General features: G+C 69.2%; 44 protein-coding genes, 5 pseudogenes and 3 CRISPR repeat arrays (1 of these 52 running past the window's edge). Of the genes and pseudogenes, 29 read left to right on the top strand and 20 right to left on the bottom strand.

Features of this window, described 5'->3' with window-relative positions:
• Positions 1-85: the 3' end of a dihydroorotase gene (locus tag ACRDTB_RS08030; RefSeq protein WP_431429368.1), read on the top strand. Its footprint begins 1,295 nt before the window's first position; only the last 85 of its 1,380 coding nucleotides appear in the window; its start codon lies beyond the left edge, outside the window; its stop codon occupies positions 83-85.
• A 136-nt stretch (positions 86-221) separates the two neighbouring features.
• Entirely contained in the window at positions 222-1,196 is a 975-nt protein-coding gene (locus ACRDTB_RS08025) for an LLM class flavin-dependent oxidoreductase (RefSeq protein ID WP_431429367.1), read from the top strand.
• A 94-nt stretch (positions 1,197-1,290) separates the two neighbouring features.
• Here the strand turns inward: ACRDTB_RS08025 and ACRDTB_RS08020 are convergent, their stop codons facing one another.
• The gene (locus tag ACRDTB_RS08020; RefSeq protein WP_431429366.1) at positions 1,291-1,980 is read right to left on the bottom strand and encodes a GntR family transcriptional regulator; all 690 of its coding nucleotides are present in this window, start codon (positions 1,978-1,980) and stop codon (positions 1,291-1,293) included.
• Between the two features lie 89 nt (positions 1,981-2,069).
• Here ACRDTB_RS08020 and ACRDTB_RS08015 point away from each other — a divergent pair, with 89 nt between their 5' ends.
• Both ACRDTB_RS08015 and ACRDTB_RS08010 read left to right on the top strand, forming a co-directional pair.
• Entirely contained in the window at positions 2,070-3,329 is a 1,260-nt protein-coding gene (locus ACRDTB_RS08015) for a CaiB/BaiF CoA transferase family protein (protein WP_431429365.1), read from the top strand.
• 264 nt (positions 3,330-3,593) lie between these two features.
• Entirely contained in the window at positions 3,594-4,076 is a 483-nt protein-coding gene (locus ACRDTB_RS08010) for a cytochrome P450 (RefSeq protein WP_431429364.1), read from the top strand.
• Positions 4,077-4,933: 857 nt separating this feature from the next.
• Here ACRDTB_RS08010 and ACRDTB_RS08005 read toward each other — a convergent pair.
• Positions 4,934-5,320 (bottom strand): hypothetical protein, encoded by a 387-nt coding sequence (locus ACRDTB_RS08005; RefSeq protein ID WP_431429363.1) that lies wholly within the window; start codon positions 5,318-5,320, stop codon positions 4,934-4,936.
• 79 nt (positions 5,321-5,399) lie between these two features.
• Here ACRDTB_RS08005 and ACRDTB_RS08000 point away from each other — a divergent pair, with 79 nt between their 5' ends.
• Positions 5,400-5,675, top strand: a complete 276-nt coding sequence (locus ACRDTB_RS08000; RefSeq protein ID WP_431429362.1) for a hypothetical protein — start codon at positions 5,400-5,402, stop codon at positions 5,673-5,675.
• 608 nt (positions 5,676-6,283) lie between these two features.
• Here the strand turns inward: ACRDTB_RS08000 and ACRDTB_RS07995 are convergent.
• Complete coding sequence (locus ACRDTB_RS07995; protein WP_431429361.1) at positions 6,284-7,060, bottom strand: TetR/AcrR family transcriptional regulator; 777 nt, start codon at positions 7,058-7,060, stop codon at positions 6,284-6,286.
• A gap of 155 nt (positions 7,061-7,215) precedes the next feature.
• Here ACRDTB_RS07995 and ACRDTB_RS07990 point away from each other — a divergent pair, with 155 nt between their 5' ends.
• Together ACRDTB_RS07990 and ACRDTB_RS07985 are read left to right on the top strand one after the other, a co-directional pair.
• Positions 7,216-8,187 (top strand): NAD(P)-dependent alcohol dehydrogenase, encoded by a 972-nt coding sequence (locus ACRDTB_RS07990; RefSeq protein WP_431429387.1) that lies wholly within the window; start codon positions 7,216-7,218, stop codon positions 8,185-8,187.
• A 48-nt stretch (positions 8,188-8,235) separates the two neighbouring features.
• Complete coding sequence (locus ACRDTB_RS07985; RefSeq protein ID WP_431429360.1) at positions 8,236-8,835, top strand: DUF4389 domain-containing protein; 600 nt, start codon at positions 8,236-8,238, stop codon at positions 8,833-8,835.
• Between the two features lie 136 nt (positions 8,836-8,971).
• Here ACRDTB_RS07985 and ACRDTB_RS07980 read toward each other — a convergent pair whose 3' ends face one another.
• The 4 genes and pseudogenes from ACRDTB_RS07980 to ACRDTB_RS07965 form a co-directional block, all read right to left on the bottom strand.
• Positions 8,972-9,406: a TniQ family protein gene (locus tag ACRDTB_RS07980; RefSeq protein ID WP_431429359.1), complete on the bottom strand. Its 435-nt coding sequence runs from the start codon at positions 9,404-9,406 to the stop codon at positions 8,972-8,974.
• Between the two features lie 674 nt (positions 9,407-10,080).
• Positions 10,081-10,470: pseudogene (locus ACRDTB_RS07975) on the bottom strand (AAA family ATPase); the annotation flags it as partial.
• A 682-nt stretch (positions 10,471-11,152) separates the two neighbouring features.
• Positions 11,153-11,878, bottom strand: a complete 726-nt coding sequence (locus ACRDTB_RS07970) for a hypothetical protein (protein WP_431429358.1) — start codon at positions 11,876-11,878, stop codon at positions 11,153-11,155.
• A 139-nt stretch (positions 11,879-12,017) separates the two neighbouring features.
• Positions 12,018-12,458 carry a MarR family winged helix-turn-helix transcriptional regulator gene (locus tag ACRDTB_RS07965; protein ID WP_431429357.1) on the bottom strand — a complete coding sequence of 147 codons (441 nt, stop codon included), beginning with the start codon at positions 12,456-12,458 and terminating at the stop codon, positions 12,018-12,020.
• 73 nt (positions 12,459-12,531) lie between these two features.
• On the opposite strand from ACRDTB_RS07965, the gene ACRDTB_RS07960 reads away from it, so the two are divergent.
• Positions 12,532-13,389, top strand: coding sequence for an SAM-dependent methyltransferase (locus ACRDTB_RS07960; protein ID WP_431429356.1), 858 nt, complete (start codon positions 12,532-12,534; stop codon positions 13,387-13,389).
• Here the strand turns inward: ACRDTB_RS07960 and ACRDTB_RS07955 are convergent.
• The 11 genes and pseudogenes from ACRDTB_RS07955 to ACRDTB_RS07905 all read right to left on the bottom strand — a co-directional run bounded on the left by ACRDTB_RS07955 (position 13,329) and on the right by ACRDTB_RS07905 (position 21,786).
• Positions 13,329-14,702, bottom strand: a complete 1,374-nt coding sequence (locus ACRDTB_RS07955; protein WP_431429355.1) for an IS110 family transposase — start codon at positions 14,700-14,702, stop codon at positions 13,329-13,331. The two genes, ACRDTB_RS07960 and ACRDTB_RS07955, sit on opposite strands and share 61 nt — an antisense overlap.
• Positions 14,699-15,523, bottom strand: a complete 825-nt coding sequence (locus ACRDTB_RS07950) for an ABC transporter transmembrane domain-containing protein (RefSeq protein WP_431429354.1) — start codon at positions 15,521-15,523, stop codon at positions 14,699-14,701. Before ACRDTB_RS07950 ends, ACRDTB_RS07955 begins: the two co-directional genes overlap by 4 nt.
• 29 nt (positions 15,524-15,552) lie before the next feature.
• Entirely contained in the window at positions 15,553-16,506 is a 954-nt protein-coding gene (locus ACRDTB_RS07945) for an alkylmercury lyase family protein (protein WP_431429352.1), read from the bottom strand.
• Positions 16,506-16,910: a MerR family transcriptional regulator gene (locus tag ACRDTB_RS07940; protein ID WP_431429351.1), complete on the bottom strand. Its 405-nt coding sequence runs from the start codon at positions 16,908-16,910 to the stop codon at positions 16,506-16,508. The genes ACRDTB_RS07945 and ACRDTB_RS07940 overlap by 1 nt, the downstream gene beginning before the upstream one ends.
• 26 nt (positions 16,911-16,936) lie before the next feature.
• Positions 16,937-17,320, bottom strand: a complete 384-nt coding sequence (locus tag ACRDTB_RS07935) for a rhodanese-like domain-containing protein (protein WP_431429350.1) — start codon at positions 17,318-17,320, stop codon at positions 16,937-16,939.
• Positions 17,317-17,829 (bottom strand): hypothetical protein, encoded by a 513-nt coding sequence (locus ACRDTB_RS07930; RefSeq protein WP_431429349.1) that lies wholly within the window; start codon positions 17,827-17,829, stop codon positions 17,317-17,319. The genes ACRDTB_RS07935 and ACRDTB_RS07930 overlap by 4 nt, the downstream gene beginning before the upstream one ends.
• Before the next feature lie 9 nt (positions 17,830-17,838).
• Positions 17,839-18,314, bottom strand: a pseudogene (locus ACRDTB_RS07925) (methyltransferase domain-containing protein).
• Positions 18,315-18,631: 317 nt separating this feature from the next.
• Positions 18,632-19,516 (bottom strand): alpha/beta fold hydrolase, encoded by an 885-nt coding sequence (locus tag ACRDTB_RS07920; protein WP_431429348.1) that lies wholly within the window; start codon positions 19,514-19,516, stop codon positions 18,632-18,634.
• Positions 19,513-19,896: an ArsR/SmtB family transcription factor gene (locus ACRDTB_RS07915; RefSeq protein ID WP_431429347.1), complete on the bottom strand. Its 384-nt coding sequence runs from the start codon at positions 19,894-19,896 to the stop codon at positions 19,513-19,515. Before ACRDTB_RS07915 ends, ACRDTB_RS07920 begins: the two co-directional genes overlap by 4 nt.
• A 103-nt stretch (positions 19,897-19,999) precedes the next feature.
• Positions 20,000-20,803, bottom strand: coding sequence for an ABC transporter permease (locus ACRDTB_RS07910; RefSeq protein WP_431429346.1), 804 nt, complete (start codon positions 20,801-20,803; stop codon positions 20,000-20,002).
• Positions 20,800-21,786, bottom strand: a complete 987-nt coding sequence (locus tag ACRDTB_RS07905) for an ATP-binding cassette domain-containing protein (RefSeq protein ID WP_431429345.1) — start codon at positions 21,784-21,786, stop codon at positions 20,800-20,802. Before ACRDTB_RS07905 ends, ACRDTB_RS07910 begins: the two co-directional genes overlap by 4 nt.
• Positions 21,787-21,845: 59 nt before the next feature.
• Between ACRDTB_RS07905 and ACRDTB_RS07900 the strand changes: the two genes are divergently transcribed.
• From ACRDTB_RS07900 to ACRDTB_RS07840, 13 genes and pseudogenes are all read left to right on the top strand, one after another.
• Positions 21,846-22,190, top strand: coding sequence for a PadR family transcriptional regulator (locus ACRDTB_RS07900; RefSeq protein ID WP_431429344.1), 345 nt, complete (start codon positions 21,846-21,848; stop codon positions 22,188-22,190).
• Positions 22,172-22,744 carry a permease prefix domain 1-containing protein gene (locus ACRDTB_RS07895; RefSeq protein ID WP_431429343.1) on the top strand — a complete coding sequence of 191 codons (573 nt, stop codon included), beginning with the start codon at positions 22,172-22,174 and terminating at the stop codon, positions 22,742-22,744. The genes ACRDTB_RS07900 and ACRDTB_RS07895 overlap by 19 nt, the downstream gene beginning before the upstream one ends.
• 89 nt (positions 22,745-22,833) lie before the next feature.
• Complete coding sequence (locus ACRDTB_RS07890) at positions 22,834-23,067, top strand: hypothetical protein (protein ID WP_431429342.1); 234 nt, start codon at positions 22,834-22,836, stop codon at positions 23,065-23,067.
• Positions 23,068-23,529: 462 nt separating this feature from the next.
• Positions 23,530-24,641 (top strand): annotated as a pseudogene (locus ACRDTB_RS07885) (IS3 family transposase).
• 123 nt (positions 24,642-24,764) lie between these two features.
• Positions 24,765-25,421, top strand: coding sequence for a hypothetical protein (locus ACRDTB_RS07880; RefSeq protein ID WP_431429341.1), 657 nt, complete (start codon positions 24,765-24,767; stop codon positions 25,419-25,421).
• 120 nt (positions 25,422-25,541) lie between these two features.
• Positions 25,542-26,510, top strand: a complete 969-nt coding sequence (locus ACRDTB_RS07875; RefSeq protein ID WP_431429340.1) for a hypothetical protein — start codon at positions 25,542-25,544, stop codon at positions 26,508-26,510.
• A complete protein-coding gene (locus tag ACRDTB_RS07870; protein WP_431429339.1) occupies positions 26,503-29,283 on the top strand; it encodes a tetratricopeptide repeat protein in 2,781 nt (926 codons plus the stop codon). Before ACRDTB_RS07875 ends, ACRDTB_RS07870 begins: the two co-directional genes overlap by 8 nt.
• The gene (locus tag ACRDTB_RS07865; protein WP_431429338.1) at positions 29,280-31,034 is read left to right on the top strand and encodes a hypothetical protein; all 1,755 of its coding nucleotides are present in this window, start codon (positions 29,280-29,282) and stop codon (positions 31,032-31,034) included. Before ACRDTB_RS07870 ends, ACRDTB_RS07865 begins: the two co-directional genes overlap by 4 nt.
• Positions 31,035-31,059: 25 nt before the next feature.
• Entirely contained in the window at positions 31,060-36,204 is a 5,145-nt protein-coding gene (locus tag ACRDTB_RS07860) for a CHAT domain-containing protein (protein ID WP_431429337.1), read from the top strand.
• A complete protein-coding gene (locus ACRDTB_RS07855) occupies positions 36,201-36,449 on the top strand; it encodes a hypothetical protein (RefSeq protein WP_431429336.1) in 249 nt (82 codons plus the stop codon). Before ACRDTB_RS07860 ends, ACRDTB_RS07855 begins: the two co-directional genes overlap by 4 nt.
• Positions 36,446-36,862 carry a nucleotide exchange factor GrpE gene (locus ACRDTB_RS07850; protein ID WP_431429335.1) on the top strand — a complete coding sequence of 139 codons (417 nt, stop codon included), beginning with the start codon at positions 36,446-36,448 and terminating at the stop codon, positions 36,860-36,862. The genes ACRDTB_RS07855 and ACRDTB_RS07850 overlap by 4 nt, the downstream gene beginning before the upstream one ends.
• The gene (locus ACRDTB_RS07845) at positions 36,859-38,943 is read left to right on the top strand and encodes an Hsp70 family protein (protein WP_431429334.1); all 2,085 of its coding nucleotides are present in this window, start codon (positions 36,859-36,861) and stop codon (positions 38,941-38,943) included. Before ACRDTB_RS07850 ends, ACRDTB_RS07845 begins: the two co-directional genes overlap by 4 nt.
• Positions 38,940-40,595 carry an Hsp70 family protein gene (locus ACRDTB_RS07840; RefSeq protein ID WP_431429333.1) on the top strand — a complete coding sequence of 552 codons (1,656 nt, stop codon included), beginning with the start codon at positions 38,940-38,942 and terminating at the stop codon, positions 40,593-40,595. The genes ACRDTB_RS07845 and ACRDTB_RS07840 overlap by 4 nt, the downstream gene beginning before the upstream one ends.
• 1,208 nt (positions 40,596-41,803) lie before the next feature.
• Positions 41,804-42,563: a CRISPR direct-repeat array (repeat unit 28 nt; unit sequence GGACCAACCCCGCCTGCGCGGGGACGAC).
• Positions 42,564-42,656: 93 nt separating this feature from the next.
• Here the strand turns inward: ACRDTB_RS07840 and istB are convergent.
• Both istB and istA read right to left on the bottom strand, forming a co-directional pair.
• Positions 42,657-43,471: pseudogene (gene istB / locus ACRDTB_RS07835) on the bottom strand (IS21-like element helper ATPase IstB).
• Positions 43,471-44,723 (bottom strand): annotated as a pseudogene (istA, locus tag ACRDTB_RS07830) (IS21 family transposase). The pseudogenes istB and istA overlap by 1 nt, the downstream one beginning before the upstream one ends.
• Positions 44,724-44,835: 112 nt before the next feature.
• Positions 44,836-46,512: a CRISPR direct-repeat array (repeat unit 28 nt; unit sequence GGACCAACCCCGCCTGCGCGGGGACGAC).
• A 141-nt stretch (positions 46,513-46,653) separates the two neighbouring features.
• On the opposite strand from istA, the gene cas3 reads away from it, so the two are divergent.
• The 8 genes from cas3 (at position 46,654) to cas2e (ending at position 56,270) form a co-directional block, all read left to right on the top strand.
• Positions 46,654-49,485 (top strand): CRISPR-associated helicase Cas3', encoded by a 2,832-nt coding sequence (gene cas3 / locus ACRDTB_RS07825; protein ID WP_431429332.1) that lies wholly within the window; start codon positions 46,654-46,656, stop codon positions 49,483-49,485.
• 630 nt (positions 49,486-50,115) lie between these two features.
• Positions 50,116-51,741 carry a type I-E CRISPR-associated protein Cse1/CasA gene (gene casA, locus ACRDTB_RS07820; RefSeq protein ID WP_431429331.1) on the top strand — a complete coding sequence of 542 codons (1,626 nt, stop codon included), beginning with the start codon at positions 50,116-50,118 and terminating at the stop codon, positions 51,739-51,741.
• 11 nt (positions 51,742-51,752) lie between these two features.
• Positions 51,753-52,388, top strand: a complete 636-nt coding sequence (casB, locus tag ACRDTB_RS07815) for a type I-E CRISPR-associated protein Cse2/CasB (protein WP_431429330.1) — start codon at positions 51,753-51,755, stop codon at positions 52,386-52,388.
• A complete protein-coding gene (gene cas7e / locus ACRDTB_RS07810; RefSeq protein WP_431429329.1) occupies positions 52,385-53,563 on the top strand; it encodes a type I-E CRISPR-associated protein Cas7/Cse4/CasC in 1,179 nt (392 codons plus the stop codon). Before casB ends, cas7e begins: the two co-directional genes overlap by 4 nt.
• Positions 53,560-54,282, top strand: a complete 723-nt coding sequence (gene cas5e, locus ACRDTB_RS07805) for a type I-E CRISPR-associated protein Cas5/CasD (RefSeq protein ID WP_431429328.1) — start codon at positions 53,560-53,562, stop codon at positions 54,280-54,282. The genes cas7e and cas5e overlap by 4 nt, the downstream gene beginning before the upstream one ends.
• Positions 54,282-54,962, top strand: coding sequence for a type I-E CRISPR-associated protein Cas6/Cse3/CasE (cas6e, locus tag ACRDTB_RS07800; protein WP_431429327.1), 681 nt, complete (start codon positions 54,282-54,284; stop codon positions 54,960-54,962). The genes cas5e and cas6e overlap by 1 nt, the downstream gene beginning before the upstream one ends.
• Positions 54,955-55,929 carry a type I-E CRISPR-associated endonuclease Cas1e gene (gene cas1e, locus ACRDTB_RS07795; RefSeq protein ID WP_431429326.1) on the top strand — a complete coding sequence of 325 codons (975 nt, stop codon included), beginning with the start codon at positions 54,955-54,957 and terminating at the stop codon, positions 55,927-55,929. Before cas6e ends, cas1e begins: the two co-directional genes overlap by 8 nt.
• Positions 55,926-56,270, top strand: a complete 345-nt coding sequence (gene cas2e, locus ACRDTB_RS07790; RefSeq protein WP_431429324.1) for a type I-E CRISPR-associated endoribonuclease Cas2e — start codon at positions 55,926-55,928, stop codon at positions 56,268-56,270. The genes cas1e and cas2e overlap by 4 nt, the downstream gene beginning before the upstream one ends.
• 44 nt (positions 56,271-56,314) lie before the next feature.
• Positions 56,315-56,708: a CRISPR direct-repeat array (repeat unit 28 nt; unit sequence GTCGTCCCCGCGCATGCGGGGCTGTTCC).
• Positions 56,709-57,671 lie beyond the last annotated feature (963 nt).

Below are 57,671 nucleotides of genomic sequence, written 5' to 3'. Positions count from 1 at the left end.
GGTGCGCGGCACCGTCGTGGCGGAGGGCGACACCGTGGTTGGTGAGCCCGGCCATGGCCGGTACATCCGCCGCGACGTGAGTTGACCCGGGGCGTTCTCGTGAGCGAGCTGGCGAGCGAACCAATGTCACAGGGCGACCGCGAGCGGCGCCAGCCAGCCTGTGAGGGGGCGTCGTGAGCGGTCACATCGAGTTCGGTATCCGGCTACCACCGTGTTCGCCGATGCCGGCCGGCGTTGTGCAGGCGGTGGAGCTCGAGCGTCTCGGGTTCGACGCGATCTGGGTGCCGGACTCGCAGCTGCTGTGGCGCGACACCTGGGTCTCGGCCGCGGCCATCGCCGCGGCCACCAACTCCGTCCGCATCGGCACCGCGGTCACCAACCCGGTCACCCGGACCGCCGAGGTGACCGCCAGCGCGGCGGTCTCGCTCGACGAGCTGTCGGAACGGCGTTTCCGGCTGGGGATCGGCACCGGGGACAGCGCCACACGCGTCACGGGTGGTTCGGGGGCTCGGCTCCGCGAACTGCGGTCGGCGGTCGAGCTCATCGGCCGGCTGACCGCGGGGGAGTGGGTCTCGGCACCCGCACAGCGCGTCCGGCTCAAGGCGGCCGAGCACCGAACCACCCGGGTGCCGCTGTACCTCGGGGCCGCCGGCCCCCGGATGCTCCAGCTGGCCGCCGAGCTCGCCGACGGGGTCATCCTGCTGACCGGAAACACTCCCGCCAGCCTGGACTACGCCTTCGACAACATGGCGATCGGCGCGGAACGGGCCGGACGAGAGGTGGCGGACCTTCATGTGGTGCTGGCGATCCGGTGTCGCGTGGCCGCCGACCGGGCCGAGTCGGAGCGGCTGGCCCGCCCGTTCGCCGCGAAGTACGCGATCCGTTCGCCTGAGACACTCCGTGCCGCGGGCATCGTGCCCGTCGCCGCGGGCCGCGCGGACACGTACCCGGACCTCGCCCACGCCGAGGACTGGGAGCAGGCCATCGAGCTGACGTCGTGGATTCCGGATGACGTGCTGCGCGCGTTCTGCGACCGCCACATGGTCATCGGCACCGCGGACGAGGTGTCGGCTCGCCTCGGCGAGTTCATCCGGCGTGGCATCACGTCGTTCATGTTCATCGACTACGCCTCGTACGATCCGCCCATGGCGCTTGCCCGCGAGCTCGCGGCGTCCGTGCTGCCGCGGTGGCGATGAGAGGCTGGTCGAGATCATGCTCAAGCGGCCTCTGTGCGGCGCTGGTGCCGCGCCACAAAAGGTTCGGCACGCACCAGCCTTCCGTGGCACGGCACTATTCGGACTCGTAGACCAGCGCGTTCCGCGCGGCAAGCACGTGCATGCGCATCGTCATCGACGCGTACTCCTCGTCACGCGTCTCGAAGGCCCGGATGAGCTCCCGGTGGTGCGCGAAGCTTCTCGCCATCTGCTGATGGCTGTGCCGGGCATAGGTGCGGTACTCGACGGGCACGCCCAGTATCTGGTTCATCAGGCTGACCAGCCGCGCGTTGTCCGATGCCTGCACGATCATCCGGTGAAACGCCGCGTTGAGCGACGCGACGCGGTCCACGTCCGGGGTGGGTCCCTCGCCCGCCCGTTCCATCTCGTCGGCAATGTCCGTCAGCTTCCGGACATGCTCGGGCGACAGCCGCCGAGCCGCCAGACGTGCAGCGTAGCCCTCGACCAGCGAGCGCAGGTTGAGGACCTCGTCGACGTCCTGTTCGGACCACATCGCCACCTGCGCCCCCCTGTTCGGGGCGAACACGATGAGCCCATCCGACTGGAGCAGCCGGAGCGCCTCTCGGATCGGACTGCGGCTAACGCCCAACGCCGATGCGAGCTTCTCTTCCCGAAGCCGCTCTCCGGGGGGATACCTGCCGGACAGTATCCCGTCGCGAATCTCTACGTAGACCTGCTGGGCCGCGGTTGCCAACTGACATCCCATCTCTTTGCGGATCCGGGAACGCGCGGATGTTCCGCTCACGAACCAAGAATACCTGGCTCCATCATAAGCGATGGAAGCCCGTTCGGAACAGCGCGCGGAAACATTATCCGACAATTTTCGGAGCAACTATGTCGAAAGTGCTAGCCGGTCGGCGAATCATCGAACTCGGCTCGATGATCGCCGCCCCCTTCGCCACTCATATCTTGGCGCAGCTCGGCGCCGAGGTTATCAAGATTGAGCCGCCAACCGGTGACAGTACCCGCAAGCTTGTTCGTGGCGGGCCGAGCGGCACATTCATCGCCTACAACTATGGTAAGAAGAGCCTCTGCGTCGATCTGGCTACGCCGGAGGGCGCCATGGTCTTCCGCCAGTTGGCGCTCACCGCTGACGCCGTCATCCACAACCTCTCTCCGTCGGCCGCCCGGAAGCTGGGTGTGACCGGCGCCGCCCTCCAGAAGCTGAACCCCGACCTGATTGTGTGTCATATCAGTGGCTACGCCGACGGGCCACAGGCCGACGACCTCGCGTCGAACCCCGTCGCGGAGGCCGCCACCGGCGCGATGTACGACCACCGGGTCAACGGGCGTCCCAGCCGGCTGGGACCCTCGTATCACGACCAGTTCGCCGGTTGCTACGCGGTGATACGGGTGTTGTCCACCTGGCTGCAGGCCGAGCCGTCGGCGCGGGATCGGGACATCCGTGTCGGCTTGTACGAAACGGGTCTGCACCTCGCCGGGCGAGACCTGGCCGGTGTGCAGCTCAAGACCCAGTTGCTCGGCCGTCCCGAGACGCAGGGCGGCGGGGAGTTCGCCATGCCCGGTTACGGCGCGTATGAGACACGTGACGAACGATGGGTCTATCTACTGAACCTCACGGATGCGCATTGGCGGAGGCTCGCGACCGCGCTGGACATGCCCGAGCGGAATGACGAGAATCTGGCGACACTACGCGGCCGGAGAAAGAGTCGCGAGCAAGTCGAGGCGGCGGTCCGGAAGTCCGTCGGCGCGCTCACTTTCGATGAGGTATCCGAGCGGCTTTCCGGTCAGGGTTTGGGATACACGGAGGTTCTTCCGCTGCATCGGGTTCTCGACGCAGCACAAGCCAATCAGCCGGGCAAGATCCGCGATGTAGCCTGGCGTGGGATGCACTTCGAAATCCCGCGGTTCCCGGGTGCGCTGGACGCGCCTGACAATGCCATGCCGCCAGAACTGGGGGAGGATTCGGCCGATATTCTGGATCAACTCGGAATCGGACCGGAGGCCGCTCAGGCCGCTTTCCAGAGTGGTGCTGTGCGCCCGGTGGACAGCGACGCGTTCCCCTATGCCCCGGTGTCCGACCGCGGTTCGAAGAAGGGACCCGCGTCCGCGTCGAGCACGCCCAGTTCCTGATGTTCGTGGCCTCGCCCGGCCGGTTCGGCGGTGTAGGTAGCGATGCGTTGCCGTGTTCGGTCGTGTCGCCGTGCTTGGGCTCGAGACCGCGGCGTCGGCGAGGGAGGTACTCGTCGGTCGCGCGAACCGGCGGTTGCCGAGCAGGAAGCTCGCGTTCGGGTTTGTTCGGGGTCGTGGATGCGTGGTGCTCGTGTCGTTAACGTCTGACCGAGTTGTCGACGAGAGGACTTGAACATGCGTTGGAGACGGCGAGCACGCGTTGCCATGTGTCGTGACACAGGTGACGGTAGTGGACGGCACGCTGGTGTCACGCGGGATCACCGGCTGGCCGCGCCGAGCAAGAACTACGGGTCTCGACCAACCTGCGCGCTCACCGAGGACGACGAGTTCCTGCAGCGCGCGTTGTACGAGACGATCCGGCTGCACACGAGCGGGCGCAAGATCCATCCGAGGGTCGCAGTTCGGGACGTTACGCTCGCCTCGAGCGGCACCCGGTTCGGTCCCGGCGACCGGGTGGGGCTGCACCTCGCGGCGGCCAATCGCGATCCGCGGGTCTACGGACCGGATGCCGACCGGTTCGACCCGCGCCGCGCCGACCGTCTCGACCGGACGGTCAAGCCCTACGGCACCGGGTTCGCCGCGGGCACCCATATGTGCCTCGGCAAGGACCTGGTCACCGGCGACCTCGAGGCGTCCGGCCGCCCGGGCATCCTGCTCGAGGTGCTCCGCCGCACGGGAGCTGGATAGGACGTGTTTCAGCAGGTGATGGCGCACTAACCGAGAGGTGCAGGATCGGCAGGCGTGTGTCAGGCGCCGCCGGTCAGCTCGCGTGCCGCCTGCTCGTCGGTGACGCCGCGGCGCAGCACCAGGAAGATGTGATCGCCCGTACTCCAGGTTGATCTTCTCGTTGAAGAAGTTCCGGAACCGGTGGCCGGCACTCGTGGCCGCCCACTGCGAGATCGTGGCCGACCTGATCTCGTACTCGTCGTGCTGCTCGCCTTTCGCGTAGTAGCGCAGGCCGACGATCTCGAAGTCCACGAGGGCGGGAATGCGCACGTTCGCGTGTGACTTCGTGGCCACGAACGACTCGGAGTACCGTGAGAACAGATCCGCCTTGTCCTCGTGCTTCTCCATCGGTTCGAGGAACTTCTGGTATTCCTTGATTTCTTGTCGACCTTTGCTGGGTCAAGGTCGCGAGATTCTCTGAGCTGGCGGAGTTCGTTCTCGACGGCCCGCTTGGAGAGTTTCGGTGAGCCGGCCTTCTCGAGGACCTTCAGGGAGAGGTTGGGTATCAGGCCGACGCGGGCTATGTGCCTGGACAGGGCCGAATGTGTCTGGATGACGAACGGCCACTCGTACCTGATGAGCGCGAACTGCTCCAGCTGCCCACCGGACGCGGTCCGCAGTTGTTTCTCGCGTTCGTCGTCCAGGGTCGACACGGCGCCGCCCGGCGTGATGGTGGCCGTTCCGCCCTTTCCGATGAGGAACCTGCTGACCGTGAGCGTGGCACCTGCGGCCGCGATCCCGGCCGCGGCGATTCCGACGATCTCCTCGACTCCGGACATGGTTCCTCCCGTCCTCCGGTGCTGAACGTCGTGTCTGCGTCAGGACCGCTCGTTGGCCGAGACGGCACCCAGTTCGGCGAGCATTTCGAGCTGTTGGACCTCGGCTTCGGTGAGGCCGTCGCCGTCCCCCTCGAGCTTGGCCGCGATCGACGCGAGCTTCTCCTCGTCCAGCGAGTCCAGCTTCGACAGGGACGCGGACAACGTGGCTACGTCCTTGCCGATGTCGTCCTCGAGGTCGCCGGCCAGTTCGGTCGGGCTGTCGGGCGTAGCCGGGGTGTCCGCCTCGGAGACGTCGTCGGAAACCGCGTCGAGGAGGCGGTTGTACTGTTCGACGATCTCCGGGTGCGCGTCGAGGTACTCGTCGACGAGCGGGTCGAGCTTGGCCCTGACCTCGTCGATGGTGGCCGGTTCGGCATGCGCGGTCATGGTGCGTCCCTCCTCGGTGCGTCAGACAGATTTCGCCGTGAGGTATTTGTTGAGTTTGTCCAGTTGCGCCTTTTCGTCCTTGTCCAGTTCCAACACGAACCTGCTCGTCAACAAACGCACGGCCACCGCGACCGCGCGGGTCGGCCATTCCTGGCTCACCGAGGTCTTCCGCGGCTTGCACGCCAACCTGGAGCGGCTACGCATGGACCGCCAACTCGAAGAAGCTCTCACTCACCGCGCCGACCCGCTCCACCTCGCGGTCGTGTTCGGCGTCGATGCGAAGACCGCGTTGCGCTACGCCAATTCCGCGCGACAGCTTCTCGCCACCAAGATCGAAAGCGATACTGCCGGTTGACATTGAGCGTGAGTTCTCGGCCTGAGCCACATTTCGTACGCGGGGGTGGCGATGTTCGCGGTCGTGCTTGTCAACGAGTTCAACGATTCCTCGTCGGCGTGGCTATCTGCGGCCGCAGCTTCGGCATCGCGTTGCGGTCGACCTAGCGCTCGCAACCGACCTCGTATGCCAGCGGACAGCGCTGCCGTCCCTCCCGCAACGAGACATACGCCTCGCGGAGGAGATCGCCAACCCCGCAACGACATCTGGGTCGAGCGTCGTTCACGGTACCCACGCACAGCCTCGAACGCCACGGTGGACGGTCGGTGACGTCCTGGCCTTCCGTCCACAATGGATCCGGTGAGGTCCACGGCTGGACGATGGACCGCATGCTATGCCGGACCGAGGGGTTCAAACCGGTCATGGAGTAGTACCTGATCGCGTCGAGCTGTCCGGTGTTCCTAGCGGAGGGAGTCCGGTTCGTCTTGCTGTCGCGCGCGCCCCTCGCGGGCACCGGATGCCGCCGCGGCGGCGTTGCGGGAAGAACCGCTGGAGTCCTCGGCGGTGCTGTGGCGCCGTGCTATCGGATTTCGATCGCTGTGCTTGTTCACGACGAGGTTCCCGCCGCGCTACGAACCGTTTCCTCGCCTACCGCGAGGAGGTTGACGTGCCGCGCCGGCGTGACCGGGGTCTATCTGCCGGACACCTCGCTGTGCTCGATGGCTCTCGAGGCCATTGAGGATGAGGTCGAGCCCGAATTCGAACTCGTCGGCGAAGTCGTAGCCGGGTTGCAGGACGTGCTTGACGGCCATCTCGGTGAGGTGCGGGTACTGGCCGGAGGTGAACCGCGCCATGATCGCCCGGGTGACCTGCGCGCTGTCCCGCCCAGTGTCCCGCGCACTGTCCTGCCCGTTGTCGTGGCCGGTGTCGAAAGGCAGGCTCGGTGCCTGGAGCGCGAAGCCGTAGATGTAGCTGTCCAGTGCGGAGTACGCGTGCGCGGCCAGCTCCACTGGAAAGCCCGCCGCGCGCAGGATGCCGAGCACGGTGTCGTGGTGGCGCAGTGTCGCGGGGCCGGGGGTGGTCCGCGACTCCATGCGCCCGATGGCCCAGGGGTGCCGCGCCAGGGCCGCTCGCGCCGAGATCGCGCGGCGGCGCATGGCGGTGCGCCAGGCGGTTTCCTCGGTGGGTAGGTCGATCTCGGCGAAGACGATGTCGATCATGCCGTCGAGTAGGTCGCTCTTGTTGGCGACGTGGTTGTACAGCGACATCGCCTCGACCCCGAGCTCCACGCCCAGCTTGCGCATGGTGAGCGAGTCGATCCCGTCCGCGTCGGCCAGGCTCACCGCGGCGCGCAGCACCCGGTCCCTGTTCAGCCGGGCGCGACGCGTAGCACTTGCGGCACTCATCGGCACCCTCCTTGACTTACTTACACCGTAAGCGTACAACTTGCATCAGAAACTTACATTGTAAACATATAGCGTATGGGGCGAGCATGGGAACCGAGCAGCGCGACCGGCCGGCGCACGAGAGACAGGCGACGACCGAGGTGGAAGCCGAGACCATGCGAGCGATCGTTCAGGACGAGTATGGCGAGGCCCAGGATGTGCTGCGGCTCGAGCAGGTCGCGCGGCCCCAGATCGCCGACGACGAGGTGCTGGTGCGGGTGCACGCGGCCGGCGTGGATCGGGGTGTCTGGCACATCATGACCGGGCTGCCCTACCCGATCCGTGTCATGGGCTACGGATTCCGCGTGCCCAAGGACCGTGCCCGGGGCCGGGAGGTCGCCGGGGTCGTCGAGGCGGTCGGCAAGGACGTCACCACGCCGGCGCCGGGCGAGGAGGTGTACGGCATCGGGGAGGGTGGCTTCGCCGAGTTCTGCCGCGCCCGGGCGGACAAGCTCGCACCCAAGCCGACGAACCTGACCTTCGAGCAGGCCGCCGCCGCGCCCGTCTCGGCGCTCACCGCCCTGCAGGCCGTTCGCGACGGCGGCCGGGTGCGGTCCAGGCAGTCGGTGCTGATCATCGGGGCGTCGGGCGGCGTCGGCACGTTCGCCGTACAGATCGCCAAGGCCTTCGGCGCGGAGGTGACCGGGGTGTGCAGCACCGCGAAGGTGGACCTGGTCCGCTCCCTCGGCGCCGACCACGTCATCGACTACACCCGCGACGACATCACCTCCGGTGGGCGCTACGACGTCATCCTCGACATCGGCGGACACCGCTCACTGACCCATCTGCGGCGGGCACTCGCCCCGGCCGGGACGCTGGTCATCGTCGGCTCGGAGACAGGCGGACGCTGGCTCGGCGGCTTCGACCGTTCGCTGCGGGCGCCGCTGCTGTCCCTGTTCGTCGGCCAGAAGCTGACTGCACTCACCAACTCGGAGAACGCGAAGGACCTCGTCGCGCTCACCGAGCTCATCGAGTCCGGCAAGGTCACCCCTGCCATCGAACGCACCTACCCGCTGGCCGAGACCCCGACAGCCATCCAGCACATGGTTGAGGGCAACGCCCGCGGAAAGCTCGTCATCACCATCTGACGGCTGGCCCACCACGATTCGTGAATCGTCGCCCCTTTGGAGGGCACCATGACACTGGCCACCCCCTATCCCACCCAACTCGACTTCCGCGGCTCGCGGCAGATCGCCCGCTGGCGACCGCTCGTGCAATGGCTCCTCGCGATTCCCCAACTGCTCATCGCCAATGCGCTGAGCATGCTGCGCGGTGTGCTGACGCTGATCGCGCTGTTCACGGTGCTGTTCACCCGACGCATCCCCCGCCCACTGTTCGACGCGATCGCCATGACCTTCCGCTATGAATGGCGCGCAACGAGCTATGCACTGTTCCTGCGCAAGGAGTACCCACCCTTCGACTTCCAGCCCACCGCCGACGACGACGGCGCCGACCCGCACACCCTCGTCACCTTCACCTATCCCGGGCAGATGTCACGATGGCAGCCGCTGGTCAAATGGCTGCTCGCCGTCCCGCACTACTTCGTGCTGCTGACCTTGGCCATCGCGGCGATAGCTGTCGTGATCGTCGGGTTCTTCGCCGTGCTGATCACCGGTGAATACCCACAGGGACTTCGCGACTTCCTGGTTGGCGTCTATCGCTACAACCTGCGCGTGCAGGCCTACGTCGGTCTGCTCACCGACCAGTACCCGCCCTTCACCCTGCACGCCGGATGATTACTGGCCGTGGTTGAGATGCTCGCAACCGGCTCGTGCGGGATGAGACAACGAGCCGCTACACCCGGCTGACAGTCACTCGTGGACAGTCAGCCGGACGGGTCCAGCGACTTCCCCCGCGGGAACGCCGTGGTGGTCAACGAGAAACCGCGCAGCAGTTCGCCACGACACGGGGAACAACACTTCCGACGCAGCGATGGTCGTCGAGCGACAGGGGCCGCCGGTTACGGGCGTGGAGCAGGCGTTGGTGGGTGACGCAGGCGAAGGTCACAGGCAGGCGCCATAGCCGGCGCGAGGGGCCGCCGTGGGCTTGTTGGATGGGACTGTCGTCGCCTGCGAGGCAGTCTGGGCAGTAGCTGGTGGCGTTGCCCCGTAGCCATCCGTGGGTGGCGGGCAGATGTTTGGAGCGGCGGATGTAGCTGGCGTCGGTGTCGTCCAGTTCTAGCGGTGGGTAGCGGTCGCGCAGCCCGTCGAGGCAGAGTCGGCTGACCTCCTCGATGGTGAGGCGCAGCGCGTGGGCGACGGGGGCGGCCTGGGCGGGAGCGATCCGGAGTTGGTGGCGGCGCTGCACTGCTGGGCCGAGACCGGTGAGCCGGGCCAGCTGGTTGGGTGGGATCTTGAGCGGTGGCACAGGCGCAGCACGAACCCGACAAGTGATTCGTCGGGGAGCGGGTCGAGGCTGCGCGGCAGTGGTCGCGTCACCGGGCGCCAGCCGTGCCTGTGGGGGGCCGGTGTCGTCGAAGACAGTGTTGCGTGGGTTGCGGGCGCGGCGTCGGGTCGGTGGTGGGACATCGGGGATTTCGCCGCAGCTGGGATCGCGGGTGGGGTCGTTTGCCGAGGTTGATCAGGATGGTGTCGAGCAGGGTTTCGGTCAGCTGCTCGGTGCCGGTGTCGATTGCTTCGGTGCAGCCTTCCTCGATGAGTCGTTCGAGCAGGCCGACGACGCCGTTGGTGCGGCGGAACAGGTATTCGGGGCATGGTGCCGGCGGTGAGCATGTCCGGCGCCGCGCGGAAAAGGCGAAGTTCTTGCTGTAGACCGGCCAGGTGCGTGGTCCAGGCGGAGATGCCCGCGGGGGTGTCGTAGGTGAACGGTTCCAGGTGGACCAGGTCGAAGCGGCGTTCGGTCTGGGTGGAGGGATCATCGCCGTAGCGCCCGTGCGACGGCGGGAATACCCACTGGCCGGTGCGGGGATCGTGGCGGCCTTCGCGCAGGAGACCGGAACCGGGAATGTTGACGCCGATGAGCACGAGGGTGGTGTGCATGCTCATGAAGGCGCGCATCAGGTCGAGGGTGTCCTGGTCGTCGACGCGGTGCATCTTCAGACGAGTGATGTCGTCCAGCAGCAGTACGCGGTTGCCGTGATCACGCAGGGAGCTGCGGACCGCACCGGTTAGCTCGGGCAGCGTCATGTTCTTGTTCCGGGCGCCGAAGAAGTCGAGGATCGCCTGGCAGGTGCTCTTCGGCTTCGCGGTGACCGGGGTCTGGACGTAGGCGACCGGCGCGTGGAGGTCCCGAGTGCCGGAGACGGCGGTCGGGTTGAGCTGGGCGTGCATGTCGAGCCAGGCGTCCTCGAATGCGGCGGCAATCTCGCAGGCGGTCTCGGTTTTGCCCGGGTATCCGCCGACGGTGATCATCAGCCCGGCGCGGGGTCGGTTTCTGCTTGAGCGCGTTGGTCTGCAGGCGCGACCGTATGATCCGCCCCATCGCGCGGGACATGGGGGTTTCCTGCATCGGCAGGTTCGCGTGCGTGGCCGCGCGATGCGGATCGTGCAACTGCCGTCGCCGCGGTCTCAACGCACGGTAGGCGGCCAAGTCGATCCGGGGCGCCGGGATGAACGCGTGCCGGCTCAGCCGCCAATGTGTCCAGCCCTCGACGGTTTCCCGATCAGGAATCGTTGTTGGCAGGGCGACCGGGGCGGGCTGGCTCACGAGGTGCCTTTCACGTCGGTGGCGGGGTCGGTGTCCTCGCAGGAGAGCAGGAATAGGTTGCGGTGGCGGAAGGAATCACCGAGCCGGGCCGGCCGGGCAGGCGGCGTCTCGTCGAGTACGTCTTCTTGTCGTCGGCGGCGCGCGAAGTCGACGGAGGACTCAACGGTTTGGGAGTGCTGCGGCCAGGTCGGCTCCGGTGCCTGTCGCGGCGCCGGCCGGCCGGCCGCGTCGGCGGGTGGGCTTGGACTCTGGCGCCGCGCGCAGCGGCCGCGCGCTGTCCTGGTCTGCCGTGGCGGCTTTGCCTCGGGCGTCGTCGCGGGAGAGTTCGGCGCGTCGGCTTTTGGCGAGGCTCGGCCATGATTCGACCGGACGTGCGCGCCGAGCAGCTCAAGCAGTGTCGGGGAGGAGTTCGGCGTCGGTGCGGGGTTTGAGGCCGGCCGTGCGCGCGGTGGCGAGCAGCTCGCGGGCGCGGCTGTCGCTGAACGCGGGGACATCGTCCTCAGGTGGGAGCCCGCGCCAGCGCAGGGTGTGCCAGGCGTGGGTGTTGGGGTCCTGGAAGTACACGGTCCGGACGTCGCGCGGGTCGCGGCGGATCACCCACCTTCCTTTGTGTCGTCCGCTGCGGGTCGAGGGCGTGTTGCGGTAGGGATGGAGGGCCGGCCCGTCGTACCACAGGCCACGGATCTTCACGCCGCGGTCGAGGTGGATGGCGACGTGGTGGGCGGGCAGCAGCTGGTAGTACAGCTGCGGATCCGGGATCTCCATGGCGAACCCGCCTTGGTTCATCGCCGCGGCGAGCAGCGTATTCGGGGAATGCTCGCCACCGGGGTCCCAGGCTGGGGCGTGCTCGCCGAGGCGGCGATTTTGCCAAACTCCGACGATCCATGTCGCGACGAGCTGTTCCATCGCGTCGACCGTGAGGACCGCGTCGGCCTCCGGGTCGGTGCCGCGGTCGACGCCGGTATAGCCAGGCAGGTGCTCGAACAGCAGGCTGCGGATCACGCCGAACGCGCGCTCGACCGCCTGCTTATCGGTCGGGCGCAGCACCCGGGCGGGCAGGATGTTTGCGCCGAGCACGCGCTGCACTTCGACCAGATGATGGTTGCGGTACACCGATCCGTGGTCGGTGGTTACGTTTCCGGGGCGAAGAACGGGAGCCCGGCGTGTAGGTTCTCATCCTGCGTGGCACATTCTCAGTGATCTTGGCATCTGTTTGGCATGTGTGCCTTGTAGATGAGATTCCTGCCGTCGGTTATTGGGGACGTTGTGGCAGGAGGAGTTTGGCTAGTTCGTCCAGTAGGGCGGTCACCCGTTGCGTGGTGGCGGGGTCGGTAACCGCGTCGGCGAGAGTGTCGTCGATGCGGCGGGCGGCCCGTCGGCTGATCGCGTTCCGGGTCTGTTCGGTGGCCCGGACCCGGGTGCGACGGCCGTCGGTCGGGTCAGGCCCGGTGGTGAGTACGCCGCGCTCGGTCAGGCGGGCAACCGAGGCGGACACGTGGCTTTGTACGAAGCCGGTGCGCTTGGCGGTCTCGCTGACCGAGCTGTCTGGGTGGGTGAGCACGTCTTCCAGGACGGCTGCTTCTCCGGGGGTGAGTGCGAGGTCACCGGGTTCGCCGGTCGCCTGACGCGAGAGTTCGATCAGTCGTCGGCCCAGTCGGTGTAGTTGTCCGCCATCCACGTCCCCACGATACATCGCTGACGAAACATCTCTGAAGATGTATCGTTAACGATGAAGATGGTGCGGTTCGCGAGAGGGAGTGGTGATCATGGCGGCGGACCAGGGGGGACCGCTGGGTGGTGTGGGCAAGACCGCGTTGGGAGTGGCGGCGGTCCGGGCAGGAGAGAGCCGCCGACCAGACCGGCTGTTCGACGATCCGTACGCCCAGGCGTTCCTGGACGCGGCACCGGGCGTCCTGCCGGACGAGCCAGTGTCGGAGCGTGACCTGGCGGTATGGGGGCCGATGGCATCGCTGGGCGCGGTGTTCTACGCCCACGGTGTGCTGCGTACGCGGTTCTTCGACGACTACCTGCTCGCTGCGACGGCCGCTGGGTGCGAGCAGGTGGTATTGCTGGCAGCGGGGCTGGACACCAGGGCGTTCCGGCTGGCCTGGCCGGATGAGGTGCGGCTGTTCGAGGTCGATCTGCCCGACGTGCTGAACTTCAAGCAGCGGGTGCTGGCAGACCAGGCGGCCCGTCCTCGGTGTGAGCGCGTGATCGTGCCGGCAGACCTGCGTGGCACTTGGTCGCCCACGCTGGTCGCGGCCGGCTTCCAGGAGACGGTGCTGACCGCGTGGCTGGCCGAGGGGCTGCTGATCTACCTGTCGGCCGACGAGACCGCAGGGATGCTCACAACGGTCGGCGAACTGTCCGCTCCCGGCAGCCATCTGGCGTTCGAACACGGCGGGATGGCGACCGACTCGCTGCTGGCGCGGGCGCGCACGGTGCCGGCGATGTCCGAGTACACCGCGTTGTGGCAGGGCGGGCTCGGTCCCGACGCGCCGGGTTGGCTGGCCGATCACGGTTGGCACGTGCGCATCCACGATCGCGCGGCCCTTGACGCCTCCTACGGCCGACCCGACCCCGGTGCGGCCAGCGGGGGCTTCCTGACCGCCGTACGCACGTGACGAGTTCTCAAGAATTCTCGCTGCGATATCGCGACATGCCGGTGCCGGTGCGTGCCGTGTCGGCTTCGAGGATCGATGCTGGCGGCAGAACCGCCAGTGACCGGACGTGTCGGAGGTGGTCGAGTCATGAGACACCTTCTGTCAACCTCAGGCAGCGGTAGTTGCCTGAGAGGGCTGGGTTCGGTTGCGAATGTGAATGGTCTCGTCGTAGTGGATGTTCTTGGTGAGGCAGTGCCACAGGATTCCAGCCATCGGTTGGCCAGAGCGCGCAGTGCGCTGTGGTGTGCTTTTCCGGCTTTGATTTTGGTGTCGTAGAACTCGCGTGCCCAGATCGAGGTGGTAAGGGTGCAGAAGGCCCATTGGTGCACGGCGGCGGCGAGGTATCGGTTGTGGGCCAGGCGTCGGGCGATGACGAGCTCGTTGCGGCCGGATCGTCGGGTGACGGGTGCGGTGCCGGCGGTCAACGCGATGGTGGTGGCTTTCGCGCGGATCAGGTAGTCCCGGACCGGGAGCTGCGGGGCGGCCAGGGCGTCGGTGTCGCGGGCGGCGAACCGGGCCGGCCAGCCATGCTTGGCTGTGCGGGCGAAGGATTCGAGGGCGTCGGCGTCGGCGTCGGCGAGCTGGGTGTGAGTGGGCCAGGTGGCCAGCAGTTTCAGCATGACCGGGCTGCCCAGGTCGTCCCCGGTGATGGCCAGCGCTGCCGGGAAGGTCGCGAGCAGGTCGGCGCGCAGCCGGTTGAGCAGCCGCCATTGGTCGCGGGCAGCGCGTTCGTCGTCGCGGGCGATCGAGCGCAGCTCGCCGGCCAGGTCGCCGTGCGGGATCAGCTTCCGCAGTTCCAGGAACTGGTCCAACGCCAACAAACAACAGATTCGGGCGTCTTCGGCGTCGTCCTTCTTCTTCGCCGGGCCGCGACGCCGAGCGACCAGGTCCGGGTTGACCGGCAAAACCGTGAATCCGGCGTCCACCAGAGCCTCGACCAGGACACCATGTCGTGTTTCGAGCACGACACGCACGTCCGCTGGGTCGGATTCCAACTTCAGGCATCGGGTGATCAGCCGTTCGACGCCAGCCGCGGTGTGATCGATACGGAATTGCTGGACTATCCCGTCTCCCGGCAGACCCAAGGCGACGTCGTGAAACGACTCCGCCCAGTCAATACCAACTCCCAACAAAGTGTCAGTTCTCTTCCTGTGTTCGTCCGAAACAACCGGAGCGGGAGGCGTTGCATCGTGCTGATAAACCAGTCCTCGTCGGGACGACACCTTCCGAGATGACAAGCCTCCGGCCCAAGCCCCCAGGGGAAGCCGTCTCATGACAGTCCTCGCAGGACAAACGAAGCAAGCGTTCCCCGGAGGTCCCCGCCATGAACGAAGGTAGTCCTATCAGCGACACCGGTGTTACCGGCGACCGCCTCCCCACTTCGCCGCGCGGACACCGCCGCGCCTCCGCCGCCGCGTGGTGCAGCCGGTCGCGTTCGCGTTCCTCGGCGCCGGAGGCCTTGACCCGTGCGCAGGTTCCCCAGCGCCCGCTCCAGCGCGGCGCTCATCACGCCGACCGCCTCCTGCGCCTGTTTGGCCGCCCGGGAGATGCGCGGCACCACGACACCGATGACGACCTGGGCCGCGCCGAGCGCGACCAGGGTGACCACGAGCAACACCGGATCGAGCAGGGCCATCAACGTGACCGTGGCGACGAGGGTCAGCGTCGAGGTCACCGCCGAAACCAGCGACTGGGTGCTCACCTCACGCTGGAGCGTGGTGTCCGCGCTGACCCGCGACATCAGATCGCCCGGCTCGGTGTCGTCCAGCGCCGGGATGCGCAGCCACAGCAGCCGCGACACCAGCCGCCGGCGGGCCACCAGCACCACCGACTCGGCGGTGCGTTCCAGCAGGAACGAGCCGACCGCACCGATCCCGGCGTTGGCCAGCACGAGCACGCTCATCAGCACGAGCAACCCGACGATCCCGCGGCCGGAGGCGAGCTCGTCGATCAACTCCCGCACCATCACCGGCAACGCCAACCCGGTCGCCGCCGTGGCCAGACTCAACACCCCACCCAGCATCAACGCCGCACGGAAGGGGGACACATTGCCGAGCAGAACCCGCCACGCCGATTGGTCGGTCTGAGTGCTCACGGGACCTCCCTGTCACACACGACGGTCGGTCAGGTCAGCAGGTCGCCGAAGTTCTGACGGCCTAACTGTTCCGCGTCGACCTGGTTGAGGATCTCACCCGCAACGCCGTGGGTTCGAGCCCATTGTTCGGCTGTCTCGAGGCTGGTGAACATGTTGAGCTGTGCGCAGCAGGTGTCTGCGGACGGACCGGCACCGGCCTGCGCGCTGACGAACACGACTGCGCCCGGTGGTTCCCATGTGGACTGTCGAGCGGCGACGGTGACGGTGATCGACTGGCCGGTGACCGGATCGGTGGTGGCGATGGTCGCGTCGACGCCGAGCATGGCGGGCAGGCCGAGCGCGTCGATCGCGCACATCGCGTGGACCTCGACACCCGACGGCAGCTGGACGCGGTGCCGGGTGGGTACCGCGGAGAACGGGTAGGCCACCCGGATCCGGCCGTCGGGACCGAGCCGGATGACGTCGGCGTCGTGCAGCCGACCCAGCACCCGCGCATCCAGTTTGGTGAGTTCCGGCGGCCGGCCGGTGGCGGCGAAGGCACGGAGGATGGCGCGATGTGTCGCCCGCTCCACCGAGTCGGCCGGCGCGGATCGCCGACGCGTGGTGCGCAGGGACGCTGCGCCTGCGGTGGGCGATCCGCAGCAGTTGCCGCACTGGTCATCGATTTCGTCGTGTCGGGAGTCGTCGCCGAGGACGCGCCGGAGCGCGTCCACCGACGGCGTGCCGGCCATGTGACCGGTCTCGTCGGGATACAGCCGGCAGGACACGCTCGGCTCGAGACCGTGATCGGCGAACGGATCCAGGCCGTCGACCAGCAGCGTGGGTGACCCCGTCATCCCGACCGCCACGGCAGTCTCGAGGTCCGGCACGACGCGATGGACCATGTCGAGCGCGTCCGCCTCGCCTGAATAGGCGCGGCGAAGCCGCTGCTCCAGCACGGCCACGTTCGGGCAGTCCGGCACATGCAGAATCTCGACCTTCATCACAGTTCTCCCCGGTCGGTCTGCAGCGCCCGCAGCAGCGGGCAGCGGCGATCTGCGCGCGGACGGTCACAGGTGGCGAGGAGCTCGGCCAGCGAGTCGTGCATCCGCTCCAGATCGCGGATCTTGCGCTCCAGGTCGGACATCCGTGCTTCGGCGACCGCCCGGGCCGGTTCGCACTCATCCGGTCCACCGTCGGCGAGGTGTAGTAGCTCGGTGATCTCGTCGAGGGTGAACCCGAGGTCCTGCGCGCGCTTGACAAAGCGAATAGTCGCGACGACTTCTGTCGGATAGGCCCGATAGCCCGACGGCGCTCGCGGCGGTTCCGGCACCAGACCGCGCCGCTCGTAGTACCGCAGGGTCTGCACGTTCACGCCGGCCTGGGCCGCCACCTCACCACTGCGCACACCGCCATTCTTGACCCTGTACCTAGCTACCGGGTCAAGTCCGTCCGGATATGAGAGAGATCGACTGTCAGGTGGGTCTTGTCGGTTGATGGACGGGGTGGCCTGCGTTGATCCAGTCTTGTTTTACCTGCGGTGTAGCGGTGGATGTTGTGGTAGCCGAGTTGGTGGAGGTGTTGGGCGACGCGGAGGGAGGCGTCGCAGGTGGCGCTGCCGCAGTAGACGACGATGCGGGCGTGGGGGTCAGGGAGCGGGGTGGGGGCGAGTTCGTCGACGTGGCGGGGGCGGATGTTGATCGTGCCGGGGAGATGGCCTTCGGCGTAGACCTCTTCGGGGAGGGCCTCGACGTGGGTTATCTGGTTGTGGTGGACGAGTTCGGCGAGCTCGTCGCGGTGGGTTTCGGGGATCGTCATGGGCGGGTGCTCTCGGTCTCGGGTGTGGCGGGGTGATGGCGGGCGAGCAGGATCCAGGCCAGCGCGGCGACCACGAGGGTCTGCAGCACGGCGCGAAGCAGGTTGAGCTGTGCGAACTGGTCGAAGGTCCGGGTGAGGGCGTCGACGTCGGCGGTGTGGTCGCGTTGGGAGAAGTTCAGTGGTGCGGCGGATGCAGTGACCGCCATGTGTCCCGCGGTGGCGAGGGCGGCGACCACGAGCATTGCCCGGCGGGTGCCGGTGGGCCGTGGTCGGCTCACCAGCGCGAGCAGTGCGGCGGCAAGGGCGAGCAGGGCGGCGGCGATGCCGAGGGTGGCGTACCAGGCCACGCCGTTGCGGAGGTCGGCGGCTTGGCTGTAGGCGGAGAACGCCTCCACGCCGATGACCTGCCGGGCGGGGAGTTGTTTGATCGTCTGGTCCCAGGTGGCGCCGATCAGCATTGCGTTGACGATCAGCGCCGCCACGAGCACTGTCCACACGCGACGCGTCATCGGGTTGTCCTAGGCGGGTTTGGTGGCGCGGATGATCGCGGAGTGCATGCCGTCGACGACCTGGTGGGTGGGGGTGATGGTGATGTCGGTGAACTCCGCGTTGGTGAGTCCGTCGCGGTATTCGTTGTGGGAGAGGGCGCCGGCGATGCAGCCGACCCAGCCGCCGCGTTCGGCGCGCTTGGCCGGGGTGAGGGTGTCGTCGGCGATGACGTCGCTGACGGCGAACCGGCCGCCGGGGGTGAGCACGCGGTGGGTTTCGCGGAACACGGCGGGCTTGTCGCCGCTCCGATTGATGACGCGGTTGGAGATCACCATGTTGACGCTGGCGTCGGGCAGGGGATGTCTTCGATGTGGCCGCGGAGGAACTCGACGTTGGTGGCGCCGGCCTGTTCGGCGTTGCGTCGGGCGAGGTCGAGCATCTCGTCGGTCATGTCCAGCCCGTAGGCCGTGCCGGTCGGGCCGACGCGGCGGGCGGAGAGCAGCACGTCGATCCCGCCGCCGGAGCCGAGGTCGAGCACGGTCTCGCCGGGGTGCAGGTCGGCGACGGCGAGCGGGTTGCCGCAACCGAGGCTGGCCGCGACGGCTTCGGAGGGGAGCTGGTCACGGTCGGCCTGCTGGTAGAGGTCCGGGCCGAACACCTCCTGGGTGGCGCCGTCGGGGGTGCAGCAGCTGGTGGTGTTGCCGGGTCCACAGCTGGTGGTTTGGCCCGTGGTGGCGCGCGTGGCGGCGGCGTACGCGTCGCGCACGGTGGCGCGGATGGCGGCGCGGGTGGAGTCTGGGTCGTGCTGGCCAAGTTCGGTGCTCACGCGGGTTCTCCTTCGGGTGTGGTGGTGAGGAAGTCGGTGACGAGCGCGGCGAACCTCTCCGGTGCCTCTTCCATGACGAGGTGCCCGATGTCGGGCAGCAGCTCGAGGCGGGTGGCGCCCGGGATGTCGGCGCGCAGCCGATGAGCCCATTCGGGTCCGAAGTGCGCGTCGTCGGCGCCCCAGATCAGCAGGGTGGGGTGGTCGAACCGCCTCAGGCCGGGCAGCGCTTCGGTGGTGGCGCGGTTGTTGGCCGGGTCGAGCTGGCCGCCCAGGTAGCGGCGGGTTTTGTCGCGGCGGTGGCGGGTGGCGAGGTTGGCGGCGATGTAGCCGTCCAGCAGCTCGGTGGTGAGGACCCGCGGATCGTGAACGGCTTTGCCGGTGGTGAGGGCGAGTTTGAACAGCGGGCGCCGCGACCACGCCCACAACACCAGTGGTCCGAGGATGCGACGTTGGGTGGCGCGCAGGAACGGCCGCTCCTCGGCCGAGGGCCAGTTGTCGTAGGCCTCAGCATTGCTGAGCACCAGCCGGCGGACCCGGTGTGGGTGGTGGGCGGCCAGCAGTTGGGCGATCGCGCCGCCTTGGTCGTGCCCGACCACGTGCGCCGCCTCGATGCCGAGGGTGTCGAGCAGCCCGAGGATTGTGCGGGCTTGGGCGGGTACCGACCAGTCGGCATCGGGCGGAGTTTCGGTGTCGCCCAGGCCACGCAGATCCGGGGCGAGGCACCGGAAGGAGCCGGACATGCGCGGGATGACGGCGCGCCACACGAAGGAGGAGAACGGGCAGCCGTGAAGCAGCAGCACCGGGTCCCCGCTGCCTTCGTCCAGATAGGACACCCGAGTGTCGCCGACTTCGACAACGTGTCTACGCGTGGCGGTTTTCATTGCGGAGCTCCGGTTTCCTCGACCAGACACAGGCCGAGATCGAGCAGAGCGGTCACGCACGGGTCGGCGATGCGGTAGAAGATCCGGTTGCCGTCGCGGCGGCAGGACAGGATGCGCCGGTCGGTCAGCCGCTGCAGCTGGTTGGACACCGCCTGCGGACGCATCCCCAGCTGCTCGGCCAGATCGGTCACGCACACTTCGCCGCCGCGTTCCAGTGCGTGCAGCAACCGCAGCCGGCTGTCGTTGGCCAGCGCCTTGAATACCCCGATCAGCCCGCCGGCCTGCTCGGGTGTGATCAACGGCCGGTCCGCCAGCGCGGGCTTACCGGCGCGGGCCGCCGGGTTGCTCGACGGTGCGCAGCGGGCGGCGGCATCATCCATACGTTCCACTATTACACAAAACCGTGTAACTAGGGAATAGCCTGGACGCCGATCGCGATGGTCACGGTCACGGTCACGGTCACGGTTACGGTCAGGTGGCGGGTCAGGTGGCGGTGGTGCGCCGGTAGCGGAGTACGGCGGCAGGGATGGTGACGAGCAGCAGCCCGGTGATCCAGGCCAGGGCTTGCCAGACGTGGGTGGCGGTGGGCCCACCCAGGCACAGGGCGCGCAGCGCGTCCACGGTGATGGTGATCGGGTTGAGTTTCGCAAAGGCTTGCAGCCAGCCGGGCATGGTGGCGATCGGGACGAAGGTGGAGCTGACGAAGATCAGCGGGATCACCGCCAGCAGCCCACCGATCCCGGCCGACTCCGATTCCCGAACCGCGAGGCCGAGCAGCGCGAAGATCCACGAGAACGCCACCCCGATCGCGAGGGCGAGCCCGATCGCGGCCAGCGCGGCGCCGGGTCCGGCGTGGAACCGGAACCCGATCAGCGTGCCGACGCCGACCATGAGGGCCAGCACGAACAGGTTGCGGATGGCGTCGGCCAGGGTGCGGCCGGCCAGCACGGCAGAGCGCGCCATCGGCAACGCGCGGAACCGGTCGATCATCCCGGTGGCGAGGTCGTCGGCGATCGCCACGCCGGTCTGCGAGGCACCGAACGCGATGGCGAGCACGAAGATCCCGGGCAGCACGTAGTCGACGTAGTTGGTGATGCCGGGCGGGTGCACGGCGCCGCCCCAGGTATAGGTGAACAGCAGCACGAACATGATCGGCTGCACGGTGGCGAACGCGATCAACGTGGGCACCCGAACCAGCCGCCGCAGATTGCGCGCGGTGATCGTGGCGATGTTGGCCACCAGCCACCCAGGACCCGGGTGCGCGGTCACCGTGGTCTCGGTGGTCACGGTGTGCTGCCCGTCGGCTCGATGTCCGTAGTGGACAGTGCCGTGAGGGGTTGGCCGGTCAGGGTGAGGAACACGTCGTCCAGGGTCGGGCGGCGCACCGCCAGATCCGCCACACGCACATCGTGCGCGGCCAGCCGGGCGGCGACCTCCGGCAGGATCGCCGGCCCGTCCGCCACCGGCACCACCACCCTTCCCGCCTCGACGTCCACCACCGGCGGACCGGCGCCAAGCCCGTCCATCGCGGCCGCCAGCGGCGCCGGATCCGCCCCCGGAGTGACCTGCAGTTCGAGCCGGTCCCCGCCTACCTGGGCCTTGAGCTCGGCGGCGGTGCCGCTGGCGATCACCCGCCCGGCGTCCATCACCACGATGTGGTCGGCCAATCGGTCGGCCTCCTCCAGATACTGCGTGGTCAGCAACAGCGTGGTGCCCTGCGCCGTCAGGTCCTCCAACAGCTGCCACAGGCCACGCCGGCCCCGCGGGTCCAGCCCGGTGGTCGGCTCGTCCAGGAACAACACCGAGGGTGTGGCCACCAGGCTGGCCGCCACATCCAGCCGGCGGCGCATCCCGCCCGAATAGGTGCGCGCCGTGCGGTCGGCGGCCTCGGTGAGTTCGAACGACCCCAACAACTCCTCGGCGCGGCGCGGCGCCGAGGACATCCGCAGGCCGGCCAGCCGGCCGATCATCCGCAGGTTCTCCCGGCCGGTCAGATACCCGTCCACCGCGGCGTACTGACCGGACAGGCCCACCACCCGGCGCACTGCCGCCGCCTGCCGCACCACATCCAGCCCCGCCACCCACGCCCGCCCGGCATCCGGCGCCAGCAGCGTGGTCAGGATCCGCACTGCGGTGGTCTTGCCCGCCCCGTTCGGCCCCAACAGCCCGACCACCGTCCCGGCCGGCACCCGCAGATCCACCCCGGCCAGCGCCTCGACCGTGCCGAACCGTTTGACCAGGCCCTCGGCCACGATCGCGTGCTCTGCCATCGCGGCCTCCCGGCATGACTAGGTTTACTACCTATCGGCGAAAGGTAGCATAGCTACCTATGAAGGCCGAAGCGCAAGCGCTGAAGGGGCATCTGGACGTGCTCCTGCTCGCCACCTTGGAGGATGGGCCCCGCCACGGCTATGCGATCAAAGAAGCGCTCCGCACCGGCAGCGGCGGCCGGTTCGATCTGCCCACCGGCACCATCTATCCCGCCTTGCACCGCCTTGAAGCGGCCGGGCTGCTCGCCGGCTCCTGGTCCACGGGGGACGGCCGGCGGCGCCGCGGCTACCAGCTCACGCCGAAAGGCCAACGGCGGCTGGTCAGCGAACGGACCAACTGGCGGGAGTTCGCCTCCGCCGTCACCGCACTACTGGAGCGGCAACCATGGCCGGCCACGCCCTGATCGACGCCCACCTCGCCGAACTGGCCCGCCAGCTCCCGGCTCCGGTGGTCGACGAACTCGCCGACGGGCTCACGGAAACCTACGAACAGCACCTGGCCAGCGGCCTGCAGCCCACGGCTGCCGCGACCGCCGCGATCACCGAGTTCGGCCGCCCCGACCAGATCACCGCCGCCTTCATCCGGCAGGCTCCCGGACGTCGCACCGCAGTGGCGCTGCTGGCGACCGGGCCGTTCCTCGCCGCCTGCTGGGGCCCGTCGCTGATCATGAGCCACGTCTGGGCGTGGCCCATCCCCGGCCCGGCCGCCCTTGCCTTCGGCGCGGCACTGCTCGCCGTCGTCGCCACCCTGGTCACTGCGGCCACCAGCCACCACTACGCCCGCACCCGCCTGGCCGGAGTCGGGGCGATCGTGCTCCTCGTGCTCGACGTCGCCATGCTGGCCGCGGTCTTGCTCGCCGCCCCCGCCTGGGTGTGGCCGATGACCATTGCCATCCCTGCCAGCCTCGTCCGCATCGGCCTCACCGCCCGCGCACTACCTCACCTGCGGGTGGGGTGACCCAGGTTTCTCGACACCCCGCCCACCGTCCGGCCCCCTGGAACCCGTCGACTACGGGCACATCGCACCGGTCTGAGAACGGCGTTCAGTTGTACTGGTCGGTGACGCAGCCGCTCGTTCACCGCGTCGAACTCTCCGCGCTCGCCACGATCGAGATCATCACCGCGGTCGGCGGCCGTCAGGTACTGGTCGACCAACTCCGCGTCGATCACGTCGCGGGTGACGCTAGATCAACCATGGTTGGAGCAAATGATCAAGGATCTCCATTTGATCTCCATTTGATCACTGAAGCCCTGCCCTCACGAGGAAGGACAGGGCTGTGACCTGCGGAAATCGTGGTGGGCGATACTGGGATTGAACCAGTGACCCCTACCGTGTCAACGTAGATCAACAAGCGCGCTGGCCTGCGAAGATAGGACTCTGGCAGGTCAGCGCGCTCCCGTTGGATGCCGTTGAAGACGGTTCAGTGCCGTTCAGTGACGTGCTTGGCTCCCAATTCGCTCCCCGCACCTGCTCCCCGTGCTCCCGGCAGCCGCCACTGCTGCGTCGAGTGGACGTCAGACGTGCCGATTTCGGCCCCTTCGTATTTTGCATCGCCGCGCTCATGAGTAGGTAGATCACCGCCGAGCTCCAGGAGGTGGTGTGTGGGTGCGTATCGGTGGACGGAGTTGCACACTATTCACCCGCTGCACTGTCAGATCGTGAATGATTGGCCTGACCCGATTCGTAGGTCCAGTTCGAGTGAGAGTCTGGATGCCCGAGTATGGGAGGAAGGCTCGATGATCATGGCGACGAGGAAGCGGCACTCGCCGGAGCAGGTCGTACGGAAGTTCACGACCGCGGATCGGTTGTTGTCCGAGGCAAGGACGTGGCGGCGGTGTGTCGCGAGCTGGGGGTCTCCGAGCAGACCTATCACCGCTGGCGCAACCAGTCGGCGGGTTGAAGGCCGACGACGCCAAGCGGCTGAAGGATCTCGAGCGCGAGAACTCGACACTCAAGCGGCTGCTCGCCGACGCCGAGCTGGAGAAGGCGGCGTTGAAGGAGATCGCCAAGGGAAACTTCTGAGCCCGGAGCGACGCCGGGCCGCTGTGCGGCACCTGATGAACATGATGAACGTGTCGGAGCGGTTCGCCTGTCGGGTGACCGGTCAGCACCGCGCAACGCAGCGACGTGAGCCGACGAGCGCGACATCAGCCGATCCCGACACGGCGTTGCGGGCCTGGCTGCGCGGCTGGGCGAAGACGCATCCGCGGCGCGGATTCCGCAACGCCTACGCCGATGCCCGCGGCGAAGGCTGGCACGTCAATCACGAGCGAGTCCAGCGCTCTGGCGCGAGGAAGGGTTGCGGGTACCGCAACGCCGGCGACGCAAACGCATCGGGACCTCGACCGCGCCGGACCCGCCCAAGGCTGATGCGCCGAACCGGGTCTGGGCCGTGGACTTCCAGTTCGATGCCACCACCGACGGTCGGCCGGTGAAGATCGTCTCAATCATCGATGAGCACATCCGCGAATGCCTCGGCGGGCTCGTGGACCGCTCGATCGCCGCAGACCGACTCATCGACGAACTCGACCGCATTGCGGTGCGGCGTGGCTATCCGGCGGTGCTGCGCTGCGACAACGGCCCCGAGCTGGCCTGCGACGCGATGGCCGACTGGGCAGGCGAACGTGTTGGCCTGTCGTTCATCCTGCCCGGCCAGCCCTGGCGCAACGGCTACGTCGAGGCGTTCAACTCCCGAGTCCGCGACGAATGCCTCAACGTCAACATCCTCTGGTCACTCGCGCACGCACGCGTGGTGATCACCGCCTGGAAGGACGACTACAACCACCGCCGACGACACAGCTCGCTCGGCTACCAGGCACCAGCGGACTACGCTGCCGATTGCACCCACCGATGAACGACTCTCATACCGAGTGGATCAGTTCTCGGGGTCCGGCCATGATGCTTGAGGCGCTGGCGACCGAGCTCAGTTGTTCAACGGCGCGCGGACCGGCGGCTGGTCTCACTGGCCGACCTGATCGTGCTCAGTGGGTCCGTTGCGGCCGAGCAGGTCGCCCGTAACGCCGGCCACGACATCGAGGTCCCGTTCACCCCGGGCCACACGGACGCTTCACAGGACCAGACTGATGCCGAATTCGTTCCCCCTCCAGCCGACAGTCAATGGGTTCCGCAGCTACTGCGGGAAGAGCCACCACTGCTGGCCGAATACCGCTTGGCCGACCGTGCGAATCTGCGGACCTCTACCGCGCCCGAGATGACCGTGCTCGTGGGTGGCCTGCGGGCGCTACTGTACCTGCGACTACCAGCAGTCCCTGCTGGCGTCCTCACCTCAGCGCCCGGGTCGCTGACCAATGACTTTCTCGCCAACCTGCTCAACGTAGGCACGGCACCGCCGAGGCCCCGGAGACTTTCGGGGCTCGTGACCGCGTCACCGGTGAGGTCCGGTGGACGGCAGCCCCACGTCGGCCTGGTGTTTGGCTCGAACTCCGAGCTGCGAGCCGTCGCCGAGGTCTACGCGACCGAGGACGCCCACGAGAAAGTTTGTCCAGGACTTCGTAGCCCCTGGACCAAGTTGTCCGGGTCGACTGTATGTGGGCCTGGCCCGGACGTTTGCTTTGCAGCTACTTTCCGTCACCGATTCCTATCAAAGCCTGACACATTGGGTGACAGGGCATAGTCTTTGGGTGAAGGGCTTCGTCCCCGCGTCGGGGAAGGCGCGGGTCTGGGGAAAGGACGTCTCGTTGCCTCGCGTGACAACTTGTTCGCAGCAGCGTGCCTGCCGACCATAGGACGGTCCATGCCTAACGGCGACGACCCGGTGCTGCGACGTGTCGGTGGTGGAGTGGGGTCGACCTGCTCACTGGACGTGGTGTCCACACACGGTCTGGGCGGAGACGACGTTTCCACTTGGACGCAGAAAGGTTCGTCGGAGTCCTGGCTCGAGTGGCTGGGTCAGGACATTCCGACCATCGGGGTGTGGGCTCTTCGTTATCCTGCCGGCCTGACGAAATGGACGACCGCAGGTGCGGGCATGGCGCTGCCCGAGCGGGCCAACAGCCTCATCGAGATGTTGCTCTACTACGGCATCGGTTCCCGTCCGTTGGTCTTTCTCTGCCATAGCCTCGGCGGTCTGGTGGTCAAGCAGATACTTCGACAATCGAGCGAAATGGCCAAGCCGGACTGGAAGGTCATCTCTGAGTCGACGTTGGGAGTGGTCTTTCTCGCGACGCCACACTCTGGGTCGAGTCTCGCGTCGATCGCGAAGGCCGTCCCGCTCGCTCGGCCCACCCGCACGACGTTGGCGCTGACCGCGCACTGCCCGCACCTGAAGGACCTGGGCGACTGGTACCGGCAGAACGCGGCCCGGCTCGACATCCAGACCGCGGCCTACGCCGAGAGCCAGAAGGTGAAACGGGGTCTCCGCCTGGTCACGGTCGTGAACTCGACCAGCGCGGACCCCGGCATCGTTGACTGCATCACGACCAGCGTCGACGCCGACCACACCGACATCTGCAAGCCGGCCAGCCGCGCGACGGACGTCTACCGGGGAGTCGAGACGTTCATCCGCAGGCAGCTCGCACGCGTCGCGGCCACGAACGGCGCCCCGGTCGCGCCCCGGGCACCGGCCGAGCCGCCTCCCGAGGTGGTGCGGCCCCTCCGGGAGATCGACCGGCTCGGCGAGTTGAACCTACTGCGGCCGGCCGAGGTCACGGCGCTGAAGATCGGTTTCCTGGAGCGGCGCTACTACGGAGGTGACCATGAGTAGCCTTCGGCTGCGGAGCCACGACGTCTTCATCGCGTACGCGCACGATGTTGACGACCGCGCCGTTGTGCGCGCGTTCGCCGACGCGCTCCGGGAACGCGGTTTCTCCGTCGTGTTCGACGAGCCCGACGCCGTGGGCTCGGCCGGCGCGGTGCTCGCGCTGGTGTCCGAGGCGGCGCTCGAGAACGCGCGGTTCCGGGACGACGTCGGCTGGGCACATCGGGTGCTCCCGTCGGCGGACGTCGTGCCCGTTGCGACCGGGCCGCTAGACGTCGAGCGGCTCCCCCGATGGCTTGCGACCCGCCATTGGCCGTACCTGTCCGGAGTGGATCAGGCGGGTGAGGTCGCCGACCACCTGTGTCCCTCGCTGTCGGCCAGGTTGGGCATCGCGGCGGACGAGCCTGTCATCGGCGGCAACCCACCACCGCGGGTGCCGCTGGCCTGCGCCAGCGACTACCTCGGCGAGTTGCGTGCCCGGCGCACCGGGCTGACCTGGGTCGTCGCCGAGCCTGGGGCTGGCAAGACGGTCTTGGCGCGGGAGTACCTGGCTCGGGTCGGGAACGAGATGGACTTCGGCGTGTGGGTCCACGGCGGCGCGATGGTCGAGCTCCATGGTGATAACGGCGTGGTAGTCGTGGACGGGCTCGATGAGCTCTCCGACTGGGGCTGTGCCGCTCGGCGGCGCCTTCTCGATGAGCCGCATCGCGTGGTCGTGACCAGCAGGCGATTGCCGAGTCAGGTGGTGGTCCACGAGCACGACTGCTCGATGGTGGTGCTCGGCCCGCTGCCCGTGCCCGCGCTCGCGAGCCACCTCGACATGCTCACCCCGCCGCTTCTGCCGGCGGAACGCGTGGCGATCGAAAGCGCCGCGCGGTCGGGCGAGGCGGTGTCCCGTCTCGTGGCCCGGATGGTCGGCGACGAGGAGCGGCTGCGGGCGTTCGCCCGAGAGATGTCCGAACCGCCGGCCACCGGGTCCGTCCTCGACCGGGCGCTGGCCGCGGTGACGCGGCCGCTGTCGAAGCCGGAGCGCCATCGGCTGCGGGTGCTGGCGTGCTGCGCCGAGCTGCTGCCCCACCTTCACGACGAGCTGTGCCCCCGGTTGGTGGCCTGGGGGGTCTGCGTCGACCGTGACGGTGGCACGGAGTTCGCCGACCGGGCCGTCGCGGACTCGCTGCGGCGAGGCGCGCCGCGACAGGCCGTCGAGGACGCCGTCGCGTACGTGACCGCTCGTCTTCCCGAACCGGAGGACGGGGAGGCCTTTCTTCCGGGTGTCGCCGAACTGATGGAGTACGCCGATGGCGTCCGGGGGATTGCCGAGCTAGCGATCTGGCTGGCGGCAGTGTGGCTGTCCCGGGGTGAGCCCGTGCGTGCGGAACCCTTGTGCGCCCGTGCGGAGGAGCTGGCCGACGAGGTGGAGCAACGGATCCGGGTGCGGAACCTGCGATCGGCGATCGTGTCCGCCCAGGGGCGGGTGGTGGCGGCGCACGCGATCGAGCGGGAGACAGCCCGGTTCGCCGCCGAGCGGCTGGGGTCCGACCACCCTCTCGCGATCGCCTCGGCGGTCAACGTGGGGACCAGCCTGCACGCGATGGGGCAGCTGACCGAGGCGGTCACCCTGCTGCGGGACGTGGTCGCCCGGAGTGAGGCGGTGCTCCCGCCCGGACATCCGGACCTCGTCGCGGCGCACGGGAACCTCGCTGTGAGCCTGCGGGGCGCCGGGCTCCTGGATGAGGCGCTGACGGTGCTGCGGGCCGCGATCGAGCGGTCGGCGGATGAGCACGCGCGCCGGTGGCTGGAGCAGACCCTCGCGGCCACGCTGAGCGACGCCGGCCGACATGACGAGGCGGAGGCCCTGCTGCGGCGGGGACTCGACGACCAACCGGCGGCGCGGGCGAACCTGGCTATGGTCCTCGCCCGGCAGGGGAGGTTCGACGAGGCGCTGTCCCTGCAGGCGGGCGTCGTTGCCGACCGGACGGTGGCCGGCGGGCCGGACAGCCCGGCGACGGTGGCCGCGAACAGCGCCTACGCCGCCCTGCTCGACGCATCCGATGCGGCGTCGTCCCGTGATACCGCTATGTCGGTGCGGATCGAGGCCACCGTCGAGGTGGGCATCGAGCGGGACGGTGACACGGTGACCCTCTCGGTCGACCCCTCTGCCGGGGAGTGGTACAGCGCGTCGCTGTGGGCCGCCGAGCCGACGCCCCGCGCGCACGTGGGGCGGTTCGATCGGGATGGGCGCCTGCGGTTGACGGGAGTCGCCCGGCATCTGCGGTACGTGCTGCGGGTGCTCTCCGCCGGCGGCGACGGCGCCGCGCGCACTGTCGGGGACTGGGCCGGCGGCCAGGTCGTGGTGCGCGGCGCGACCGAGGCCACCGATCCGCTGGTGGTGATCTCCGATCCCGAGGGACGCACGGTCATCGTCACCAGGACCCGAGCCACGGTGTCCGGGTTGGGGATCGGCGACCGCCGACTGGTCGTCGAGTTGCCGGTCCGGACGGACGCGGGGCACCGCCTGCTCACGCCGCTGCAGTGGAACCACCTGACCGACATGTGCGAGGCCAGCCTGGCGCTCGTGGACTCCGACCAGGTGGACCGCGACGAGTGCCTCGACGTTCGGCGTGCTGGCGACCTAGAGGCCCGTGCGGTGGCCGAGTCCGTTCACCGGGCGCTCGGCGAGAGCATCGACGCCTGGCGCCGGCTGAGCAACGACCCGGAGCTGGCCACGGGGCTCGCCGCCATCATCCAGGACGTACTCGGATCGGGGGGACCGCGATGAGTGTCGAGTCCGCCGTACGGCTGCTGAACAGCGGCGACCGGGAGCGGGCCGCGCGCCTGCTGGCCGACGGCCACCGCTCGGATCCCACCGACTTCCGGGTGGCGCACGCCCTCGCCGTGCTGACGCTGTGGACGGCGGTTCGGCAGACCCCACTGCCCGAGCGCGTCGTCGCGACCGACTGGCAGCTCTGCCTCGGCCTCTGGGGCGCTCTGCTCGCCGACCCGAACTTCTGGACCTGGCTGCGCGGAGATGCCGAGCGCCGGTATCGGACGCCGGTATCGGACGAGGCGACCGATGCGGCACGCGAACGGCTCGAGGGATGGCTGTCTGAGACCGTCACCCGGCACGCAGACGACCAGATCGCCGCCGCGTTGGCGCTCGAGGTGCGGGCGGCGCGGGTCGCCGCGATCCGCGGTGGCCTCGCGGTCGGCGCCGGCCGCACCATCCCCGGCGGGCCGCTGCTCGTCCTGCACCTTGGGCTGCACGACGCGTGCCGTGACTTGGCGGCGGGGCTGTGGGCATCCGAGGACGTCGGGACCCGGCGCGCCGCCACGTACTTCTCGCAGCTCGGCGTGGCGCGGGTGCTGCTCGACCGGGACGCCCCCGCCGCCGCCCTCGAGAGCCTGGCGGACCTGCGGTGTGCGGTCTGCGCGACGACCGCCGGGGACACGCCGTCGCCTAAGATCTGCCGGTCGGGGTGCACGACCTTCGATGAGCGGAACCCCGCGTACACCTGCCGCGGCACCGGCAAGCGGCGGTTCCGCGCCGACGCCATCGAGCTCACCGTCCAGGCCCACTTGAGCGCCGCCAAGGCGGCGATCGCGACCACCGAGCTCGACGTCGCCACGGCCCGCCGGCACTGGCAGAAGGTCGCGGCCTTGCCTAAGGCTGTCGCGGAGCTCAAGGCGCACCTGGACGACTTCGTGCTACCCAGGGTGCGGTTCTTGCGGCGGTCTCGGCCGGACGACTCGATCGCCGTGCTCGAGGCCTTCCAGGTCGCCACGTCGACCGGCCCGGACGACGAGCTGTTCGGTGAGGCCGTGGTCGCGCTCAGCATGCTCCTCGCCGAGCGCGGCGTCGGGTTCGCCAACCGCGACCGACCGAGGCTCTCCGCCGCACGGGAGGACCTGCGGCGGGCCGTCAAGCTGAACCCGTCCTCCTGGTACGTCTGCCGCAACCTGGTCGTCGTCCTGCAGAACTCGGCCGTGTCGGGAGTCGGTTCCGCCAAGGATCACGAGAACGTCGACTGGGCGGTCAAGCTCCTGGAGGAGGCTCGCGCATACCTGCGGCGGTTCCCGAGGAGGGCCGCTGGCGCCGAACTCGCCGAGGTGACGAACCTCGTGGAGGAGGACTTGGTGAGCCTGTGGAACGCGCAGGCAGTGCGGGAGTACGAGATCGGCCGGCATGACAAGGCACTGTCGATCATCGACAAAGCCCTCGCCGTGCGGCCCAACACCCCGATCCTGAAGCAGAACCAGGCCGTGATCCTCCAGGCGCGGCGGTGGGCGGACACTCCGCGGGTGCCGACGTCCATCGGCGATCTCGGCGACCTCGATCCGGCCCAGGTGCGGGAGCTCGCCCGGCTGCTGCGCGAGCGGGGCGTGACGAACGTCCCCGAGCTGCTGGACGGCCTGTACGACAAGCCGTATTTGCCCCAACCGGGCTACTCGGGCTACCCGGCCCGCCGCAGCCGGTGGCAGCGGTTCGTGGCCTGGGTTGGCAAGTGGTGGTGGGCGTGGATAACGCGGTGACCCGCGGTTGGCGGGCAAGGTTGCCATGATCCAGTACGACGAGTTGCGGATCCGGGCGTTCCGGATCGGCCACCACAGGTACTTCGTCGTAGCGAACGGCCCCACCTCGGCGGCTGCGGTGATGCGGATCGGGCCGGAGCTGCGGTTTGGGGAGTCGTTCGCGCGGCTGCTGGACGAGGAGTTCAGGCGCGTGGGGCGGCTTCCCGGCCCGATGCACGAGCGCGTCCGAGACCTCGGTCAGCAGTTGTTCACGGCGATGTTCCCCGACCCGCTGCGGGCCTGCCTGTTCGAGAGCGCGCGCCGGGCCGTGCACCACGACCGGTGCCTGCGGATCCGGTTCGAGCTCCCGCCCGAGCTCGGTGAGCTCCCGATCGAAATCCTGTGCCCGCCGTTCCCGGAACGCCGGTTGACCGGCGACTCCCGGTTCTCCCTGGCCCGATCGGTTCCCGGCTCGGCGCTGTCGCCGCGCCGCCTGCCGGCGCCGACGAGCCGGCCTGAGCGGTTCCGACTGCTGGTGGTCGCCGCGCAGGCGCGGACCGGCGGCGTGCTGAACCTCGGCTCAGAGGTCGCCGCGCTGCGCGACAGCCTCAATACGGGGCCACGGCGGGCCACGGTGACTGTCGAGACGCTCGGCGGTCCCGGGGACGACCACAAGGGCAAGCGTCCGACGTTGGTCAACCTCCGCGCGGCGCTAGCCCGGTCCCCGGAGATGCCGAGCGCGCTCGTCCTGCTCGGCCATGGCGTCGGCGGTGACCGGACTCACGGCGGGCAGGTGTTCCTGGAGGGCGCGGACGGTCGGCCGGAGGCGGTCACAGGGGAGCGGCTGGCCACCGAGGTCGCGGCGGCGCCGAACGTGCGCCTCGTCGTGCTCAACTTGTGCGCGGGCGCGCGTCACACGGCGGCGGAGCACCTGCGCCTCGCGGTCGCCGACGAGCTGGTCGCACGCGGCATCCCAGCCGTGGTCGCAATGCAGGCCGACGTGAGCGACGGTGCCGCCACCCGGTTCACCCCTACCCTGTTCGCCGAGCTGGCGGCGAACCGCTCGCTCGACGAGGCGGTCGCCATCGCGCGCCACGACATGGTTAATACGCGGGACGAGACCACGCTGGAGTGGGCGACACCGGTGCTCGTGCTGCATGAGCAGGCCCGGCACAGCTGGTTGTTCAAGGCGGTCAAGGTCGTCAAGGGGACCGTGCCGGGCGACCCGCTGGCCGAGGGGCAACGCGCGATGGAGGAGGTCGACGACCCGCCGGACGGCGTGCTCCAGCTGGAGGCGCTTGTCGAGGCGAGCCGGTTCGCTCGCATGCTCGGCGACTGGTCCCGGGTCGTTCGGTTCGCCGACATGGGTCGTGAGGAGCACCCCGAGCCCCTGGAGTGGCTGGCCCAAGAGGCGCGGCTGGAGCTCGCGATCCCGCGTTGCCGGGCGATCTGCGAGCTGCTCACCGGCGAGGACGATCCTGCCCGGGCAGAGGTGGTGCTCGACGGGTTGGGACCGTTTGTGCCCGAGCAAGTCCTCGACAGCCTCGCCCAGGAGGTGTGGCGGGCCACCAAGGCCCGCGCCGCCCTGGACGCAGCGCGGCAGGCCGCCACCGCCGGCGACTGGGAGTCGGTCGTTGCCTACTGCGACGAGATCCTCGCCGAGCTGCCCGATGGGTATCTTGACGCGGACGCGCTGCGCGAGCGGGCCGTCGCCGAGCTGGACTTGGCGGCCCGGTACCAGGTGGCGCGGCGGCACATCGAGGGCAGTGACTGGGCCGCGGCGGCCGAGCACTACCAGGCGATCACCGAGCTCCGCCCGGCCGGATACCGCGATGTGGCGGCCTGGCTGCACTACTGCCACGGCCGCCAGGGGGAGTCCGCCGCGGACCTGGCCAGCGCCTGCGACTCCTACACGGCGGCCGGCGGCGTCGCCGACGCCACCGGACGGGCGGCGCACTGTCGAGCCCGGCTGGCCGACGGACACGAGGACTGGGCGGCCGCAGCGGCGGCCTACGAGGCGGCCGCCCACGCGGGCGTGGACGTCGGACCGGCGCTGCCCTACGCCAAGGCACGGCTGGCCCTGGCTCGCCGCGAGTTCACCGCGGCCGCCCGTGAGCTCGCCGCGCTGCCAGAGCAGCACCGGGACGCGCACGCGTGGACGAGGTTCGCCAAGGGCCAGGTGGCCTACAGCGCAGGCGCGTGGGCCGACGTGCTCGACGCGCTCAGCCGGCTGCCCGCGGAGTTCGGCGACGGCGAGGTGGGGAACCTGCGCGCGCTGGCACGGGCACGACTGGCCGCCGAGCGCGGTGACTGGGCCGCGGTCGTCGAGGCGTTGCAGGACATCGGCGACGACATGAACGGCGACATGAACGGCGACATGAACGGCGACACGGAGGGCGACACGGTGCCGGTCCTGCGTCTGCTCGCCCGGTGGCGGCTCACCGAACAGCGGGCGAACTGGGCGGCCGTTGTCGCCGCGTACAGACGGGTCCGCTCGCCGAGCCAGGAGCAGACCGAGTGGCTGCACTACGCGACCGGCCGGCTAGCCGAGCGAAACGGCGACCACGGTGCGGCGTTCGGCGCCTACCAGCGGGTCGACGACACCGTCCGAGACGTGGTGTTGCGCCGGGTCTACGTCATGGGTCGCCAGGCGGAGGAGGCGGCGGACTGGGTGGGCGCGGAGGACCATTTCGGCCAGTTGCCACCGGACTTCGAGGACGCGGGTCCGCTGGCCGGGTACGCCCGGGTGCGGTCCGCCGCCGACCGGGCGGACTGGGCGGCTGTCGTGTCGAACGCCGAGACGCTCGGGTCGTTCCGGGACACGCCGGTGATCGGCCGCTACGGGTGCGCCCGGCTCGCCGAGTCAGAGCAGGACTGGTCGCGGGCGGCCGACTTGTTCGGCGAGTGCCAGGACCACGCGGACGCCGAGGTCCGTGCCGGCTACGCGCGCGGACGCTCCCTGGCCGCCGACGGCCGCTGGCGGGAGGCCCTCGCCTGCTACGCCACCGTGCCCGACGGCCACCTGGACGTGTCAGAGCGCCGGGCGCGGCTGGCCGAGCTGCTGACCTCGTACGGGTGGGCCGAGGGGCTCGTGGCGGCCAGCCTCGTGCCCGACCCGAGTGCCGCCGCCCGCCCGGACTTCCCGTACGGGCTCCTCGCCCCGCTGGGTGTCGGACCGTCGTCGTCCGTTCAGCAGGTCAAGGACGCCGAGATCCAGGCCATGCAGGAGAGCGCGACCGCGGCCGTCCGGGTGGCGGCCGGCCTGCGTTCCTGGTCCACCCGGCTGGCGCTGGACGCGGACCTCTACCCGGTGCGCGACCCCGCGGCGCTGTGCCGGGTCCTTGGCTCGGTGACCGACGGCGAGCCAGCCGACCTGTTCGGACGCATGTGGGAGGCAGTCGCCGACGCACCGCTGCTGACCCTGCTGCACACCGGCCGGGAGCAGGCAGTCGAGGCGTGGGAGGAACGCCTGCGCGCGAACCCCGCCGACGTCGCCACCGCGCACTGCCTCGCGATCACGCACCGGTGGGCGGCCCGCGACCTGGACCGCGCCGGGGCGTGGGAGCACGGCCGGATGGCCTGGCACCGCTGCATCGGGATGTGGGTGACCGTGCTCGGCGACGAGAAGTACTGGGAGCGGTGGCGCCGCGAACGGTCCGCCGCCTACCACTTCATGGTCCCGGTCGCCGAGGTGCGGCTGCTGCGCCAGCAGATGGTCATCGGCCTCGCCGACGAGCTGAACGCCGCGGCGGACCGGCACGACGCGGCCGGCCGGCCGGCGCTGGCCGAGCAGTACCGGATGCTCGGCCTGGCGGTACGGGTCGAGGTCGTCGGGCGGGAGGTCACCGAGGAGGTTGGCGGCCTGCCGACCCGGGACGGCATGAACGGCCACGTCGTCGGCGGCCCGGAATACGTGCGGGCCACCGGCCTCGCCGAGTCCGTCGCGGAACTGGCCGCTGAGCTGGTCCGCCGCCGGGACGCCGCGCTGGCCGAGGCTGACAACGGCCCGGCCGACGTCCTGGCCGACCCCACTGACGACCCCGCCACTGCCGACATCGCGCCTGGTCAGCTCTCCGGCGAGCAGGTCGCCCGGTTCTGCGCGGCGTTCTCCCGGCTGGGCCCCGCACAGGCCCTGCTGGAGTCGGGCCGTCCCGAGCGGGCGCTCGCGATGCTGCCGCCGACCCACGGGCGGCGCCTGGTCGACTCGGCCGGGTGCGACTGTGCCGGGGGCCGGCCGGCGGACGAGACCTGTGCGAGCTGCCGGCGGTTCCGTAGCGAGGACCCGGCCTACCTCCGGCTGGGCGGCCGGGAGGCCCGCCTGTTTCAGGACGCATCCCTCATCGCCGTGCGCTGCCACCTCAAGACGGCGCGGTCCTCCGCGCTCGGCGACGACGACCGCGGAGTGGACTTCGCGGTGACCGCGGTGGACGCCGTGCTGGAGCTGGCCTCCGCCGCCGGGCTCGTCGCCCGCGCACGGCGGCACCTGATCGACTTCGTCGGCGCGGCGGTCGAGGCGATGGCCACCCCCAGGTCGCCCCGGCCTCGGGTCGACCGCGCAGTCGACCTCGTCACGCGGGTCCGGACCAGGCGGGGGCTGACCAACGACGAGACGCTCCGCGGGATCCACGGCGTAGTGCTCTGCGACCGGGCGCAGCTCTCGGCCGCCCCGGACGAGATCGAGCAGCCCGACCACGACGCGGCGATCGCCGACCTGCGCGAGGCGATCAGGCTCAGCCCGACCCTGCTGCGGGCGCGAGAGGGACTCACCCACACCCTGGTCCAACGCTCGATGTTCCGGACGCAGTGGACGGCGACCCACGAGGATGACCTCGCCGAGGCGTTGACCGTCGCGAGCGAGGGCCTGCGGCTCGCGCCCGGCAATCCCAGGCTGCTGGACGCGGTCAAGGCGGTCGCGAGCCAGGTCCGCGGGGTGATCTACCGAACGATGACCGACGCGGAGCTCATGGAACTGCAGCCGCCCACGGTTCCCGCCGACGGGTCGCCCGCCGCCGCGGCGGCACTCGCCCACGAGGCGCACCGCACCGACGCGGCCGGCGACCGGAGGAGCGCCCTCCTACTCGCCGTGGAGGCGGTCCTCACCGACCCGGCGAGCCGGCTGACCCGCGACACGCTGGCTGACCTTCTCGCCGGCCATTTCGCCGACGACACCGACGATAGGAGCATTACGTGAAGGATCCGCTCACCGCCTGGGACGGCGAGTTCCCCTATGACGTCCTCGCCGGCTCCGGCATCACGCCGGAGTCGAGCCACGCCGAGGTGCAGGACGCACCCTTTCGGCTGATGCGGGAGAACCGGTTCACCCGGGACGCCCGCGTGGCGTGGGAGGAGCTGCGGCACGTCGAGCGGCGGCTGTTCGTCGACCTCTTCGTCTACCCCACCGGCGAGCCGGCGACCGGGCATCGGGGGCAGCCATGACCGATGACACGTACCGCAACGACGCACAGGCGCTGCTGAGGGCAATCAACTGTCGCAACGAGCTCGACAGCCTGCTCGACTCGCTCATCCTGGTGCTCGACGCATTCGAACGGCTGCGCCGGCACACGGAGAACGGGTCGGTGCCCGGTGACCCCGCAGCGCTGCTCGAGACCTTCGGCCGCATCGGCGCCCAACTCGAGTCCGTGATCGCCGACGCCGGGCTGCTCGGCTTCGGCGCGCCGGGAGACGTCGTCGATCTCGACCGCTACCAGATCATCGACGCCGTGCGGGCCGGGGGAGTGCGGGAGGACACCGTCGTCGAGGTGGTGCGCCGCGGTTATGAGCGGGACGGCAGGGTGCTGCGGCCTGCCGAGGTGATCGTCGCCGAACGGGATGAGGAGCAAGCACAGTGAAGGCCATCGGTATCGACCTCGGGACGACCAACTCGGTAGCGGCGATCCACTCCCCGGAACGCCCTGCGTACGTCCTCGAGAACGACCACGCGCAGACCCTGACCCCGTCGGCGGTCGGCGTGCGCGTGAAGGACGGCGAGGAACGCGTCCTGGTCGGGCGGCCCGCGGTACAGGGGGCGCGGACCGCGACCAGCACCATCTTCTCGGTCAAGCGGCTGATGGGCCGCACGATCGGCGAGCCCCAGGTCGCCGAGGTCCGCAAGCGGTTCGACTACGAGATCGTGCCGACCGCCGAGGACGACGCCTCGGTCGCGATCCGGATGGGCACGAAGGTGCGCACCCCGGCCGAGATCTCCAGCCTGATCCTGCGCAAAATCAAGCAGGACGCGGCGCGAGTGCTGGGCGACGAGGTCACTCACGCGGTGATTACCGTGCCAGCGTACTTCGAGGCTGCCCAGCGCGCGGCGACCCGCAAGGCCGCGGAGGCGGCTGGCTTGGTGGTCAAACGGTTGATCGACGAGCCGACCGCGGCGGCGATCGCGTACGGGATGCGCGAGGCGGGCACCGAAGGTCGGCGGGTCCTCGTCTACGACCTCGGCGGCGGCACGTTCGACGTCTCGCTGCTGCAGATGATCCAGGGCGACAACGGGAAGACCCAGTTCCACGTCGCCGGGGTCGCCGGGGACAACTGGCTCGGCGGCGACGACTTCGACCAGAAGGTCATCGAGAAGGTCCTCGCGGAGGTCCGCGCCGAGCACGGCGTCGAGCCGCCGAACGACCCCGCGTTCCGGCGAGCCCTGAAGGAGCAGGCCGAGGTGGCAAAGTGGCAGCTCGGTTCGATGGACGTCGCCGACGTCGAACTTGGCGCAGCGTTCCGGCTCCCGGACAACGGGCCGTTCGTCGACATCCACGTCGAGCTCACCCGGGCGGAGTTCAACCAGCTCGTCGCGCCACTGGTCGACCGGACGATGAACCTGGTGGACGACGTGCTTCGAGAGGGAAACTTCACCGCGGACGACATCACGGATGTCCTGTTGGTCGGCGGGTCCACGCTCACCACGTGCGTCCGCGAGGCGGTGGTCAGCCGGTTCGGCGCCGCCAAGGTGCGGACGGACGTCAAGCCGATGGAGTGCGTCGCACTCGGCGCGGCGATCCTGGCGGAGGGGGAGACCGGTCTGGAGTGCTCCGCCTGCGGGTCACCGAACGAGGAGGGCGTCGAGGCATGCCGGGAATGTGGCCACCCGTTGGGCGCCACGCGCGACCCGTCCTACAAGATCTACGAGCAGACCGCCATGGCGCTGGGCATCGCCGCCATCGACGGCGATAACGTCGACGCTTTTGTCCCGATCATCCCGAAGGGCACCCCGTACCCGCTCGAGGAGCCCATGCGCAAGCGATTCACCGCCTCGGGACGTCGCGTGCGGATCCCGGTGCACGAGGGGGTGAACCCGCAGGCCAGCCAGAACCGCGTGCAGGGCGTCGTGGAGGCGATGCTGCCGGAGGGGCTGGAGCCGAACAGCGACGTCGAGGTCGAGTTCAACTACGACGGCGACCGGATCGTCACCGTCAACGTGCGGGTTCCCGGGACGACGTTCAACCAGCGGACCTCGCTGCGGCCCCAGCCGATCGAGCAGGACACGCCGTCGACGGACGAGGCCAAGGAGGAGCTCGAGCGGGCGATCGACATGGTCGAGGAGTTCGTCGGGCGGTACGGCGTCTACATCGAGCCGTGGCAGCTGGACCGCGTCAAGCGCCGCCTGTCCGACGCCAAGCTGGCCTACCGCGGGGCCGACGTCGACGAGCATCGCCGGTACGTCAACCTGCTCTACCGCGACCTGGACAACTGCGGCCTGGCCACGACCATGTACTTTGCCGACGTGGTCGCTGACCGGGCGAAGCCCGCGGACAGCGAACGCATCCGGCGCAGCTCCCAGACCGTCCGGGACGCGCACACCTCGGGCAACGAGGCGCGCCGCGCGCAGGCGGAGCAGGTGCTCAACGAGCTGATCCAGCGGGAGCTGGAGAAGCAGACGGGAGGAGTCGTCACGGACATGGCCGAGCTGCTCCGCACGAAGCCGTGAGTGGCACGGTCGTCGGCGTTGACGTCGGCAGCTGCGGGCTGCGGATCGCCTGGTCCACCGGGAGCGAGCAGCTGGCGGCGGTGACCGACCTGCCGCCGGCCGGACGGGAGCCGTGGATCGTCCCCGTGCTGTCCGCCCGGTCGGTCGGCTTCGTCAGCACGCGAGAGCTGCGCTCGGCCGCGGCGGTCGAGATGCTCACCGGGGAGCTGGCCCGCGCCCGCGAGGCGGTCGGGGCCGAGTCGGGCACCGACGTGTCCTGTGCCGTGCTCAGCGTGCCGACCCGCCTGGGGTCCGGCGACCGGATCGCGTTGCGCGACGCCGCCCGGACCGCGGGATTCGTCGAGGTCCACCTGATCAACGACGCGGTCGCGGCGGTCCTCGCCGACGGCCCGGGGGAGTCTCGCACAGTGCTTGTCTACTCGCTCGGCTACAGCGGGTTCGAGACGGGACTGCTGCGGGTCGCCCGGCGGCAGGTCCGCGTGCTCGGCCACGCCGGCGCGGTGGAGCCGAGCGGCGCGAAGATGGACATGTGGCTCCTGGACGCATGGCTAGGCAGCCTGAGCGACCAGAATCTGAGCGAACTCGGCACCTGGGACGTGGCACGGTGGGGGCGTCTTCGCGAGGCTGCCGAGAAGGTCAAGCCGCGGTTGGCCGCAGGCGAGCGGGTGACCGTCGCTTGGCCGCCTTGGTCGACCGAGTCCACCGAGCAGCCCAACCGCGTCCAGACGCCCTCGCCTGAGGAGTTCGGCCGGTATGTGGAGGAGCACGTCGCGGCCACCGCCAAGCACGTCCGCGAGGTGATCGCCGACGCGGCGATGACCCCGGCCGACGTCGACGCCGTGCTGCTCGTCGGCGGGGTCAGCGTGCTGCCAGCTGTCCAGGCCATGCTCGAGGCGGAGGTCGGCAGCGGGGGCAGCCCCGCCGAGCCGTATCGGCTCGCCCGCGGCGCCGCCGTCTACGGTTCGTACCTGCGCCCGTCGGCGAGGACGACGAGCACGGACGCGGAGCTTGTCGACCTGCAGGACACACCGTCGCGACCGGCGCTCGCCGTGCGCATCCCGGAGCGCCCCGCGGACGGGCCGCCCGACGTGTTCGCGGAGGCCCGGCGGCTCTGGGCCGGCGGTGCGGTTGACGAGGCACGCATGTTGCTCACCGACCTGGTCGATCGCGCTAACCGGATGCTCGTCGAGATGAGCGCGCCCGCGCCGGAGGATCGGGCGCAGCCGGACTCCACACCGGAGGAGCGGGAACGCGCTCGGCGGACCATCCAGGCCGCCACCCGGTTGCTCCACAAGGGACAACTGCAGAGGGCGGTCGAGGAGTCACACCGAGCGTGGAGCCAGGCCCGCGACGACGACGAGATCTTCGCCAAGATGATCGACATCCACATGAGCGCTGCCCGAGCCCTCCCTGGCCCCGCAGGCTACGCCGATGCCCGGGCGTGGATGGGATGCGCGCGCGTCCACGCGAAGTTCAACGAGACGGTCGCCGCCTACTTCGTCGAGCGGACCCTGGAGTACGCCCGGCACCAGCTCGAACACGACCAAGTTGACGACGCGCGCAGGCTGCTCGAGGAGTGCGTGTTCTACGAGACCAGTGATCCGGGCGTGCGCGAGCTCGCCGACGAGCTGGCGACGCGGGGGCGGATCTGAGCGGGCAGGCCGTCCTCACTGTGTAGGTGAACATCCGCGCGCGGCAACCATTGCGCTGCGTCAGGCGCCGCAGTGTTTGCAATGGGTTTGACGTGGCTGCATGGTAGAGATGCAGGTCAGAGGCATTGTCCAAATCAGACTGGCAGTGTGGGGGTCAGGGGTTCGAGCCCCCTCAGCTCCACTCCTTCCAAGACCGCCGACCGGGATGTTTGCCCAGTTCAGCGGGTCTTTTATGATCACGTGCGGTGGTCGCTGACGCTGATGGAGCGGCCGGTGGTTGGTTGGTGGGAGAAAAATGGGAGAGTCCGGTTCGGGCCGGGTGAAATGGGGTCGTGATCGTTCTCCCAGTCCGGCCGGTCGATCTAGGCAGATCTACGGGGTGGCCTGTGAATCGCTCCGATAGGTGGATGGGTGATGTGACCCGGGGTTGCCGGTAGTGCGCGTGCGTGGTTGTGGGGCGGGTCCGAGTGTGCTGCCGGTCCCACCAGCCACAACACCGAGCCAGCCAGTCGACCGACTTTGACGAACCCTGCCAGGGACTCGAACCCCCGAACCAGCTGGTTAAGAGCGAGCTTGTGGTCGTGCTGGCGGGTGTCGCGACGTGTCTCCGCATACCGTTCACGCAGGTCACCGTCGCCCGCGTATGCCGCCAGATGTCACCGCATGTCGGTTCGGTTCGCCGCTGCGGAGCACCCGCGGAGCACCCAGTCTGACATTTCACCGCATTCGTCGGCCGACGCGTGGAGGTCGCAGGTTCGAATCCTCGGCAGGACACACAACAGATGGGAACAGCTCCGACCAGGGGATTCTTGATGGGGCGCTTGGTCGTTGAGCACCGCGTGACACTCGATCGGAGTAGCGGAGCGGCGTCCCGTCGACCTGCAGTAGCAGGTGAGCTGACAGCACGGGACCGCGCGTGATCAGGCGATCTTGCCGCTGCTGAGTCACGTCCGCACGGTCGGAGCGTCGCGACCAGCTGCCCAGCTGGCTTCCCAGCTCACCTCTCGGACTCAGTACAGCTCGGGCACGTCGTGCTGCGCGGCGTGCTGCCGTCGTGAAAGCGGCCCCGCTGGGTGCGTCCAACACCGCAGCGGGACCTTGACCCCCACCCTGTAAGGAGGGCGAGGACCCAGTGAACGAAGCTACAGAAACTCCACCTTCGGCTGCCGTTGACACCGTTCGCCGCGGTCACCGCCGGGTACGCGCTGGGACCAACCCCGCCTGCGCGGGGACGACGAGGCCGCCGGCCGTCGAGACGTGTGGCGGGACGGACCAACCCCGCCTGCGCGGGGACGACGCGCAGACGCTCCGCAATCTCGCCGATGCGGGGGGACCAACCCCGCCTGCGCGGGGACGACAACGCCACGACCCCCAGCGGCATCCGCGTGCGCGGACCAACCCCGCCTGCGCGGGGACGACGCCGGGTCGACGTCCACGTAGCCGCCCACGATCGGACCAACCCCGCCTGCGCGGGGACGACGTGGATGGCGGTGACGCCGAGGTGCGAGTGCAGGGACCAACCCCGCCTGCGCGGGGACGACCGGCCGGACGCCGCGCGCAACGTCGCGGCCGAGGGACCGACCCCGCCTGCGCGGGGACGACTCACCGCCGCCCTCCCCAGCGTCGGCGGCAAGGGGACCAACCCCGCCTGCGCGGGGACGACAGCCGGATCTCGGTGTTGCTCATCGTGGTGACCGGACCAACCCCGCCTGCGCGGGGACGACCGCCCCGTCAGCGCCCCGGGGGGACGAAGACGCGGACCAACCCCGCCTGCGCGGGGACGACCACTGGTCCCACGTCGGCACGGCTGGCGCGTGCGGACCAACCCCGCCTGCGCGGGGACGACGACGCTGCGTTCGGCGCGCTCGCCGACGGGGCGGGACCAACCCCGCCTGCGCGGGGACGACCTGGAGGTCGAGCGGCTGCGGCGTGAGGTCGAGGGACCAACCCCGCCTGCGCGGGGACGACGCCGCACTCCCGCCACAGATCCCTGTCAACGGCACGCGAATCTTGAACACTTCTCGGCATTCGAATCTTGACCCCCTGCCGGCGTGTTGATGTTTACTCTTCAGTTGTGCCGGCGGCGGGGACGCGGCCGAGGTCGCGGTCCTTGAGCCGGTAGCTGTCGCCCTTCAGGGCGATCACCTCGGCGTGGTGGACGAGCCGGTCGATCATGGCGGCGGCGACCACGTCGTCACCGAACACCTCGCCCCACCGGCCGAAGACCTTGTTACTCGTGACGATCAAGCTCGCCCGCTCATAACGGGAGGAGACCAGCTGAAAGAACAGGTTCGCGGCCTCCGGCTCGAACGGGATGTAGCCGACCTCGTCGACCACCAGCAACGGGTAGCGGGCCAGCTTGGTCAGCTCGTGCTGGAGCCGGCCGGTGTGGTGGGCTTCGGCCAGGCGGGCGACCCACTCCGAGGCGGTGGCGAACGCGACCCGGTGCCCGGCCTGGCAGGCTCGGATACCCAGGCCGATCGCCAGGTGTGTCTTCCCGGTCCCTGGCGGACCGAGGAACACCGCATTCTCTTTCGCCGCAACGAAGTCCAGGGTTCCCAGGTGGGCGATCACGTCCCGTTTGAGGCCCCGAGCGTGATCGAAATCGAACTCCTCCAAGGACTTCCGCGCTGGGAACCGGGCGGCGCGGATACGACCCTCACCTCCGTGGGACTCGCGGGCGGACACTTCGCGTTGCAGGCAGGCGACGAGGAACTCCTCGAGCGACCAGGACTCCGCTCGTGCGCGTTCGGCCAGCCGAGCGACCGATTCTCGTAGGTGGGTGCCTTCAACGCCCGGGTCAGGAACGCGATCTCGCCAGTCAGGTCGCGCGCAGTGGCGGGCTTCTTCGTGCTGGTTCGGGTGGTGGCGGGCATCAGGCCACCCCACCATCTGCGCTATCGCCGGTCAGACCAAGCGCGGTGTCGTAGTCGGCCAGGCTCCGCTGCTCCACCTCAGGTTCGTGCTCGGGTCGCACCATCCCGATCCGCTTGCGACGCAACACCTTCGCCGCCGCGACGTGATCCGGATCGGAGATCGTCTGATGCCATGCCCAGACCCGATCATGGTTTGCCACCTGCTTCCCATCACACAACACACCCGCACTCGAGCCAGGTCCGCGACGATCTCCACCCGACGCCCGATCACCGTCGGATGCACCGAATAGTCGTTGGAGTCCAAGCGGATGTAGTGATCGCGCGGCAATCGGGTCGACGAACGCCAGCCCGTCGCCGGCGAGACCGGCGGCAACGCCAGCATCGCCTGCTTGTCTGCGGTGATCCGCTCGGTCGGCGCGCAGCCCAGCGCGCGGCGCGGGCGGGTGTTCACCACGGCCAACCACTCCGCCATCTGACCGTTGAACTCAGCCGGCGAGGTGAAGCCACGGCCAGGCAGGAACGATCGTTCCAGGTAGTCATGCGCGCGCTCGATCAACCCCTTGGCCTCCGGGTCAGCCGGCCGGCAGATGACCACCTTCGCGCCCAACGTTCCCCGGAACGCCTGACATTCGCCGGTCAGCTCGCTGCGTCCACCACGCCAGCGGCCGATCGCGCCCTCACCGTCCCAGACCAGCACCCGCGGCACCGCACCCAACGCGCTGATGAGCTGCCACCAGCCGGCGAACATGTCCTCGGCTCGCCGCGACGGAATCAGCACCGCCGACAGCCAACGCGCATAGCCAGTCACCATGGTCAGTACCGGCAACTGCGCGGGCTTGCGGACCTGCCCGAACCCCACCGGCAGCATGATCGGCGGGAACCACAGATCGCACTGCGCGACCTCCCCAGCCGCATACGCGGTGCGGGAGGCCGGGTCCGGCGGCAGATAGACCGGCCGCAGCTCAGCCACTCGGCCAGACAGCACCCGGATCGACCGCGTCCAACCGATCCGCTCGGCGATCACCGTCGCCGGCATCGTCGGATACACCCGCAGCAGCTCCCGGATCTGCGGCTCAACGGCGTCCACGATGGACCCGACCGGCTTGCGCACGTACCTCGGCGGCGCATCCGAAGCCAACGCGGCACGCACCGTGTTCCGCGAGATGCCCAGCACGCGAGCGATCGCCTTGATCGACACCCCATCCGACCTGCGTAAACGACGAATCTCAGCCCAATCTTCCACGGACAACACCCTTCGTCCTCCCTGGCTCGACTCAAGCCAGGGTCACCGGACAGGGGGGTCAAAATTCGGGTGCCACACCGTGTGCAGTTTTCGCGTGCCGTCGACAATCCCCACCGACCAGGGACCAACCCCGCCTGCGCGGGGACGACGCCGCACTCCCGCCACAGATCCCCACCGACCAGGGACCAACCCCGCCTGCGCGGGGACGACGACATCTCCGCCCAAGCCATCTCCGGTGTGCAGGGACCAACCCCGCCTGCGCGGGGACGACCCGTACTTGCCGATCGGACGGCGATCCGGTCGCGGACCAACCCCGCCTGCGCGGGGACGACGCGAGCTCGGTGTCTCGCCGCTGGCAGGAGCTGGGACCAACCCCGCCTGCGCGGGGACGACCTCGGCGTTTCGGTCTCGATTCTCGCCAGCTTGGGACCAACCCCGCCTGCGCGGGGACGACTGGCTGCGTGCTCGTCGTGAGCTGGCCGCGATGGGACCAACCCCGCCTGCGCGGGGACGACGGCAGATCAGCTTGTCGACGGCCGGCTTCGACAGGACCAACCCCGCCTGCGCGGGGACGACTAAGCGGCTTCGTCCTCGATCGGAGCCCGGACCGGACCAACCCCGCCTGCGCGGGGACGACAAGCTCTTCATGCCGGTAGCCACGTCGGCCGGGGGACCAACCCCGCCTGCGCGGGGACGACACCACCCCGTCAGCCAGGTTGGCCGCGCCCTCGGGACCAACCCCGCCTGCGCGGGGACGACCACACCGGCAAGGGCGCCGAGGTCAACGTGTGGGGACCAACCCCGCCTGCGCGGGGACGACAGCGGGTGGAGAAGGAGGCGCACCTTCGGTGGGGGGACCAACCCCGCCTGCGCGGGGACGACGCCGATCACGGCGCTTCTCTCCTCGCTCATGGGGGACCAACCCCGCCTGCGCGGGGACGACTCGGACACCTGCCGCAGTCGCTGGATGGACTCGGGACCAACCCCGCCTGCGCGGGGACGACGCCGATCTCGGCCGTCGTCCGGCCGGCCGCCAGGGACCAACCCCGCCTGCGCGGGGACGACTCGAAGACATCGTCGGCGTGGAAACCCACGCCAGGACCAACCCCGCCTGCGCGGGGACGACGACGGTAACGACACCTCGAGCTCGTAGCCGCTGGGACCAACCCCGCCTGCGCGGGGACGACGAGCACGAGGCGGACGCCACCTTCGCGGCGGCGGGACCAACCCCGCCTGCGCGGGGACGACCCCCCGGCCGAGAGGCCGGGGCTGATCGGCTGGGACCAACCCCGCCTGCGCGGGGACGACGTTTCCGCAGCTTGGCGAGGGCCTCGTTCACCTGGGACCAACCCCGCCTGCGCGGGGACGACCTCGACCATCAGCCGGGTCCAGGTGGTGACCGCGGGACCAACCCCGCCTGCGCGGGGACGACGTCGTCTCGACATCCGCAAGCCAAGCCGTGCTGGGACCAACCCCGCCTGCGCGGGGACGACGCGCTTTCACTGCCGTGTCGGCCGCTTGGTCTGGGACCAACCCCGCCTGCGCGGGGACGACCATTTGGGCCGGTTCGGTCGGGTGCTGGCTCTGGGACCAACCCCGCCTGCGCGGGGACGACGCCGCGGTCGCGACGGTCGTCGCGGTGTGGCGCGGACCAACCCCGCCTGCGCGGGGACGACACTCGTCGAGCATCTCCTGCACTTCGCCCGTGTGGACCAACCCCGCCTGCGCGGGGACGACTACTACCACGAAGACCCCACCGTGGTGTTGACGGGACCAACCCCGCCTGCGCGGGGACGACACTTCCTGACCTGGGGCGATACCGTCGCGTTCTGGTGTTTTTGTTTAGCTTGAGGTGCGTTGGTGGTGACATGTTCAGGTGTAACGGTGTGGGCGGTTCGTGGCGATTGTGTGGATTGTAGCGACCGAGAGGGTGGGTTTGGTGGGGAATGCCTGGTTGATGGTGTGGGCGAAGTCTGATCATGACGAGCGGCGCGAGTGTGTGGCGTGGTTGCCGTTGTATCAGCATTTGGATGATGCGATGGCGGTCGCGGGTTTGCTGGTTGACAACTGGGTGTCGCCGCACGTGGTTCGGCGTATTGGTGAGGATTTGCCGAATGGTGCGGCCGATGTCAGGGTTTTGGCTTGTTGGCTTGCCGGGGTGCATGACGTTGGCAAGGTGAGTCCGGCGTTTGCTGTGCAGGTCCCGGCGCTTGCTCGTGGCATGGGAAGGTTGGGTCTGCGGGCTGGGTCACGCGTTGTTGGTGCGCTGCGGCGGCGGGAGGTCAGCCACGCGATTGTTGGGCATCTCGCTGTGCGGGAATGGCTGTCGGGCGAGCTAGGGTTCGCGCTTCGGAACGGGATAGCGGCGCAGTTGGGTGCGATTGTCGGTGCGCATCACGGAGTTCCTCCCGAGCATAGCCAGCTTGCTTTGGCGCGTGACCACGAGGAGCTTTCCGGTGCGGGCCGCTGGGCGGATGTTCGGAAGCTGTTTCTGGGGCGGGCGACGGAACGCGTGGGTGGCCGTGATGTTTTGTCGGGGTATCGCGATGTTCGGTTGAGCCGGCCGAGTCAGGCTTTGTTGACTGCGATTGTCATCGTGGCGGATTGGATTGCGTCGAACAGCGAGTTGTTCCCGCTGCGTCCTGTCCCCATGCCTGATGAGCTACCGGCGCCCCCGGACGATGCGGCGACCGCCAAGCGGGCTGAGTTCGGGTGGGCTCGGTTGAACCTGCCGCCGCGTTGGGGCGCGCGGCCGGTCGGCGATGGCGGTGGGATAGATGGTGGTGGGGTTGGGGATGGGTTGTTCCGTGATCGGTTTTCTCGGCCGGGGGCGGTGATGCGGCCGGTGCAGCTTGCGGCGGTGGCGGCGGCGTGCCAGCAGCCCGAGCCTGGGTTGGTCGTCGTGGAGGCGCCGATGGGGTCGGGGAAGACCGAGGCCGCGTTGCTGGCCGCCGAGGTGCTCGCGCATCGGTCCGGCGCGGACGGGGTGTTTGTGGCGCTGCCGACGCAGGCGACGACGGATGCGATGTTCTCCCGTGTCCGGGTGTGGCTGGACAGGTTGCCGCGGCGGGTTGAGGGTGCGCCGGTGTCGCTGCGGTTGGCGCACGGCAAGGCACATCTGAACGACGAGTATGCCGGGATGGTCTACCGGGGACGGTTCGCGCAAGTCGGGGACGGCGAGGCAGACGCGGCGGTGGTGCATGCGTGGTTCGCGGGCCGTAAGCGGGCGGGTTTGGCGGCGTTCGTGGTGGGCACGATCGACCAGGTGCTTTTTGCGGGGTTGAAGAGCCGGCATGTGATGCTGCGGCATCTCGCGCTTGCCGGGAAGGTTGTGGTCATCGACGAGGTGCACGCCTACGACGTGTATATGTCCCAGTACCTGCACCGGGTGCTGCACTGGTTGGGCGCGTATCGGGTGCCGGTGGTGTTGCTGTCGGCTACGTTGCCGCCCACGCGGCGGGCAGAGCTGCAGCGGGCGTACGACAGCGGTCGCGAGTCGGGCCAGTCGGCGCCGGCCGTGGAGGGGTATCCGCTGGTGTCGGGTACCGGGCTGGTTCCGGCCGTGCTTGCGTTGCCGGGGGAACGGACGCCGGTGCGGTTGGACAAGCTGGATGACAGCCTCGACACCCTCGTCGCCTATGTGCGGACCCATCTGGCTGAGGGTGGGTGCGCGGTGGTGGTGCGCAACACCGTGACCCGGGTGCAGGAGACCGCCGAGCACCTCGCCGGGGTGTTCGGTGTGGACGCGGTGACGATCAACCACTCCCGGTTCCTGGCTTGCGACCGTGCCCGCAACGACCGGGAATTGGTGCGTAGGTTCGGCCCGCTGGAGCAGGGCTCGGATCGGCCGGCGCGGCATGTCGTGGTCGCGTCGCAGGTGGTGGAGCAGTCGCTGGATGTGGACTTCGACCTGATGGTGACCGATCTCGCTCCGGTTGATCTGCTGTTGCAGCGGATGGGCAGGTTGCACCGGCACGATCGGGACCGGCCTCGGTTGGTGAGGCAGCCGCGGTGTGCGGTGGTCGGTGTGGACGCGTGGGACGCGGCGCTGGTGCGGGCGGTGCGCGGGTCGCGGCGGGTCTACGGCGACCATCCGTTGGTGCGGGCGGCGGCGATCCTGCTCGATCGAGTCGAGGTCGTGCTCCCGCACGACATCGCGCCGCTGGTGCGGCTCGCCTACGACGACACCGCGCCCGTCGGCCCGGAGAGCTGGCAGCCGGCGATGACGACAGCGCGGGAGGCCGCGGCGTTGTCGGCGCACCGGCGGCGGAGGGCCGCCGGGGAGTTCCTGCTCGGCGAGGCCGGTGCTGAGGGGGATCTGACCGGGTGGCTGCGGGCCGGGGTCGGCGACGCCGACGACGACAGCCCACACGGGCTGGCGCAGGTACGGGACGGCGAGGAGAACCTCGAGGTCCTCGTCGTACAGCGGGACGCCGAGGGGGGCCTGCTCGTGCCGGACTGGATCGACCGTGACGGCGGCGCACAACTCCCGCTGGACGAACCCGTGCCCTACCGGCTCGCACGCACCGTCGCGGCGTGCGGTCTGCGGCTGCCGCTGGCGTTGAGCCACGGCGGAGTGATCGACGCGGTGATCGCCGAACTGGAACACAACCACTACACGAGCTTTCACCGCACCCCGCTGCTCGCCGGTCAGCTGGTGCTGGTGCTCGACCAGCAGCGGCAGGCCGAACTGCACGGGTTCCGCCTCACCTACGACACCCGCCGAGGACTGATCCATGAACGCTGTCAGAGGAGTCTGCCTAGCGCGTAGCAGACCTGTCGGGCGACTAAGGCGTATCAGTTTTGTCGGAAGCCATGATACCCTGCGGTCGGCGGTTCCGATCGCGTGTGGTCCCTGCTCGCGGCAGGGATGATCCGGCGTATCAGTCTTGTCGGAGCTTGTCCCCGCATCGCGGGGCACCGGTATCGCCTCGCGATCGGAACCGTGTCGAGCTGCGTAGTTCCCTGCCTGATGGGAACTGTTCAGCCATGTCAGGGATGTCGACGGCACGGCGGGTGGGAAGATGTCAAAGAAGCCTGGCGGCAATAACGTGAATAGCTCCTTCAAGGAACTTGACATAATCTCGGTTCTTATTGCCTGGATGTTTTCCGTCTTGGCTGCGACCGGTGCCGCTCTGCCGTTTGGGGGTTCAGGCCACTTCTGCGTATGGGACTGGTGGTGGGCTACTGGTGGGCATGGCGAGTTTCCTGACGACCGGAATACTGTCATTCCTTGGAGTATTGACACTTCTTCAACGGTTCAGGAGGTAGTTATGGTCGCTACCGGGTAACGATGCTCGCACTACCAGCGACCTATGCCATGCCGAGTGTTTGGTCCATCAGCGTGCGGTCACGCGATTGATCACATCCGTTCCGCCCACCTCCGTCGAGGACTCTGCCCATGAGCGATCCGTCAACACGCCCGCTATCGTTCAACCTCATCGAGCAGCCCTGGCTGCTTGTTCGCGACCGGGACGGCAGAGTTTCCGAGCTGTCTGTTGTGGACATGTTCCGGCGGTCGCATGAGCTTGCGGGGTTGGTGGGGGACGTGCCGACGCAGGTGTTCGCGCTGACCCGGATGTTGTTGGCGGTTCTGCACGGGGCGTTGTGTCCGCGGTCGGTTGCGGATTGGGAGGCGTTGTGGGATGCCGACCAGTTGCCGGTGTCGGACATTGCGTCTTATCTCGACAGGCATCGGAGCCGGTTCGATCTCGTCCATCCGACTACGCCCTTTATGCAGGTAGCGGGTTTGCGCACGGAGAAGGGAGAGCTGTCGGATCCGAGCAAGTTGATCGCGGATGTGCCGAATGGGCACCGGTTTTTCACCACCCGGTTGGGCACTGGTCTGTCGTTGTCATTCGCGGAGGCCGCGCGGTGGTTGGTGCATTGTCATGCGTTCGACCCGTCGGGCATCAAGTCTGGTGCGGTCGGTGACCCGAGGGTGAAGAACGGCAAGGGGTACCCGATTGGGGTGGCGTGGAGCGGGCTGCTCGGTGGCATCCTGCCCGAGGGTCGCACGTTGCGGGAGACGTTGCTGCTCAACCTGATTCCCCGCGACTTCGGCGACGTTGCCGGTGACGTCGTGGCGGATGTGCCGGTGTGGGAGCGGGAGCCACTGGGCCCGGCCGAGCAGCCTCCGGAGGGTTTGATCCCGGCCGGGCCGGTCACGTTGTTCACCTGGCAGAGCCGCCGTGTGCGGCTGCATGTCGCGCATGGGCGGGTGACGGGGGTGTTGATCTGTAACGGTGACGCGTTGATGCCGCAGAACATGCACACGACCGAGACTCACACCGCGTGGCGGCGTAGTGAACCGCAGCAAAAGAAGCTTCGGCTGCCGGTGGCGTACATGCCGCTGGAGCACAATGTGGAGCGGGTGATCTGGCGGGGCCTGGCCGCGATGCTGCCCGACCGTGCCCGTCGCCAGGGGTCGGAGGCCGCGTCGCGCGTGTCGGCCATGGTGTCGGAGTGGCTCGGCCTGCTGAGCACGGAAGGTGTGCTGGCCCGGGATTATCCGCTGCGGATGCGCACGATCGGCATGACCTACGGCGGCCAGAGCTCCACCACCGAGGAGATCGTCGACGACGCGCTGTCCCTCCAGGCGATCCTGGTGGCCCAGGACGCCGCGGCGCTGAAGGGGGCAGCGCTCGACTCGGTGGAGGCGGCCGAGAACGCCGCACGGGCGCTCGGGTTCCTCGCGGCCGATCTCGCCCGAGCGTCCGGCGGTGACCCGGACGGCCCGCGGACGCGGGCGATCGAGTCCGCCTACGCCGCGCTGGACCCGATGTTCCGGGACTGGTTGGCGGCACTGGGGCCGGACACCGATCCGGACGACTGCCAGGTCGTGTGGCACCGGCAGGCCGATGGAGCGGTCCGCACACTCGGCGCGGATCTGGTCGCGGCCGCGTCCCCTACGGCATGGGTCGGCCGTAAGCACAACGAGCGGCTCTACACGTCCTCGCACGCCGTGGCCCGGTTCCACTCAGAACTCCGCCGAGTGTTGCCTTACGCCCACCAGGAAGCCGCCTGAACAGGATGACCATGACCTACACCGTGAAGTCCGTTGTGGACAAGAAGATCTGGGACCTGCAGAACGGCTACGTCGCCAACCGGTCCGGTGCGGTCGCCGCGCTGGCTCGGCTGCGGCGGGGAGTGGGCAAGCCCGCAGGCAGCGTGCTGGACATCCTGGAGTTCACCTACGCCCCCGAACTCGTCGGCGACCCGCGCGATGATGATCCGACTCCGGGCGAGGTTGCCGCGCACCTGTGCCTGACGTTGTATGCAGTGCATCAGCAGTCGCAGCGGCAGCGGATGCACCAGCGCGGACGCCCGCTCGGCCGGTCGATCCGGGCGTTGATTCCACCAGATCACCCTGACTACACCCGGCACCCGGTGGCCCGCCGGTTCGCGATGCTCGGCACCGCCGACAGCCTCGCCGAGCTCGAGTACCACCTGCGAGGCATGGTCCAACTCCTGCACACCAACACGGTTCCGCTCGACTACGGGCAACTCGCCGTCGACCTGCTCCGCTGGCAGTGCCCCGGCGGGGCGCCCACGGTTCGTCTGTGGTGGGGCCGCGACTTCCATCACCTCTCCACCCCAGCCGCCACCTCGGACACCGGCGCCGTCGACGGCGCCGTCGAATCTGCCGAGCCGGCCACCACACCCTCTTCGTGATTTCGTTCGTTCAGAAAGGCATCATCGTGGCGCGCACCATTGTGGACATTCACGTTCTGCAGACCGTTCCGCCGAGCAATCTCAACCGGGACGACACCGGCAGCCCGAAGAGCGCCGTCTACGGCGGTGTCCGCCGTGCTCGGGTGTCGAGCCAGGCGTGGAAGCGCGCCACCCGCGACGCGTTCGAACACCTGCTGGACCGCGACGAGCTGGGCGTGCGTACCAAGCGGGTCGTCGAGCTGGTGGGCGAGGAGATCACCCGGCAGGCGCCATCGCTCGCCGACCGGGCGGGCGAGCTCGCCACCGTGGTGTTGAAGGCGGCCCGGATCGAGATCAAGCCCGCGCGGAAGAAGGACGCCCCGGACGAGTCGGGCTACCTGTTGTTCCTGTCCCGCCGACAGATCGCCGGCCTGGCCGAGCTCGCGATCGGCGCGGCACGCGAGGCTGAGGACGGGAAGGTCGCGATCGCGGCGAAGGAGGCCAAGGCCCGCGCGGACCGGGAGCATTCGGTGGACGTGGCGTTGTTCGGGCGGATGGTTGCCGACCAGACCGACCTCAACGTCGAGGCGGCGTGCCAGGTCGCGCACGCGTTGAGCGTGCACGCGGTGGCCAACGAGTACGACTACTTCACCGCGGTCGATGACCACAAGAAGGCCGACGAGGACGAAGACGCCGGCGCGGGCATGATCGGCACGGTCGAGTTCAACTCCTCCACCCTCTACCGCTACGCCACCGTCGACGTCGACCACCTCCAGACGAACCTCGGTGACCTGGATGCCACCCGGCGGGCGGTCGAGGCGTTCACCCGCGCGTTCGTCTCCAGCATGCCCACCGGCAAACAGAACACCTTCGCCAACCGCACCCTCCCCGACGCCGTGCTGGTGATCGTGCGGCAGACCCAGCCGATCAACCTGGTCGGGGCGTTCGAAGACGCCGTGAGCGAGGACGAGAAGGGCGGCCGGATCACCGCCGCGATCCAGCGGCTGGCCACCCACGCCGCCGAGCTGCACCCCGCGTTCGACGAAACCCCGGTCACCGTTTGGGCGTTCGGCGCCGGCGACCGGGTCGACCCGCTGGCCGAGCTCGGGCAGCGCTCGACCTTCGACACCACCATCCGCGCGCTGGGCGAGCTGGTCGCCGACCGGCTCACCGACCAGCCGGTGGGCACACCGTGACCGCGTTGCTGTTGCGGCTGGCCGCGCCGCTGCAGTCGTGGGGCACCGGCAGCCGGTTCGTGCGCCGCAACACCGACCGGATGCCCAGCCGCAGCGGCATCATCGGTCTGCTAGCCGCCGCCCGGGGCATCCGCCGCACCGACCCTCTCGAAGACCTGCTGGCTCTGCGGATCGGGGTCCGGGTCGACCAGCCCGGGCAGCTGGAACGTGACTTCCAGACCGCCCACACCCGGGACGGCGCCACCGCGATGCCGCTGTCCTACCGGTTCTACCTCGCCGACGCGGTGTTCGCCGTCGCCGTCGAAGGCGACCCGGCGTTGCTGGAGGGGTTGCGGGGGGCGCTGCGGCGGCCGGTGTTCCCGCTGTTCCTCGGCCGCCGCTCCTGCCCACCCGCCGGACGACTCGACCACGACCTGCACGACGGCGACGTGCTCCAGGTGCTCCAGCGGGCACCCTGGCTGGCCTCCCGCCACGTGCAGAAGAACCACCACGACTCCCACATCACGCTCACTGTGGTGCACGACTGTCCACCACACACACCGGGCAGCCAGGTGGTCCGCGACGACCCGATCACCTTCGACCCCCGCCACCGCCAGTACGGCTGGCGCACGGTCATCCACACCCGAACCCGCGTCCCCAACCTCCACCACCAACCGGCCACCAGCCCCGACCTGGCGTGCGTGGACCCGCACGACCCGATGACCTTGCTGGGGAACTGATGTACCTCACCCGGTTCGAGATCAACACCGCCCGCCGCGGAGCACGCGACCTGCTCGCCTCACCTCACCGCCTGCACGCCGCCATCCTCGCCGCCTTCCCCGCCGCCCACCGCGAACCCAGCGCGCGGGGCCGCATCCTCTGGCGGGTCGACCAACGCAGCCACCAAACACTCCTATATGTGGTCAGCGCGCACCAGCCCGACCTCACCCACCTCGTCGAAACCGCCGGCTGGCCCGCCACCCACACCTGGGACACCTGCCCCTACAACCGGCTGCTCGACCAGCTCAACCCCGGCGACCAATGGGCGTTCCGGCTCACCGCCAACCCCGTCCACAGCCGCCGCAAAACCGACACCGCGACACGGTCACAACGGTTCGGCCACATCACCGTCGCCCAACAAACGAGCTGGCTGCTCGACCGCGCCGGCCGCAACGGCTTCACCATCCCCGAGGCCCACGGCAAAGAACCCGACGTCGCCATTCAGGCACGTCGGGTGTGGAAGTTCACCCGCCAGGGCCGCACCGTCACCCTCGCCACCGCCGTGTTCGAAGGCCGGCTCGAGGTCACCGACCCCACCGCGCTGCGCCACGCCCTCACCCACGGCATCGGCCCCGCCAAGGGATACGGCTGCGGCCTGCTCACCCTCGCCCCCCTGGCCACGCCCGACCGCCATGCCTGAGATCCCCGGCGCCAAGCCCGTCCCCATCTCCCAGCTCACCCGAGCCCAGGACCGCCTCACCTTCCTGTACTTGGAGCACTGCATCGTGCACCGGGACGCGAACGCCATCACCGCGCAGGACACCCGCGGCACCGTGCACATTCCCGCTGCCACCCTCGGTGCGCTGCTGCTCGGACCAGGCACCAGCGTCAGCCAGCAGGCCATGGTCCTGCTCGCCGAGAGCGGCTCCACCGCCGTGTGGGTCGGCGAGCACGGCGTGCGGTACTACGCCCACGGCCGCACCCTCACCCAGTCCTCCCGACTGCTCGAACGACAGGCCGCACTCGTATCCACCCAGACCACACGCCTGCGCGTGGCTCGCCACATGTACACCATGCGGTTCCCCGACGAGAACCTGTCCGGCCTGACCATGCAACAACTCCGGGGCCGCGAAGGCGCCCGCGTCCGCCGGATCTACCGCGCCCACGCCACCCGCACCGGCGTGACGTGGGAACGCCGCGACTACAACCCCACCAACTTCGACGACGGCACCCCGGTCAACCAAGCCCTGTCCGCCGCCAACACCAGCCTCTACGGTGTCGTCCACGCCGTGATCGTCGCCCTCGGCTGCGCACCCGGACTCGGCTTCATCCACACCGGACACATCAGGTCCTTCGTCTACGACATCGCCGACCTCTACAAGACCGAGATCACCATTCCCATCGCCTTCGACATGGCCGCCCGCACCGACGCCGCCGACATCGGCGCGGAGACCCGGCGTGCGGTCCGCGACCAGATGAAGGACGGCAAGTTCCTCGAAACCTGCGTCCGGGACATCAAGGCACTCCTCGCCGATGAGGACACCACCGTCGAATACGGGCCCGAAGCGTTCGAAGACCCCGACGTCATCATGCTCTGGGACGGTAACGGCCGCACCGTTCCCGGCGGCATCGCCTACCGGGACGACGCTGATCGAGACGACCAATGACCGTGATTGTTTTCGCAGCGTGCCCGGTCGGGCTGCGCGGACACCTCACACGGTGGCTCCTGGAAATCTCGCCCGGAGTGTTCGTGGGGAAAATCAGCAGGCGGGTCCGCGAACGCATGTGGGACCGGGTCACCGAAATGGTCAAGACCGGCCGAGCGATCATGGTCTACGGCGCGGACAACGAGCAGGGACTCGCGTTCAAGGTCCACGCCCACGACTGGATCCCCATCGACTATGAAGGCATCAACCTCATCCTCCGCCCCGCCGAACCCAGCCGCACGTCCCGGGACAAAGGCTGGAGCACCGCAAGCAAACGCCGCCGCTTCGGCCGCCCAAACTAAACGAAAACCACCACCCGTCGCTCCAAGCCCGCAGGTCAACAAGCGTCGTCCCCGCACATGCGGGGCTGTTCCCGTGATCGACCTGTGGAAGGCGATCAAGGCGGTGTCGTCCCCGCGCATGCGGGGCTGTTCCGGAACGATGCACCTGTCCGATCGGCAAGGACCAGTCGTCCCCGCGCATGCGGGGCTGTTCCCGGCGTTCACCAGCGCCTAAAGGTCACGCGCGTGTCGTCCCCGCGCATGCGGGGCTGTTCCTGCCCGAAGGGTAGGGCTCAGGGGGGACGGCTAGTCGTCCCCGCGCATGCGGGGCTGTTCCCGCCGCGCCGCGGCCGGCCTCGTAGACCCGCCGGTCGTCCCCGCGCATGCGGGGCTGTTCCTCCGACGAACCGACTCGGGTGGTGAGCACGCTCGTCGTCCCCGCGCATGCGGGGCTGTTCCCAAGTCTCAACAACTTGAAGCAAGGCTTGTCAAGTCGTCCCGCGCATGCGGGGCTGTTCCTCAGTTCGGAGTGGAGCTGGGCCGGGGACAGGAGTCGTCCCCGCGCATGCGGGGCTGTTCCCTGGTCGGGCGGCAGCTGGTCGCGGGTGAACCGGTCGTCCCCGCGCATGCGGGGCTGTTCCCTCACGCACAATCGCGGACTTGCCCGTGCCAGGGTCGTCCCCGCGCATGCGGGGCTGTTCCACGACGAAACGCGCCCCGCCGGAGTGCCACCTCGTCGTCCCCGCGCATGCGGGGCTGTTCCGGTGTGGTAGCTGATGAGCAGCGACCGGGGAGAGTCGGGCAATCAGACACACCGACTCGCCGAGAGTTAGAACGTCAGCCATTCTCCCCATCACTTCCCGTTCGCGGTGATGGCGCGGTGCGGGAAGTCATTGGGCGTGTAAGGCACGAACCAGGTAGCCGGTGTTCTCTTCGTGCAGGACCCTGCGGCACTCAACGGCTCGCTGCCGATGCCACCGGTCTGGCCACGTGCCGGTCAGGGCCGTCACGAGATCATCGACGAGGGCTTCGTTGCGCGGTCCCGTCGGACCTGGGCCGGGAGCGGTGAGCTGAGCCGTGTCAAAATTCAGCGACGCCTGCTGCGTCCGGCTGTGCCCCCACGATACCCCGGCGAGGGCGTGTCCGGGTGCGGGAACGACGCCCGTGCGGCATCTTGCGCCCATCCGTTCATCGGTACACCCTTTGCAGGTCGTTCAATCGCTGAAAGTCTCGGTCGCCGCTGCGCGAAAGGCATCTTTCTTGAGTATCGTCCTGCTTTTTGCGGTCCTCTCCTGGTGGATCGGTGAATGCATGTACACGCCGGGTGTGAATATCGTCGTTCATGTCGTCGTGCACGTTGATGCTTGTCAGGTGCGGTGTGTGAGTCGATGCACCAGTTCGGCGGTGTCGAGCCCGCACAGC

The organism is Actinophytocola sp., from assembly GCF_050699935.1.
In the GTDB taxonomy this organism is placed as follows: domain Bacteria; phylum Actinomycetota; class Actinomycetes; order Mycobacteriales; family Pseudonocardiaceae; genus Actinophytocola.
The sequence above is the reverse complement of the archived record's forward strand: the minus strand, read 5'-3'. Positions and strand labels throughout refer to the sequence as shown.

Bases quoted from the DNA above. Each gene is read 5' to 3' on its own strand.
- ACRDTB_RS07905 (WP_431429345.1), bottom strand. From the start codon at position 21,786: ATGGCAGAGCACGCGATCGTGGCCGAGGGCCTGGTCAAACGGTTCGGC.
- ACRDTB_RS08005 (WP_431429363.1), bottom strand. From the start codon at position 5,320: ATGACCGCGCATGCCGAACCGGCCACCATCGACGAGGTCAGGGCCAAG.
- ACRDTB_RS08015 (WP_431429365.1), top strand. From the start codon at position 2,070: ATGTCGAAAGTGCTAGCCGGTCGGCGAATCATCGAACTCGGCTCGATG.
- ACRDTB_RS07955 (WP_431429355.1), bottom strand. From the start codon at position 14,702: ATGAGACGGCTTCCCCTGGGGGCTTGGGCCGGAGGCTTGTCATCTCGG.
- cas2e (WP_431429324.1), top strand. From the start codon at position 55,926: ATGACCGTGATTGTTTTCGCAGCGTGCCCGGTCGGGCTGCGCGGACAC.
- casA (WP_431429331.1), top strand. From the start codon at position 50,116: ATGAGCGATCCGTCAACACGCCCGCTATCGTTCAACCTCATCGAGCAG.
- ACRDTB_RS07960 (WP_431429356.1), top strand. From the start codon at position 12,532: ATGGCGGCGGACCAGGGGGGACCGCTGGGTGGTGTGGGCAAGACCGCG.
- ACRDTB_RS07895 (WP_431429343.1), top strand. From the start codon at position 22,172: ATGGCCGGCCACGCCCTGATCGACGCCCACCTCGCCGAACTGGCCCGC.
- ACRDTB_RS08025 (WP_431429367.1), top strand. From the start codon at position 222: ATGCCGGCCGGCGTTGTGCAGGCGGTGGAGCTCGAGCGTCTCGGGTTC.
- cas1e (WP_431429326.1), top strand. From the start codon at position 54,955: ATGCCTGAGATCCCCGGCGCCAAGCCCGTCCCCATCTCCCAGCTCACC.
- ACRDTB_RS07865 (WP_431429338.1), top strand. From the start codon at position 29,280: ATGAGTGTCGAGTCCGCCGTACGGCTGCTGAACAGCGGCGACCGGGAG.
- ACRDTB_RS07870 (WP_431429339.1), top strand. From the start codon at position 26,503: ATGAGTAGCCTTCGGCTGCGGAGCCACGACGTCTTCATCGCGTACGCG.
- ACRDTB_RS07995 (WP_431429361.1), bottom strand. From the start codon at position 7,060: ATGAGTGCCGCAAGTGCTACGCGTCGCGCCCGGCTGAACAGGGACCGG.
- ACRDTB_RS07935 (WP_431429350.1), bottom strand. From the start codon at position 17,320: ATGACGATCCCCGAAACCCACCGCGACGAGCTCGCCGAACTCGTCCAC.
- ACRDTB_RS07965 (WP_431429357.1), bottom strand. From the start codon at position 12,458: ATGTATCGTGGGGACGTGGATGGCGGACAACTACACCGACTGGGCCGA.
- ACRDTB_RS07860 (WP_431429337.1), top strand. From the start codon at position 31,060: ATGATCCAGTACGACGAGTTGCGGATCCGGGCGTTCCGGATCGGCCAC.
- ACRDTB_RS07945 (WP_431429352.1), bottom strand. From the start codon at position 16,506: ATGAAGGTCGAGATTCTGCATGTGCCGGACTGCCCGAACGTGGCCGTG.
- casB (WP_431429330.1), top strand. From the start codon at position 51,753: ATGACCTACACCGTGAAGTCCGTTGTGGACAAGAAGATCTGGGACCTG.
- ACRDTB_RS07930 (WP_431429349.1), bottom strand. From the start codon at position 17,829: ATGACGCGTCGCGTGTGGACAGTGCTCGTGGCGGCGCTGATCGTCAAC.
- ACRDTB_RS07875 (WP_431429340.1), top strand. From the start codon at position 25,542: ATGCCTAACGGCGACGACCCGGTGCTGCGACGTGTCGGTGGTGGAGTG.
- ACRDTB_RS08010 (WP_431429364.1), top strand. From the start codon at position 3,594: ATGTGTCGTGACACAGGTGACGGTAGTGGACGGCACGCTGGTGTCACG.
- ACRDTB_RS07915 (WP_431429347.1), bottom strand. From the start codon at position 19,896: ATGGATGATGCCGCCGCCCGCTGCGCACCGTCGAGCAACCCGGCGGCC.
- cas6e (WP_431429327.1), top strand. From the start codon at position 54,282: ATGTACCTCACCCGGTTCGAGATCAACACCGCCCGCCGCGGAGCACGC.
- ACRDTB_RS07850 (WP_431429335.1), top strand. From the start codon at position 36,446: ATGACCGATGACACGTACCGCAACGACGCACAGGCGCTGCTGAGGGCA.
- ACRDTB_RS07985 (WP_431429360.1), top strand. From the start codon at position 8,236: ATGACACTGGCCACCCCCTATCCCACCCAACTCGACTTCCGCGGCTCG.
- ACRDTB_RS07990 (WP_431429387.1), top strand. From the start codon at position 7,216: ATGCGAGCGATCGTTCAGGACGAGTATGGCGAGGCCCAGGATGTGCTG.
- ACRDTB_RS07900 (WP_431429344.1), top strand. From the start codon at position 21,846: ATGAAGGCCGAAGCGCAAGCGCTGAAGGGGCATCTGGACGTGCTCCTG.
- ACRDTB_RS07920 (WP_431429348.1), bottom strand. From the start codon at position 19,516: ATGAAAACCGCCACGCGTAGACACGTTGTCGAAGTCGGCGACACTCGG.